The following is a 56,551-nucleotide window of genomic DNA, read 5'->3' as shown; positions in this document are numbered from 1 at the left end:
TACGTCCCTGGTGTCGACGTGTTGCGCGGATGCAGCGTCGAGGTGCGGCCGGGCGAGGTGGTCGGCGTGATCGGCCCCAACGGCGCCGGCAAGTCCACACTGGTCAAGGCCGTCTTCGGGCTGCTGCGGGTGCGCGGCGGGACCGTGCGGCTGCGCGGCGAGGACGTGACCGGCCGGCCCGCGCACGAGCTGGTGCGGCGGGGCGTGGGCTACGTACCGCAGCTTCAGAACGTGTTTCCCACGCTGACCGTCGAGGAGAACCTCCGAATGGGCGTGTATCTGCGGCCCAAGGACCACGCGCGGCGGGTCACGGCGATCGAGGAACTCTTCCCCGTGCTGGCCGACCGTCGCAGGCAGAAGGCCGGCGCGATGTCCGGCGGCGAACGCCAGATGCTCGCGATGGCCCGCGCGCTGATGATGGAGCCGCAGCTGCTGCTGCTCGACGAGCCGTCGGCCGGCCTGTCACCGCTCCATCAGGATCACGTCTTCGACCGGTGCAGAATGATCAACAGTGCGGGCGTCGCCGTGCTCATGGTCGAGCAGAACGCCCGCAGGTGCCTACAGCTCTGCGACCGCGGCTACGTCCTCGACCAGGGCCGCAACGCCTACACCGGCACGGGTACGGCCCTGCTGCACGACGAGAAGGTGATCGAGCTGTACCTCGGCACGCTCGCCCGCGTCCGTTGACTCCCGCTGCCGGTCCTCCCGGTCACTCCCCGGCCTTGCTGGTCTCGGTACGCAGGGTCTGCAACTTCCCCTCGTCGTCGTAGCCGTACACCTCGATCGTCGCCTGGCCGGGTTCGCCCTTGTCGGTGAAGTCGAGCGGACCGCTCACGCCGTCGTAGTCGATGTCCTTGCCGTCGGCGAGGAGCTCCTTGCAGGCGGCGAACGAGTTGCACTTCTCGCCGTCCTTGGTGATCCCGTTCATCTCCTTCACGTACGCGCCCGGGTCGTCGGACTCCGCCTTCTCGGCGGCGAGCGCGATCGTCGTCACGCAGTCGAACACCTGCGGTGCGAACTGCAGCTCCTTCAGCTTCGGGGCGAACTCCTTCAGCTCCTTCACATACTGCTCGTTCTCCGCCGAGGCCGGCGCGGTCCCCTTCATGCCGGAGAGCCGCTCCGGCTGGCCGGGGGCGACCAGCGAGGGCAGTTCCTCACTGCGCAGTCCGTCGGCGCCGTAGACGCCGATCTGGTCGGGTCCGAGTCCGGACTCGATCATGCCCTGCAGGATCTGTGTGCCTTCCTCGAAGGCGATCACCACGGCGGCGTCCGGCCGGGAGTTCTCCACCTGCTGGACGACCTGGTCGAAGTTGCTCGCCTTCGGGTCGTAGGTCTCCGCGAGCGTCACCGTCGCACCGCGCTCCTCCAGCGTCTTGCGGGTGGCCTCCATCAGGCCGCGCCCGTAGTCGTCCGCCCGTGCGACCAGGGCCACCCGGTCGTGGCCGTCATCGCGAATGACATCCGCCAGGATGGGCCCCTGCAGCGAATCACTCGGGACGGTACGGAAGTAGAAGCCGTCGTCCTCGTAGTCGGTGAAGGTGGGAGCGGTGTTCGACCCCGAACACTGCACGACGCCCGCTCCGGTCACCCGGTCGATGAACGCCAGCGACATACCGGAAGCCGCGGCGCCGACGACCGCGTCCACGCCTGCCGCGAGGACCCGGTCCGCCGACTGTGCGGCGACGGCCTCCTGGCCCGCCTCGTCACTGGAGACCACAGCCGGCACGGACTTCCCCAGAACCCCGCCCGCGTCGTTGATCTTCTGTATCGCGAACTTCAGCGACTCGATCTGGGGTGGGCCGAGGTAGGCCAGCTGTCCCGTCTCCGGCAGGACGTAGCCGAACTGGAGCTCACCGTCGCCCGGCTCGGCCCGGGCAGTGCCCGTCGTACCGCAGACGGCTATCACGAGGGCGGCCGCGCTTGCGAAGATCGCGGACCGCCGTATCGACGCTTTCATCTCCGCCTCCGCTCGTCACAGGCGGCGGTGGTCGACAGGCCGGCCCTCCGCCCGTCTTCTGTACACGAGCGTAGAACTCATTGGGAGTCTGGAAAAGGTATGAAACGTACACTCTTTCGATTGATTGTGCTTCGCGCCGAGGCCCTCCGCTCCCTCCTCGGGTCGCGCAGGGCCTCGATCATGTCTGGAAACGCTTCCTAGTCGCCCACGGCGACGCGTTCCGCCTCCTCGGGGACGGACCTGGCGACGACGACGGACGGTCCTGCGGACTTCCTCCCGCGGCGGGGCCGCAGGCCGGTGAGGGTGATCAGGAGGCCGGCGACGGCGATGCCCGTGGCGACCAAGAACCCGGGCCGGTAACTGTCCAGGACGGCCTGCGGGGTGGGGTCCGAGGGCGCGCCGGCGGTCACCACGGCCGTGACGACGGCCAGGAAGACCGCGCCGCCGACCTGGACGGAGGTGTTGAGCAGGCCGGAGACCATGCCCTGCTCGTGGTCGTCGACGCCGTTGGTGGCCTGGATGTTGAGCGACGGGAAGACCAGGGCGCAGGCGGCGCCGATCAGCAGCATGCTCGGCAGGATCACCGCGGCGTACACCGGGTCCAGGTCGACGCGCAGGAACAGCGCGTATCCGAGGACCATGAGCGCGAAGCCCCCCGCGATCAGCCGCTGGGTGCCGAACCGGTCGACGATCGCTCCCACCTTCGTCGACGACACCGCCACCAGTGCGCCCGCGGGCAGGAAGGCGAGCGCCGTGTGCAGCGCCGACCAGCCCAGCAGCGACTGCATGTAGAGCGTCGCCAGGAACTGGAAGCCGACATACGAGCCGAAGAAGGCCATCGCGCCGAGCTGGGCGCGGATCTGGCTGCCGGAGCGCAGGACGCCGAGCCGGATCAACGGTCCCGCCGAGCGCCGCTCCACCAGGACGAACACGGTCAGCAACGCGGCCACCGCGAGGAAGGACAGGAGGGTGCGGGCCGACGCCCAGCCGACCTCCGGCGCCTGGACGACGGTGAAGACCAGCAGCAGCATCGAGGCGGTGCCGAGGACGGCGCCGGGAACGTCGTAGCCGTTGTGGTCCTTCTCCGGTTCGCTGCGCGGCAGCAGCTTCAGGCCGGCGACGAGCGCGATCAGGGCGATGGGTGCGGGCAGCAGCATGGTCAGGCGCCAACTGGCCTCGGTGAGCAGGCCCGAGAGGACCAGGCCCATGGAGAAGCCGGTGGCCGCGCAGGTGGTGTAGATGGAGAGCGCGCGGTTGCGCAGCGGGCCCTCGGGGAAGGTCGTGGTGATGATCGACAGGCCGGCGGGGGCCGTGAAGGCAGCGCTCAGGCCCTTGATGAAGCGGCTGGCGATGAGCAGGGGCCCGGAGTCGACGAGACCGCCGAGGAGCGAGGCGAGCGCGAAGACGCCGAGGGCCACCAGGAACACCTGACGCCGGCCCAGCAGGTCGGCGGCGCGCCCGCCGAGCAGCAGCAGGCCGCCGTAGCCCAGGATGTAGCCGCTGACGATCCATTGCAGCGCCGAGGTCGACAGGCCGAGGTCGGCGCCGATGGACGGCAGGGCGACGCCGACCATGGACACGTCCAGGGCGTCCAGGAACATCGCGGCGCAGAGCACGAGCAGCGTGCCCCAGAGCCGTGGCGTCCAACGCCCTTCGGACGTGGGGGAGATGAGCGGAGAGGTCATGCCGGAGACACTACATGCGCATGCATGAGATGCAAACGCATTTAATTCAGGTGCAACAATCTCGGTTCTCTGTTACGGTGCGCGTCATGGCGGCTCAGCAGGCCGAGCAGGCGCTCGTGGCACGGTGGCGGGACATTCTGGCGCTGCACGCGCGGACCCAGTGCGAACTCGACCGTGCGCTGCACGGCCACGGCCTGTGCGCCAGCGACTTCGAGGTGCTCGACGTCCTCGCCGGGTGCCGGACACCGAAGGGCACGCCGTCCTATCGCGTGCAGGAGATCTCCGAGCGGGTGCATCTGAGTCAGAGCGCGCTGTCGCGGCTGATCGCCCGGCTGGAGAAGGAGGGCCTCGTCGAGCGCGGTATCTGCTCCGAGGACCGGCGCGGTGTGAAGGTCTGCCTCACGGCGAAGGGGCGCGCGCTGCACGGCGAGGTGCTCCCCGTGCAGCGCGCGGTACTGGCCCGGATGCTCAACGACGACTGACCGTCCGTCGGTGACCGCTCAGATCGTCGACGCCTCGCGCCACAGTGTGGCGAGCGCCCGGTCGCCCGTGGCGGCCGGCAGCGCGGCCCGGTTCCACAGCGCCAGATACAACTGCTCGGCCGGTGCGGACAGTTCGCACGCGGCCTCCCCGGACGCGTCCCGCGTCGTCACGGGCGGCTCCGGCGACAGCCGTACCGTCCACACCGCGCCGGTGTCCTCCGTGCGGATCCGCAGGACGCGCGGCTGTGGGGTGCGCACCCGGCTCCTGGAGCGGGCGTGGAAGCCGCGCAGCAGTTCGTCGATGCCGTCGGTCGCGAACTCCGGGGTGACGCCGGACGGGACGCCCCCGCGCGCGGACTCCGCGTCCACCCGGTGCACCGCCGTCTCATGCGCCTGCCGCCGCGCCCAGAAGGCCAGGGGGGACGGCGCGGGCAGGAAGGTGAAGCACTCGACGTCGGGTGAGGCGCCGGCCAGCGTGCCGACGAGAAGCCGGTGGCTGTCGCGGTACCAGGCCACGAGCTCCGCGCCGTCGAGGTCGGTGGGTTCGACCAGCGGGCGCCGTTCGGTGAGCTGCTCGGCGACGAAGGCGGCGGCCCAGCGGTGCACCGCGCCGGTGTGCCGCAACAGGTCGCGCACCTGCCACTCGGGGCACGTCGGCACCTTCGCGTCGGTCCCGGCCTCCTCGGCGGCCGCGGCCAGCAGCCGGCCTTCCGACTCCAGTGCTTGAAGGAACTCGGCGGTCTCCATGGCGCCGAGTCTGCCGCATGAAGCGCTCTCGAAGCCCGGGGATTTCCGGCGGTCGCCCCCGGCGGCTACGGCAGCGGCGTCCCGCCCGTCGCGTTGACGATCTCGGCCGTGATGTACGACGCCTCCTGCGAAGCGAGGAAGACGTACGCCGGAGCCATCTCGGCGGGCTGTGCGGGCCGCCCGATGGGGGCCTGCTTGCCGAACGTCCGCGTGTCCGGCAGGGTCGCCGGGATCAGCGGCGTCCACACCGGGCCCGGCGCGACCGCGTTGACGCGGATGCCCTTCTCGATCAGCATCTGCGCGAGCCCCTGCGTGAAGGTGACGATCGCGCCCTTCGTCGTCGCGTAGTCCAGCAGATGCGGACTGGGCTTGTACGCCTGCACCGACGTGGAGTTGATGATGCTGCCGCCCTCCGGGATGTGGGGCAGGGCCATCTTGCACAGCCAGAACATGCCGTACAGGTTGGTGCGCAGCACCCGGTCGAACTGCTCGGTGGTGATCGCCTCGATGCCGTCCGGCTGGGACATCTGGTACGCCGCGTTGTTCACCAGCACGTCGATCCGGCCGAACTCGTCCACGGCGCGCTCGATCAGCGCCCGGCAGTTCTCTTCCTCCCGCACGTCGCACGAGACGGGCACGGCGCGGCGGCCCGCCTCCTCGACGAGCCGGGCCGTCTCGGCGGCGTCGTCCTTCTCGTCATCCAGATGGGTGAACAGCACGTCGGCTCCCTCGCGGGCGAACGCCAGGGCGACCGCGCGGCCGATACCGGAGTCCCCGCCGGTGATCACGGCCTTGCGGCCCTCCAGCCTGCCACTGCCCCGGTAGGACTCCTCGCCATGGTCCGGGGGCGGGTCCATCGGCCCCGTCCAGCCGGGGTGCGGCTGGTCCTGGGAGGGAAACTCCGGAGTCGGGTGCTGCTCGCCGGGGTGCTGCTGTTCGGTCACGGGTCTGCCTCCTTGCACATGGCGTACGGCCCGGTGATCACAACGGGCGCCGCCGCCACGGGTACCCAGGATCACCGGCATCCCTCCTGGCAGCGTCTCCTCCTCAGCCCCCGGCCGCCCGTCGGGTTGCCGCGCCCACCAGGGCGCCGACGACCGCGGCCACCGCGGCCAGCACCGCCACACTGGTCAGTGCGGCCGGCAGGGTGATCCAGTCCGCCATGAAGCCGATCGCGGGCGGGCCGAGGAGCATGCCCCCGTAGCCCAGGGTGGAGGCCGTGGCGACGCCGCCGGGGCCGGCGAGGGCGCCCGCGCGCTCCACGGCCACAGGGAAGAGGTTCGCGAGGCCGAGGCCCGTGATCGCGTAGCCGAGGAAGGCCGCCCAGAGGGAGGGGGCGAGGGAGCCGAGCAGCATTCCGGCCGCCGCGGTCGTGCCGCCGGCGACGACGGTCCGGGTCCGCCCCAGACGTTCCAGGAGCGTCGTGCCCGTCAGCCGTCCCAGCGTCATGGCCAGGGCGAAGCAGGAGTAGCCCACGGCCGCGGCACCCGCCGAGGCGTGCAGGTCCTGTTCGAGGTGCAGGGCGCCCCAGTCGGCCAGCGCCCCCTCGCCGTAGGCGGTGCATCCGGCGATGACGCCGAAGACGATCACCAGGGCCCGGGTGCGGCGGTCCGGGCGGCGCCGGGCGCCCTCGGCGGGCAGGTCCCGTTCCGGGGGAAGCGGCGGCTCGTGCCGCCAGAGGGTGGGGCCCGCCGCGGCGGTCACGAGCAGGCCGACGACCGTGAGCAGCAGCAGGTGCCGCGTGGGGGAGAGGGCCCCCGCGACCAGACCGCCCAGCCCGGCTCCGACCATGCCGCCCAGGCTGAACGCCGCGTGGAAGCTCGGCATGACCGGCCGCCGCAGCGCGGCCACGAGTTCGACGGCCGCGCTGTTGAAGGCGACGTTGATCCCGCCGTACGCGGCCCCGAAGAGCAGCAGGACGAGGCCCAGTGCGAGCGCCGAGTGGGTCAGCGGGGGCAGGGCGACGGAGAGCGAGAGCAGCACCGCGCAGACGACGGTGACCTGGTGGTTCCCGTAGCGGCGGCACAGGCGCCCGGTGAGGGTCATGGTGATGACGGCCCCGGCGGAGACGCCCAGGAGGGCGAGGCCCAGGGCGCTGGCGGAGGCGCCGGTCTGCGCCTTGATGGCGGGGATGCGCACGACCCAGCCGGCGAAGACGAAGCCGTCGAGGGCGAAGAAGACGGTGAGGGCGATCCGGAGTGGGGTCAGGGAGCTGCTGTGGCCCGGCACGTCCTTGTGCGTTCGGGCTTTGTTTATTTGCGGCACAAAGTCAGGCTAGGTGGGTGCGGGGTGGAGGACAAGGTGCGACTCTGGGACGAGACCCCGTCCGCCGAGGAGCGGACGCATCCGCTGACGGAGCGCAGGAGGGCACATGGGACGTGACGTGCCGGCCCTGGTGTTCACCCGGGAGGACCGCCGTCGGTACCGGGAGAAGATGCACACCGACCTCGAGGTGCTCGCCCGGATGCTCCACGAGTCCGGCTTCGAGAGCGAGCGCCCCCAGGTCGGCCTCGAGATCGAGCTCAACCTGGTGGACGACGCCGGGCTGCCCGTGATGCGCAACACCGACGTGCTCCAGGCGATCGCCGACCCCGCCTGGTCCAGCGAGCTCGGCCGCTTCAACCTGGAGATCAACATCCCGCCCCGGCAGCTCACGGCAGGCGGCCCCGGCTCCTGGGAGCAGGAGATCCGCGACGCCCTCAACCACGCCGAGGACCGCGCAGCCGCGGTGGGCGCGCACCTGATCATGGTCGGCATCCTGCCGACCCTGGGCGAGTCGGACGTCAGCGGATCCGCCCTCTCCGGAGACCCGCGCTACCGGCTGCTCAACGAGCAGATCTTCGCGGCCCGGGGCGAGGACCTGCGGATCAAGGTCGACGGTGTGGAGCGTCTGTCGACGTACGCCGACACCATCACTCCCGAGGCCGCCTGCACCAGCACCCAGTTCCATCTCCAGGTCGCCCCGAAGGAGTTCCCCCACTACTGGAACGCGGCCCAGGCCATCGCGGGCGTGCAGATCGCCCTCGCGGCGAACTCCCCCTTCCTGTTCGGCAAGGAGCTGTGGCGCGAGACGCGCATCCCCCTGTTCGAACAGGCCACCGACACCCGCCCCGAGGAGATCAAGGCCCAGGGCGTACGGCCCCGGGTGTGGTTCGGGGAGCGCTGGATCACCAGCGTCTTCGACCTCTTCGAGGAGAACGTGCGCTACTTCCCGGCCCTGCTGCCGCTGTGCGAGGACGAGGACCCGCAGAAGGAGCTGGACAGCGGCGGCGTGCCCCAGCTGGGCGAACTGACCCTGCACAACGGCACGATCTACCGCTGGAACCGCCCCATCTACGCGGTCACCGAGAGCGGCCCGCACCTGCGCATCGAGAACCGGGTACTGCCCGCCGGCCCCACCGTCGCGGACATCATCGCCAACGGCGCCTTCTACTACGGCCTGACCCGCGCCCTGGTCGACGAGGACCGGCCGGTGTGGACGCGGATGTCCTTCTCGGTAGCCGAGGAGAACCTGCACACCGCGGCCCGGGACGGCATCGACGCCCGGCTGTACTGGCCCGGTGTGGGTGAAGTGCCGGTCACCGAGCTGGTGTTGCGGCGGCTGCTGCCTCTGGCCCACCGGGGCCTGGAGCTGACCGGCATGGACGCCGCGTGGCGCGAACCCCTGCTGGGCATCATCGAGCAGCGCTGCGTCACCGGCCGCAACGGCGCCCTGTGGCAGGCGGAGACGGTGCACCACCTGGAGAAGGCCGGCATCTCCGACCGGCGTGAGGCGCTGCGGCAGATGACCAGGACGTACATGGACTACATGCACATGAACGCCCCCGCCCACACCTGGCCCGTGGACTGACATCAGCCGGTCCCGCCGTGCCACCGCGACGCCGCCGTCAGGGGTACGGGCTCGGGCACCTGCGCCGACGTCGTCAGCTCGATCCGCCGCCCCTCGGCCGCCGAACGCAGCAGCGCGGTCATCGTCTCCAGCACGTGCAGGGCGAGTTCACCGTTCGCGCGCGGCGCCCGCCCACCGCCCGCGGTGAGGAAGTCCAGCAGTCCGACGCCGCGGGCGCCGTCCGCGTAGCCCGCCGACGCCGGGAGGGTGCGCCAGCCGGTGCCGCCGAGCGCGTGGAGGCGCACCTCGCCGTCGAAGCGGTTCGGGTCGGGGACCGAGAGGGTGCCGCTCTCGCCGTGCACCTCGATCGGCGCGGCCGTGGTGGCCACGCCGTCGAAGCTGGTCGTGAGCGTCGTCAGCGTCCCGTTCACGTGCTCCAGCACTCCGGACACATGGCTGTCCACCTCGACCGGTATGCGCTCACCCGCGCGCGGGCCGGACCCGATGACGCGCTCGGTGCGCAGCCGCCCGGCCGCCCCGGTCACGGCGCGCACCGGCCCCAGCAGATGGACCAGCGACGACAGGTAGTACGGCCCCATGTCCAGCAGCGGGCCGCCACCGGCCGTGTAGTAGAAGTCGGGGTGGGGATGCCAGCGTTCATGGCCCGGGGTCACCATCACGGCCGAGGCGAACTGGGGGCGCCCGATGGTTCCGGCCGCCACGGCTGCCCGCGCGGTCTGAACTCCCGTGCCCAGGACGGTGTCCGGGGCGCAGCCCACACCGGCGCCCGCCCTGTCGGCGGCCTCCAGCACGGCCCTCGCCTCCTCCAGGCCCGCGGCCAGCGGCTTCTCCCCGTACACGTTCTTGCCGTGCCGGATCGCCCCGAGAGCTATCTCGGCGTGGGCCGCCGGCGTGGTCAGGTTCAGCACCGTGTCCACGTCCGGACTGCTCAGCAGTTCCCCGACCGTCAGCGCACGGGCGCCGGGCAGTGCGGCGGCGGCCGCGGCCGACCGGGAGGAGTCGAGGTCGGCGACCGCGGTGACACGCACCGCGGGGTGGCCCGAGAGTGTGTCCAGGTACGCGCGGGAGATCACACCCAGTCCTACGACCCCGACGCGGTGCGCGTCGCCCACAGCATGCCCCTCTCGACGATGGTGCGGACGCCGGGGTGCTCCAGCACGTCGACGCTGTGCCCCGGCGTCGTCACCACGATCCGCCCGGCACCCCACCGGCGGGTCCAGACCGCGGGGGAGGTGACCGGCCGGTGCCAGGGCTGCCACGGACGGGTGGGGTGCGTGGTGGTGGCCAGGACGTCGATGAGGTCGTCGTGGAGCACCCAGTACTGCTCGGTGTCCAGCGTGAAGTCCTCGATGCCGGCGGTGATCGGGTGCGTCCGGCCGGCCTCCGTGATGCTGATGGTGTGCGGCAGGAAGTTGTCCGCCGCCTCCCCCCGGCGCTCGCACGGCTCCTTGCCGGGGTGCGTGGCGAACTGCCCGCCCACCAGGTGCAGATAGTCCGAGGAAGCGCGGAACGAGTCGGCGATGCCGCCGTGCCAGCCGGTGAAGCCCGTGCCCGCCTCGACGGCGGAGTTCAGGCCCGCCTGCTGCTCGCGCGTGATCTCCGACATCGTCACGCACTGCACGACGAGGTCGGCGGCGGCCATCGCGGTGCCGTCCGCGTAGACCGCGGTCGACTCCTCGACCCGGACGGCGTATCCGTTGCCGCGGAGGAAGGGCAGGAACAGTTCCGTGGCCTCGACCGGCTGATGACCTTCCCAGCCGCCGCGGACCACCAGCGCTCTCTTCTGCGTCATCGTGATCTCACTATGCGCCGTTCGCCCGCGGTCCGGAAAGAGGGCCGGACCTCACGAAAGTTTCGCGCCCGCGGCCCGCGCCGACACCATCCAGCACGCCGCGGTGTAGCGGACCTCCGCGCCCTGCACGAAGGGGTCGAAGGCGGGGCGGACCACCTCGACGATCTCCGCCCGGGTTCGCTCGTCGGCGTCGGGCAGCACGGTGCCGAGCGGTCCGAGCCGGCTGAAGTACGTGACGAGGTCCTTCTCGGGCAGGACGCAGGCCACGTCGGCGGGCTGGATGTCGATCCCGGCCCAGCCGCTCTCCGACAGGACGCGGTGGACGCGCTCCGGGTCCGCGAACGCGAACTGGCCCGGCTCGTCCGGCCGGCGCACGGGAAGCTCCGGCAGGAACGGGGCCGCGGCGCGTTCCGCCGTCGTCATGAACGGGTTCTCCTCGGCACCCCGCCACACGGCGCACCACAGCCCGGCCCCGTCCCTCATCGTGCTCCGGAGATTGGTGAAGGCCCGCACGGGGTCGCTGAAGAACATGACGCCGAAGCGGGAGACGACCGCGTCGAAGGCGGCGGGTTCGAAGGCGTACTCCTGCGCGTCGGCCTGGATGAAGGACGCCGGCAGGGCCTCCTGTTCGGCCTGTGCCCGGGCCGCCTCGATCATGGGGCCGGAGATGTCGACCCCGACGCAGCGGCCGGCCCGGCGGGCGACGGCCCGGGTGAGGGCGCCGGTGCCGCAGCCGACGTCCAGCACGCTCGCCGGGTGCTCGGCGGCCACGGCGTCGACGAGCAGTTGCTCGATGCCCCTGAACATCCCGTTCAGCACCTCCTGGAGGTCCACCCAGGCGTGACCGGCGGGCCCGTTCCAGCGGGCGGCCTGCTCGTCGTAGGACTTGCGTGCGGCGTTCATCGTCGTTTCTCCCTCGGCTCGTCTTCGTCCCGCTTGTCTTCGTCCCGCTTGTCTTCGCCGGGACGGGATGACAGCGTTCTACTTCAAGTCGACTTGAGGTCAAGACAATGACAGACCTGGACATAGCGGAGGTGGCGCACCGCGCCGGGGTCCCCGCCTCGACGCTGCGCTTCTACGAGGAGAAGGGGCTGATCGTCCCGACCGGCCGGCGCGGACTGCGCCGCCAGTACGACCCGCGGGTGCTGGAGCGGCTGGCGCTGATCGCGCTGGGGCGGACGGCCGGGTTCTCGCTCGACGAGATCGCTCAGATGTTCGCGCCGGACGGGCAGCCGCGGATCGACCGGCGGATGCTGTCGGCCAAGGCGGAGGAACTGGACCGGACCATCCGCGAACTGGGCGTCCTGCGCGACTCCCTGCGGCATGCCGCGGCGTGCCCCGCGCCGAGCCACCTGGAGTGCGGCACCTTCCGCCGGCTGCTCGACGCGGCCGCGTCCGGCGGCGTCACGGCACCGGGAAGACGGCCCCCCGAACGCCATTGACGGCTATCCGGCCGCTGTTGGCGGGCTCCCGGACGCCGTTGGCGGGTCCCCGGCCGCTGTTGACGGTCTCCCGACCGCTGTCGTTGGGCCGTTGGCGCTCTTGCCAGGCGCGTGGGGCGTCATCCCGGCGCACCTGACCGGGAGGAGCCCGGACGCCGTGCGGGGCTTCTGCCCGGGTGTCCCCTACCGGTTGGGTCATCTCATCGCCGCGCTCAACCTGCCGATCCAGGAGGCGCTCGCCGAACGGCACGGGTGCCCCTCGGCGATGGCGTGGACCATTGTGCCCACCCTGGCGGTGGTGATCCTGCTGAGCGCGCTCGGCAAGGAGGCCAGGGGGATCCGCTTCGGGGGCGGCGGCACGGCGACGCCGGGCGGCACGGGTGGCGTCCCGGACCTCGCGCGGGCGGCAGGGTGCCCGTCCCGCGGTGACGCGTCAACGGGCCGTGAGAAGGCCGTCCACCATGGCCCGGAGCCCATCGAGGTAGGTGTCCTCGGCGGTCAGCGGCGCCCAGAGGTCCGCGACCTCTGCCAGACGGGGCAGTTCACCCGGGTCGAGATCGGCGAAGACTCGCTCCCGGTAGGTGGGGCGGTCGTCGTCCTTGCGCCTGCGGGCCGCTGTCGTCCGGACCACGATCTCTCCGGCGGTGTAGTACCAGATCGCGCGGTATCCGTGCACGGCCCGTTCGGAGGGCAGTCCGCATGCGACCAGGCCGTCGACGATCTGCTCGACGAACCACAAGGCGGATGTGGACATCAGGTCGTCGGCGGTCAGCACCTCCACGATCCACGGGCAGGCGGCGAGTGCCTCGTGGATCGCGGCAGCAGCGGCGACGACCCGTTCGCGAGGCCGGTCGGGCAGTTCGGGCCGCTGCAACGTCCGCGCGGCGTAGTCGTCCAGAAGCAGGACGAGCAGTTCTTCCTTGTTGCGGACGTGATGGTAGAGCGCCATCGGTGTACTGCCGATCTCCGCGGCCAGCCGCCGCATGGTCAGCCGTTCCACGCCTTCCGCGTCCACGATGCGGCGGGCCGTCGTGACGACTTCCGCTCGGGAGATACGGGGAGGTCGGCCGGGCGATTTGCGCGGTGCGGACGGTTGCGGCATGCCCTCATCATCCCCGGGGTGTCGACAGCGCTGACCTCCGAGGCTACTTTATATACATGTATAAAAACTCACGGGGGCGGCCCGGGGTGGTGCTGGCGGCGGTGGCCGTCGCCCAGTTCGCCGTCGCCCTGGACCTGTCGGTGGTCAACGTCGCGCTGCCCGCAATGCGCACCGCGTTAGGGTTCGCTCCACTCGGCCTGTCATGGGTCGTGCACGTCTACGCGCTCACACTCGGGGGATTTCTGCTGCTGGGCGGCCGTGCGTGCGACCTGTACGGCCGGCGTCGGCTCTTCGTGCTGGGCATGGCCGTCTTCGGGCTGTGCTCCCTGGCGGGCGGGCTGGCGGGGACGCCCTGGCAACTGATCGCCGCCCGCGCCGGTCAGGGCCTGGGCGCCGCGGCAGCCACCCCGGCCACGCTGGCGATGCTCACCACCACGTTCCCCGAAGGCCCGCAGCGCGTACGCGCGCTCGGGGTGTGGAGCGGGGTGAACGCCGCAGGAGGAGCACTGGGCGTGCTGGCGGGCGGCCTGCTGACCCAGTACGCCGGATGGCGCTGGGTGATGCTGATCAATCTGCCCATCGTGGCCGTGGTTCTCGCGCTGGTTCTCGCAGGGGTGCCCGCCGACGCACGCCCCGTCCGGCGCGAGAGGCTGGACATGCTCGGCGCCGTCCTGGCCACGGCGGGAGCCGGACTGCTGGTGCTCGGGGTGGTCCGCACCGACACCCAGGGGTGGGGTTCCCCCGCCACCTGGGCGGTGCTGGGCACCGCAGCCGCGCTCCTGGCCGCCTTCGTCGTCGCCGAATCCCGTTCTCCCGCACCGCTGTTGCGCCTCGGCCTGCTACGCAACCGCTGGGTCGCCGGTGCCAACGTGCTGGTCTTCTTCTCCACGGCCGGGCAATTCGCGGCGTTCTACTTCGTGTCCCTGTACATGCAGCAGGTTCTGGGCATGCAGGCCGCGGCAACCGGTGCCGCGTTCCTGCCCTTCTCCGTCAGTCTCATCGTGGGCAGCATCGTTGCGACCCGCGCCACCGCGGCCCGCACCCCCCGCGCCTCCCTGGTGCCCGGCGCCCTGCTCGCCGCCGTGGGCCTGGCCTGGTTCGCCCTCATCAGCCCCGACGGCGGCTTCCTCGCGGACGTGCTCGGTCCCTCCCTCCTCACCGGAGTCGGCGTCGGACTGGTCATCGCCCCGGCCGTCGCCGCCGCGACCGCCGGCGTCGACCCCGGAGAGGCCGGCATGGCGTCCGGACTCATGAACAGCTCCCGCCAACTCGGCGGCTGCGTCGGCCTGTCCGCCCTGGCCACCATCGCCGCGCACCTTACCGGCACGGCCACCGGCCCTGCCGCGCTCAACCACGGCTACGCCCTGGGCCTGGCCGTCGCTGCCGTCCTCTTCGTGCTCGCGGCGGCCGTGGCGATCGGGGTTCTGCCCCGCCGCCGGACAGAGACAACTGCGCCGCGAATCGCCGCCCCTGCCGAGGACCGACTGGAAGGAACGCCGTCATGAAGACGCAACCGATCGTCCCGATCGACCTGTTCGCCTCGGCGCTGCAGATCCACCCCGCCGGCGATGTCAGAGCCGCCGAACGGCGGATGACGAGCAGCGAATCCGGCGCCTGGCAGATCGCCACGTTCCATGTGGAGACCGACGCCGACGTGCACGCCGATCACTGGGAGATGCACCCGGAGGCCGAGGAGGCGGTGTGCTGCCTGAGCGGCTGCGTCCGCCTCCACTTCCGCGCCCTTGAACCCAACGGGGACCAGGAAGTGGTGCGGTTGCAGGCAGGCACCGCAGTGATCGTCCCTCGTGGCCGCTGGCATCGACTGGAGCTGGACGCCCCCAGCGACCTCATGTCGATCACCCTGCGCCACGGCACCCGCCTCGAGAAGCGCACGGACACCCGCTGAGCGGGCGGTGGCCCGGCAGACGCCCTGCCGGGCCACCAGAACCTCACCCGCGAAACCGGAGAAAAACGTTCCAACCCCGGCCACGTTATACTTGCGGCGCCCATGAAGGCCATCGTCGTGCCTGGTCGCGCGGCCGCAACAGCGAGGGGGTGGACGCCGTTCCGGCACGCCCCGCCCGCATCCAGGACGTCGCCGCAGCCGCCGGGGTCTCGGTGTCGACGGTGTCCAACGTGCTCAACCGGCCCGAGCGCGTCACCGCCCGGACCGCCGAACGCGTCCGCGTCGCCGTCGCCGAGCTCGACTACGTCCCCCACCCGGGAGCGGCGGGCCTGCGCACCGGCCACTCCTCCGCGATCGGGCTCGTCCTGCCCGACGTCACCAACTCCTTCTACGCACGCATCGCGCGCGGCGCCGCGGACGCCGCCTACGACCACGGCTACTCCCTCGTCCTCTGCCACAGCGGGGACGCCCCCGAACGGGAGCAGGGCTACTTCGGCATGCTCGTCGAACAGCGGGCCGTCGGAGTCGTCGTCGTGCCGCTCAGTGCCGACCCGGGCCGGCTGGCCCGGCTGCGCGAGCGAGGCATCCCGCTCGTCCTGGCCGACCGCGCGATGCCCGACCGGGAGGGCTGCTCGGCCTCCGTCGACGACATCGCCGGCGGCCGCATCGCCGTACAGCACCTCCTGGACAGCGGGGCCCGTGACATCCTCGTCGTCAACGGCGAGCGCGGCATCCGCCAGTGCGCGGACCGCTACCAGGGCGCCCGGCAGGCCGTACGCAGCCGCCGCGAGGCCCGGCTCGGCCAGGTCGTCGCCGAGCGGATGACCGTCGCGTACGGCACGGAGATCGCCCGCGGGCTGACGGACCTGCCCGACGGGGTGTTCTGCACCAACGACTTCCTCGCCGCGGGACTGTGCCGCGGCCTGACCGAACGGGGCGTGCGCATCCCCGAGGACGTGCAGGTCGTCGGCTACGGCGACCTCGACGTCGCGACCTTCGGGGCGACGACCCTCTCGACGGTCCGGCAACCGGTCGAGGACCTCGGCCGGGCGGCCGTGGAGATGCTGCTCGACGAGATCGAGGCCCGCGCGGACCACCTCCACGAGACCCGCGTCTTCGCCCCGGGCCTCGTCCTGCGCGACTCCACCCGGCCGCCCGCCAGCTGATGCGAGGAGCAACCATGAGCGGCTCGCGCGCTGTTGTCACGTGCAGGGGCCGCACGCAAGCCTGGGGTGTGGTACGTCCCGGGCGGGCCGGCCGACAGGCGGCGCCCGAGGAACCGTGCCGGGCGCGGATGCCCCTCCCGGCAGGTGCGCATTCCCGCGGATGATCTAGAGTCGCCCTGTTCCAGGGAGGGGTGACGCATGGTGCATGGGGGACGTCGGCTGGTCTGGTGCGCAGCCGTGGTGCTGGCACTGCAGGGCTGTGGGCGGGCGGAGGGGCCGTCGGAGCAACGGCCTGCGTACGGGACCGCAGAAAAACCGCCCGCGTACGAGATCGCGGAAGAACTGCCCGAGAAGCTGGGCGCGGACGGTACCACCATCACGGTCGGCGATCCCGGCGCGAAAGTGAAGGTGCACCTGTACGAGGACCCGCGGTGCCCCTACTGCGAGCAGTTCGAGACTTCGGGCGGCCCGCAGTTGCGCGAGGCGATGCTCAAACGCTGGGCTTCGACGGAGTACACCATGGCCTCCTTCCTCGACGACCGCCTCGGCGGCAGCGGATCAAAGAAGGCGGTCAACGCGCTGCGTGCGGCACTGGAGGAGGGCAAGTTCGTGGAGTACCACGAAGTCCTCTACTACAACCAGCCCGAAGAGAGCGCCGACGGCTACACCGACGCCCGCCTGCTCGAGCTGGCCGGACAGGTGGAAGGGCTGCGCAGCACGGCGTTCGACAATGCGGTGAAGACCATGAAGTACCGCGACTTCGTGGCCGCTTCCCAGAAGGCCTACGAGCGCGCCGGAGACGCGTCGGAGCCCGAGGGGCCCGGCACACCCACCGCCGTGATCAACGACAAGCGGATCCCCGCTGAGACCGCCGGCGTTCTCTATGACAGCACGATGTTCACCCAGTTGCTCCAGCAGATCCACGCCCGCCCACAGGAGTGGGAAGCCACCACCTTGTGAGGGCCAGGGCGAGTGTCCGTGCGGCCCCGGTGAATGCCGGGGCCAGGGCTGGCTGTTCAGCTGTGGCGGTGCTGTGCCTGGTCGGCGATGGGCCGGTCGGTGCCGTTCCGCACCCGCACCAGAACGACCTGGCCTTCGCCATGATCAAGCCCGACGAGTGTCGACGACGCTCGTGATCAATACCCCTAGCCCCCGGACGGGATCCGCAGCGTCACCGGCCCCCACAGCCCCGACGACAGCTGGGACGCGAAGGCCCAGTCGGTCGGCGTGGCCTGTGCGAGATACGGTGCCAGCGTGCCCCGGACCGTCACCTCCAGCCGGACGGTACGCCCCGCGGCACCGCGCAACGGGAAACGGTACGGCGGACAGAACGCCTCACCGGCGAACTCCCCGTCTACCGCGACCTCCGCGCTGCCCCGCACCCGCCCCAGATCCAGCACCGGATCGGGCCCGGCCGGCACCTCCACGGCCCGTGCGTACGTCACGCCCCCGCTCCAACCGCCCAGCCCCAGCTCGCACCAGTCGCCCAGCGCCAGCGGCGCCGGCACGGTCCGCACCCGAACCGGCCCGCGCCAGGCCGAGCCGCCCCGCAGGACGGCCGTGGGCTCGGTGACCACCTCGACCTCGGTGACGTCCGGCACTGGCTGACGGAGCGTCAGCCGGTCGCCAGCCAAATGCAGTTCGCCACCGTCCCCGACCCGCACGGTGGCGCCGAGCGCCAACGGCAGCTCCAGCGACACCGTCCCCGGCGGAATGGTGAACCGGAATCGCTGCGGCACCACCCGGACGTCATCGGTGGACCGCGACGGCCACACGGCACCGCCGAGCACCGGCGCGCCGTTGAGCCACGCGGTCTCCGGCAGCGGGTGCGGCCGCACGGCCGCGTGACAGTGCTGCAACTCGCCGCGCCGGCGGGCGTCCTCGACGGTCCGGCCCCGCCACGAACCCGTCCGGGCTTCCCAGCCGGTGCCGCTGACCAGGGCCGTCACCCCGGACGCGGATCGCACCACCAGGTCGACGAACACCGCGTCCCGGACGTCGGCGCTGTCGGCCACGACCTCCAGCAGATGCTCGCCCGCGCCGAGTTCCCGCTCGTGCCGGAAGAACATCGGCACGGCGCCCCAGTCCGCCTCGTAGTACTCCACCTTCTCCTGCCGCGCCAGCACGTCCCCGTCGAGCAGCACCGTCACCGCGCAGGCGGCCCCGACGACGAGCACCGCACACGCGTCCCCGGCCGGGACCGGGAGCCGTCGGCGATAGACCACCCGGCCGTCGGGCAGGACCCCGTCCGGCGGACGCATGAACCGCGGCCGCGGCCCGAGACCGCCCGGCTCGGACAGGCAGAAGAAACTGCCGAGCGGGGTGCCCGCGACGGCCGAGATCGTCGAGGGCCGGTCCTGGGCGTCGGACAGTTCGTACTCGAGCACGTTGCGGTCCCGGCCCACGGTGACCGGCGCCGAGGCCAGGTAGCCGCCGCCGTACGGGCCCAGCGGCTCGCCGTTCCACCACACCCGCTTGGCCGCCTCCGCGCCGACGTGCAGTTCGGCGGGGCCCCGAAAGCCGGTCTCCACGATCGCCCGGACCCGTGCGGCCCTGCCGGCGGCGGGCACCGGGACACGTACGAACTCCTCGTTCACCAGCCCCTTGGTGCCCAGCAGCCCGCCCTGGTCCGGGATGCCTCGGCTCGACGAGTACACCCCTGCGTCCCAGGCCGGGTCCGGCGGCACCAGCGGCAGTTCGCCGGCGAGCACACGCTCCACGTCCCCCGCGTCCAGCGGCTCGGGAGCCCGGTCGAGCGGCACCGGGGGCAGGACACGGATCCGGTTGCCGTAGGTGACCCGGGCGCGCTCCCACACCGTCCCCTCGGTCCACTCCATGGTCCAGATCTGCGGCTCCCGCACCGAGGTGCCCGGAGGCAGCGCGAGATCGCCCCAGGTGTTGTCCATCGTCGGCACCAGCCGGCCCTGCCAGCCGGACGAGAGGTCGAGCACCCGGACCGCCGTGGCCTTCGGGGGTGGCGCCGGTTCCGCACGGCCCTCGCGCCAGACGACGAGGACCGCCGGGGCGCCCTCCAGAGGCACCTCGACGGCCGACGAGGCGCCGTCCGCCCGGACCGTGACGCGGGCGGGGCTGCGGGAGCCGGTCGCCGGGTTCCAGATCTCGGCCTGCGCCACGGCGGCCCGGACGGTGACGGACGAGGCGCGCACGGGCTCGGGCGTGGAACCGGGCGGCCGCAGTGGATGCGCGCCGATCTCCGGAAAGGCCGCCGTGACCAGTGCCACCGCCTCGTTCCCCTTCCGCCGGACGAGCAGCGGAACGTCGCCCGTCGCGTGCCCGGCCGCGTCGGCCAGCGCCGCGGCCGCGGCCGCGGGGTCGCACACCCGCTCCAGCCGGGGATGGGCCAGCAGTGCCGTCACGACGGAGTCGTCACCGGAGCGGCCGGCGGCGGTCGCGGGCGGGCGGCCCACGACCACCACCCGCCCTCCGGCGTCGAGCAGTTCGGACAGTCGCCGTGCCGTGCACTCCTCCAGCACGTTCGCCGAGGGCAGCAGCACCACCCGGTATGCCAGGTCCCTGATCCGCAGGGCGCCGTCGGTGGCCACGGCGCGCTGGACCGAGTCGTCGTCGACGACGTCGAAGGACACCCCGTGCCGGTCCAGGGCACCGGCATGCGGTCCGAGCCAGTTGTTGGTGCCGCACAGGTCCAGGTAATGCCGCTGGGTCTCGTCGGCGAGGGCGTGGCCCTCGCCCAGCCGGCCGTCGCCGAAGTGCCGGACCGGTGCGTCCAGCGGCACCAGGGCCTGCATGGTGGCGGTCGGGTGCAGCACGGCCACGTCGGCCGCGTAACCGCCCCACGACATGATCGAGCAGATCCGCGCCACGGCCCGGGAGAACGCCGGGTACTGCCTCCAGTAGGGCTGGCGCCAGTCGGTGGACGGCGGCGCCCACTCGAACCAGCCTCCCGCCGTGCCGAAGTAACTGGCGTGCGGGTTGTAGAGGTTGGCGCCGCTGCGCAGGAACGGCAGCAGCCAGTCGTAGGTGTCCTCCAGCGTGCCGCCCCAGCCGGAGGAGTGGAACGCCTCGATCCAGACGCGTTCGTGGCCGTGGAGGTGGGCCATCGAGGAGTGCACCTTGGCGTCGCCGTGGTGGTCGCTGCCCGCGGCGCTGTACCAGCGGTGGGTGCGGAAGTAGTCGGTGTAGAGCTGCGTGGACTGGGCCGGGTAGCCCGCGCGGGCGGGGTGGCTCTGGTCGCTGCCCAGCAGCAGACCGCGCTCGCGGTGCCAGGCGGCGAGCGGCCGGAACAGGGCCTCCTCGGCCAGTTCCGCCCGGACCGCGTAGTAGTCCGCGCGGAACTTCCCCTGCGCGACGCCGGCATCCGTGCCGAACAGGGCGGGCAGGTGGTCGAGCAGGTCGTAGCCGCGCCGGGTGCGGAACTCCTCGGCGAAACGGTGGCTCCAGGCGTTGGTGCCGGGCAGTTCGTCCTGGAAGCTGCCCGCGATGACGGTGCCCAGGTACTCCGGCACGCGGCGGTCGAACTCGTGGTGGACGGCGTCCATCAGCAGACCCACGGCGTGCCGGTCCAGGTAGTCGAACGCCGTGGGGACGGCGGTGACGAGCCGGACCCCGGTGCCGTCGACGGCGGTGATCCGGCCGTCCGCGCAGAGGCCGAGCCGCAGACCTTGCCGGGAGTACGCCGCCAGCGGCGTCCCGGCGTCCGTCAGGTCCACCGCGCCCCCGGCGACACGCACATCGCGGCAGCGCAGTGCCAGTCCGGAGGCCTCTGGGTGACGGCGCGTCACACCGCCTTGCACGTTGGCCCCGGAGAACCCGATCTGGTCGTAGAACCACAGCCGCGTGCCCAGTTCCGCCGAGATCTCGCAGGCGTCGGTGAAGCGCGCCCACCACTCCTCGCCGAACCACGCCGGATCGTCGGCCCGGGCTCCGAACGTCGGGCCGGCCGGGGCCAGGTTGATGACGACGAGGTTGTGGACGCCGCCCGCCGCGAACGCCCGCATCTGCCAGGCGAGTCGCTCGCGGGTGACCTTCGCACCCGACCACCACCACAGCGGAGTGGGGCCGAAGTCGCGGGGCGGGTCGTCGAACAGTCGCCGGAGCTCGGGGGAGATCACGGAATGGCGGTCCTTCCCCTGAAACGTTTTCAGGCCTCCTTCACCGTAGGTGAGCTGGCGCGGTCAGGCCACACCCCGGCCGGTGCCGCCGAATCCGACGCCACGTCGGCGATACGTGCGCGACACCTTGTTGCAACGTTTTTCTGCCCCTATATTCGCTGCGACCAGGCCCCCGGAACCGCGATGTCACCAGACGACGGAGTCGCATCATGGCCGGTACCCGCCCCATCCCCAGACCGCTCTGGAAGGCCGCCGCCCTGTCGGGCATGGCCTCCTACCTCGACGCCGGGCTGATCGTGAGCATCTCCGTCAACCTGGCCATCTACCGGGACAGTTACGACATGGGTGTGTGGATGGCCGGGGCGATCAGCGCGATCGTCACCGGCTGCATCGCCGTCGGATCCCTCGTCGGCGGACGGCTCGCCGACCTCTTCGGCCGCCGCCGCGTCTACAACTGGGACATCTTCTGCTTCGCGATCGGCGCCCTCGTCATCACGCTGGCGCCGGACGACATCACCCTGCTGGCCGGTGTACTCATCGCCGGGCTCGCGGCCGGCGCCGACCTGCCGACGTCCCTGGCCGTGGTCTCGGACGCGGCACCCTCCTGGGCCCGGGGGAGACTGGTGGCGTTCACCCAGGTCATGTGGATGCTGGGCATCGCCGTCGCCATCTTCCTCGGCTTCGTCCTGTCCACCACGGGCATGACCGGCGCCCGGCTCATCACCGGGCAACTGGCCCTCGCCGCACTCCTCACCTGGGCCCTGCGGTCCCGGCTGAAGCTGTCCGACGGGCCCGCGGAACCGGACACCGGGAGCGACCCCGAGGGCGTCCCCCTGAAGAGCGTGTGGACCCGCGCCGCGATGCTGCCGATGGCCGCGACGTTCGTGTTCTACGTGACCTGGGGCCTCGGAGCCAACACCTTCGGCCAGTTCGGAACCTATCTGCTCGTCACCGTCAGCGACGCCTCGCAGAGCCTGGCCACCGGCATCAACCTGGCCGCCATCCCGATCGGCGTGCTGCTCACCTTCGCCTTCGTGCGCGTCGCCGACACCCCCTGGCGCGACCGGCTGTTCCACGTGGCCGCGGTGGTGCAGATCCTCGCCTTCGTCATCGCGTCCCTCACCGCGGGCGCACTCGTCGGCATGCTCGTCTTCTTCGTGCTCTACCAGCTCTCCAACCCGTTCGCCGGAGAGGCCAACTACAAGGTGTGGTCGCAGCTCACGCTGCCCGCGGACACCCGCGGCACCACCCAGGGCCTGACCTACGCCCTGTCGCGGGGGGTTTTCGCGGTCGCCGCGTTCTTCACCCCCGCCCTGGCCGACCACAGCCCCACCGTCCTGCTCTGGACGATCACCGCCTGCATGACGGCGGCGGCGTTCGCGGGTGCGTTCATCATTCGCGTCCTGGTCCCGCGTTCCGCGCGTGCCGTGCGGGACCGAGCGGACCTGCCCGTCCCCAGCACCTGAGCCGCAGCACCCGGCACAAGGAGCGACCGGAGCCGCATCACCCGGCAAGAGCACCCGAGCCGCAGCACCCCGACAAGGAGCACCGCCCATGGCAACGACCGCGGACGGCACGGCCGTACGTCCCGCCGCCCCGCACGACCTGCTCCCGCCCGTCACCCGGCGCCGCACCCGCATCGGACTGGTCTCCGGCGGACTCGGCACGTACTGGCCGCAGTTCCCCGGTCTCCTCCCGCAACTGCAGGAGTCGGCCGCGTACGTCGCCGGACGATTCCGGGAGATGGACGCCGACGTGACCGACGCCGGATTCGTCTCCGACGCCCGCGATGGCGCCCGAGCAGCCGAAGAACTGCGGCGGGCCGACTGCGACTTGATCGTGCTGTTCCTGACGACCTACCTGACCTCGTCGATGGTGCTGCCGATCGCCCAGCGCTCGCACACACCGGTGCTGATCATCGACCTCCAGCCGTCCGAGAGGATGGACCACGCCGCCTTCGACACCGGTGCCTGGCTGGCCTACTGCGGGCAGTGCCCCGTCCCCGAGGTCGGCAACGTCTTCCGGCGCGCCGGAATCCCCTTCCGGTCGGTGTCCGGCTGGCTGCGCCAGGAGTCCGCCTGGCGTCGCATCGAGCAGTGGATCCGGGCCGCGCACATCCGTGCCGCGCTCCGGCACGCCCGGCACGGCCTCATGGGGCATGTGTATCCCGGCATGCTCGACGTGCAGACCGATCCGACGCTGCTCGCCACGACGTTCGGGTCGCACGTCGAGGTCCTGGAGTTCGACGACCTGCGGCACCGGGTGGAACGGGTGTCGGAGGCCGAGACCCGGGAGCGGATGGCCCTCGCCCGGCGGATCTTCACCCTGGACGACAGTGTCGTGGAGGAGGACTTCGCCTGGGGCGCGACCGTGTCCGTCGCCCTGGACCGGCTGGTCGCCGACTTCGAACTCGACAGCCTCGCCTACTACCACCGCGGCCTCGACGGTGAGCTGCACGAGCGGCTCGGCGCGGGCATGATCCTCGGCGCCTCCCTGCTCACCGCCCGGGGTGTGCCCGCGGCGGGCGAATACGAACTGCGGACGTCCGTGGCCCAGCTGGCGTCCCAGAGCGTCGGTGCCGGAGGCTCCTTCACCGAGATCCAGGCCTTGAACTTCGAGGACGGCGTGGTGGAGATGGGCCACGACGGACCCGCCGACCTCGGGGTGGGCGCCCGTGCCCCGCTGCTGCGCGGGCTCGGCGTCTACCACGGCAAACGCGGCTGGGGGGTGAGCGTCGAGTTCGACGTCCGGCACGGGCCCGTCACCCTGCTGGGCCTCGGCCAGGACGCCGACGGCAGTCTGTCCTTCGTCACCTCCGAGGGAATCGCCGTACCCGGGCCGCTGCTGGAGATCGGCAACACCACCAGCCGCGTCGACTTCGGCCGGGACCCCGGTGAATGGGTCGACGCCTGGAGCGCCACGGGCGTCGGCCACCACTGGTCCCTCGCGGTGGGCCACCACACGGCCGACTTCCGGGCCGCCGCGAGCCTGCTGGGCATCGACCACCGGCACGTCTGACCCGCCCGTGCAGCTTCGCGGGAGGCCCGTGTGTGCCCCGGGCGAGGGCCGCCCCGGGCACACGGACCGCTGGCAGTGGACGCGGTGCATCCAGCCGTGCCGGTCGCCCGCCTGGCCCCGCCGGATGTCCAGCAGCATCCTGCGGAGCTTCAGGGTCCGGGAAGGAGAAGCCGTGCCCCAGTCCGAAGACCACCGTCTGGTGAAACTCGAAGCACGACTGGAGCGGGAGGACCCCCGGTTCGCGCGGGCCATGAGCTCCGGCCGCCCCGTTCGGCCCCGCGAGTACCGGCGGACCGGAGCCTGGTGGGGGCTGGCGCTCGGCGTCGTCGTGCTGGTCTCCGGCATCGCACTGGCCCAGGGGCTGCTCATCGCGGGCGGGCTGGTCCTCGTCGGCCTGGCGGCCCAGCCGGCAGACCCGGACCCGGCCCGCATGACGCACCGGGGGTTCGGGCGCCGCTGACGCGGGCGCTCCTCCGGGGTCCCTCCCCATGGCGCCCGGACGACCGTGGTGTGCGCCGTCAGGGTGTCGCGGTAACCCGTGTGCACGCCCCGGATGGTGGGACGGCCCGGAGCGACTGACGGTGGTTCACGTCGAGACCGGGTCTCGTGAGCTGGCGAGGCGTCAGCTGCCCGGTTCGCGACGGAAGGACTCACCGATGCGCTCTGCCCGCATGATGCTCGCGACGGCCACCGCCACGGCCGCCCTCGCGATCGCCGCACCCGCCGCCTACGCCGACGCCATGGGCGACGGGGACCACGACTCGACTTCCTACAGCAAGGAGCACCACAAGGACAGCGACCACCACAAGCCCCACGGCGGGGTGCACACGGGTGGTGGAGCGCTGGCCGCGGTGACCGCGGACGACTGGAGCTCCGAGCACGACAAGGGCGACAAGGGTGAAGAGGGCAAGCACGAGGAGCACGGCAAGGAGGACGGACAGGAGAAGGGCTGGGAGGGCAAGCACGACAAGCACCACAAGCCGCACGGCGGGGTGCACACCGGTGGCGGAGCGCTGGCCTCCGTGAACTCGGACGACTGGGAGGGCTCCAAGTACGACCCGGAGTCCTACAAGGACGGCGAGGACGGCTGGAGCGGCAAGCAGGAAGAGGGCGGCTCCGGCAAGCACGAGAAGGGTGACAAGGGCGGCTGGAGCGGCAAGCACGACAAGGGCTCCTGGGAGGGCAAGCACGACAAGCCGCGCGGTGGCGTGCACACCGGTGGCGGCGGGCTGGCCTCCGCGCCGAGCGTGACCGCGGGTGGGCTGGCAGCCCTGGCGGTGGCCGGCACCGGCATGTACGCGCTGCGCCGCCGGAAGGCCACGCAGGGCGCCGCATGACCGGCCCGACCTCATAGCCGCCGTGGCCGCCGCACGTGCCTCGCACGTCGCGGCGGCCCGGCTCGTCCTCCCGTGTGCCGTGCCCGCTGCCGTGCCCGAATGAGGTGGTTCTTGATGGCAGCCTCTCCCTCCGCCCTGTCCGACCTCGGCCCCGCACCGTCCAAACGGCGCTTCCGCGCATTCGTGACGGTGATCTGGTCGGTGGCCGCCCTGGTGCTGACCGTGAACCTGTTCGGCGGCGGTGAGTCGCCCGACGACGCCGGCCCGCCGCACGCGCCGCCCGCCGTGGCCGCCTCCTCGGCCGCCCCGGACCTGCCCGACACGCCCACGTCCGCGGCGCCGGCCCAGTCCCACGGCCCGCACCTGCCGCGGTCCCGGCCGGTCCGCCTGCTCATCCCCAAGATCTCGGTCGACGCGCCCTTCACCGACCTCGCGATCAACGCGTCGGGCCAGCTGGAGCCCCCGCCGCCGAACGACACCAACCTCGTCGGCTGGTACGCCAAGGGCCACACCCCCGGAGAGGCCGGCACCGCGATCATCGCCGGGCACGTGGACACCACGACCTCCCCGGCCGTGTTCGCCGGGCTCGGCGAGCTGAAGAAGGGCGACCGGTTCCAGGTCGTGCGGGCCGACGGCAGCAAGGCGACCTTCGCCGTGGACGCCGCACAGTCGTTCGCCAAGAACGCCTTTCCCAGCGACCGCGTGTACGGCGACACGTCACAGGCCCAGGTCAGGCTCATCACGTGCTCGGGTTCCTACGACCGCCAGGCCCGGGACTACACCGAGAACCTCGTCGTCTTCGCCCACCTAGTCTGACTTCCGGGGCCCCGGCCTGACTTGGTGTTTTACAGTGACTGTCACCAGTTCAGGCGACTGTGGGACCTGTGAGGGATTCGCGAACCATGACGACCGAAACGTTTGAGTTCCAGGTAGAGGCGCGTCAGCTGCTCCAGCTGATGATCCACTCGGTCTACTCGAACAAGGATGTCTTCCTGCGGGAGCTCGTCTCCAACGCCTCCGACGCGCTGGACAAGCTGCGTCTGGAGAAGCTGCGGGACGACTCCCTGGACGCCGATGTCTCGGACCTGCACATCGAGCTCGACGTCGACAAGGAGGCCCGCACCCTCACGGTGCGGGACAACGGCATCGGCATGTCGTACGACGAGGTCGGACGGCTCATCGGCACCATTGCCAACTCGGGTACCGCCACCTTCCTCAAGGAGCTGGAGGAGGCCAAGGACGGCGCCGGGGCCGAGGGGCTCATCGGCCAGTTCGGTGTCGGTTTCTACTCCGGCTTCATGGCGGCGGACGAGGTGACGCTGGTGACCCGGCGGGCCGGCGAGCGCCAGGGGACCCGCTGGACGTCGCGCGGCGAGGCCACCTACACCCTGGAGCGCGTCGACGACGCGCCGCAGGGCACGTCCGTCACGCTCCACCTCAAGCCCGCCGACCCCGAGAACCAGCTGCACGACTACACCTCGGAGTGGAAGATCCGGGAGATCGTCAAGCGCTACTCGGACTTCATCACCTGGCCGATCCGGATGGTCCCGGAGGCGAAGGACGGCGAGGACACGCCCGAGCCCGAGACGCTGAACTCGATGAAGGCCCTGTGGGCGCGCTCGCGCGACGAGGTGTCCGACGACGAGTACCACGAGCTGTACAAGCACATCAGCCACGACTGGCGCGAGCCGCTGGAGACGATCCGGCTCCAGGCCGAGGGCACCTTCGAGTACCAGGCCCTGCTCTTCGTCCCCTCGCACGCCCCGCACGACCTGTTCACGCGGGACTTCAAGCGCGGCGTCCAGCTGTACGTGAAGCGCGTGTTCATCATGGACGACTGCGAGGCGCTGCTGCCCCCGTACCTCCGCTTCGTCAAGGGCGTCGTCGACGCGCAGGACCTCTCGCTCAACGTCTCCCGCGAGATCCTCCAGCAGGACCGGCACATCCGCATGATGCAGCGCCGGCTGACCAAGAAGGTGCTCTCCACGGTCAAGGAGCTCCTGACCAAGGACGCCGACCGCTACGCCACCTTCTGGCGGGAGTTCGGCACCGCCCTGAAGGAGGGCCTGGTCACCGACTCCGAGAACCGCGACGCCATCCTCGCCGTCTCCTCGTTCGCGACCACGCACTCCGACGACGAGCCGACCACGCTGGCGCGGTACGTGGAACGGATGAAGGACGGCCAGGACGACATCTGGTTCATCACCGGCGAATCCCGGCAGAGCATCGAGAACTCCCCGCACATGGAGGCGTTCCGGGACAAGGGCATCGAGGTCCTGCTGCTCACCGACGCCGTCGACGAGGTCTGGGTCGACGCCGTCGGCGAGTACGAGGGCAAGAAGCTGCGGTCCGTCACCAAGGGCGAGATCGACCTCGACGCCGAGGGCGCGGAGAAGGCCGGCGAGGAGCGGGAGAAGCAGGCCGAGGAGTACGCCGGGCTGCTCGGCTGGATGAAGGAGCGGCTGGAGGAGGACATCAAGGAGGTCCGCCTCTCCACGCGGCTCACCGTCTCCCCGGCCTGCATCGTCTCCGACGCGCACGACCTGACCCCGGCCCTGGAGAACATGTACCGGGCGATGGGCCAGGAGGTGCCGCGCACCAAGCGGATCCTGGAGCTCAACCCGGGCCACCCGCTGGTGAAGGGGCTGCACGAGGCGTACCGGGCGAGCGAGGACCGTTCGGAGCTCGCCGAGTCCGCGGAGCTGCTGCACACGCTGGCGGTGCTGGCCGAGGGCGGCCAGCCCAAGGACCCGGCGCGCTTCGTCAGGCTCGTGGCGGACCGCCTGGAACGCACGCTGTAGTCGCGGGGACGGATCAGGTGTGGTCCGGGGCGCCCGCCGGCCGGGCGCCGGGCGGGGTGGTGCCGGTGCCCGGCGGGACGACCTCGCCCTGGACCACCCGAGGCGCGGGGGCCGTTCCGGCCTCCTCGTCCTTGGCCGCGCGGGCCTCCGCCTTCAGGATGCGGGCCGCCTTGCCGGCCGAGCGGGTCAGCTCGGGGAGCTTTTTCATCCCGATGACGGCTATGACGACGATGAGAAGGAGCGCGAGCTCGCTCAGTCCGAACATGGTGTCCTGTCCTCTCTGGCCCGGGCCGGGCACGGTGTGAGCGTATCGGGCGGGGAGCACGGCGTGATCGCCGTCTCGGGATGCGACCCCAGGTGCCGGCGCAGGTGGGGCAGCATCCCCCGGTCGAGCAGCTCCTGCCGCCAGACCAGCCGGGCGTGCTCCACCTGGTCGGCGGCCGGGGGCGCACCGCGTCGGCGCAAGCCCGCGTACAGCGGCCCGGCCAGGGCGGCGAGGCCGGTCAGGGCCGCCACGAGGGCCAGGGTCCAGCCGGCCGCGACGAGCGACCCGGGCAGGGGGCCGAGCGCGTGGGCGACGTGCAGACGGCACGGCGGCGAGGTTCACCTTGACGGACTCGTCGTCGCCCTCGCCCTCACCGGTGAGGTTGTCACCGGTGTGCTCGACGGAACCGTCCGGGGCCCTGTTCGCCCATGAGCGGGCGCACCTCGCCGCACGCCACGACCGCTTCCTGCTCGCCGTGCAACTGGCGGCCCGCGCCAACCCGTTCCTGCGGCCGCTGCGCACCGCCGCGGCGTACACAGCGGAGCGGTGGGCCGGACCGACTTCGCGTCCCCGTCCGGCGCCTGGCGGGCCGGGGCGCCCGGGCGGGCGTCCTGCACCCCTCGTCGACGGCCGCCGGCCGGGCCGTCCGGGACGGGGAGGCGCTGACGGTGCGGGTGCCGCGCACGCCCGGGGTGATGCTCGTCCGGCTGGTCCAGGAGGAGCGGCGAGGCGTTCGCTCAAGCGCGGACGGTGTTCCGCTCCCGTGCCTGTTCGCGCGCGTCCCGGTGGAACGCCCACGCCATGTCGGGCTCCATCACCCAGCGGAACACCCGCCGCACGGGCGGGGTGCACAGGACGGTCACGAGTACCGCGGCGGCGACCGTCACGATGATCTCGCCCAGCGGCCGGTGCACCCACGCAGGCTCGTACCAGCCCCAGAACTTGGAGCCCTGCGCGACGAAGCCGTGCAGCAGGTATCCGTAGAGCGTGCCCCCGCCCAGCACGGTGAACCAGGTGCGGCGGCCCGGCACCCAGGCGAGGAAGCAGGCCACCAGGACCAGCGAGCAGCCGAACGTCACCAGTGTCATGACCGGCCCGTACCAGGAGGGCGCGGCCAGTTCCTCGGCGCTGTCGCGGTGGTAGAACCAGGCGCCGCTCATCCGCGGCACCGCCCAGTAGGCCACGGCCAGCGCGCCGGCGAAGACCGGCACGGCGAGGATCCGCGCCGCACGGCGCCGCACCAGCCGGAAATGCCCGGGGCGCAGCAGCAGACCGACGACGAAGTACGGCAGGAACTGCAGCGTGCGCTGCAGATCGAGGTCGTTGCCGATGGACGGCGAGAGCGTCGCCAGCATCGCGATGACCAGGGCGGCCGGCAGCGGCCACCGCACGCGCTGCCAGACCGGTGTGGTCAGCCGCCAGATGAACAGGGCGATCAGGAACCAGGTCAGGTAGAGGGGATCCAGCAGGCTCACCGGCCGGTCCGGTTCCTGGTCCGTCCACCGGGTGAACAGGGTGTACGCCGTCTCGAAGACGACGTACGGCACAACGAGCCCGGTGACCAGGCGCTTGATCCGGCCGGGGCTCGCGTCGAAGGACCGCGAGAAGTAGCCGGAGATCACGATGAACGCCGGCATGTGGAACGCGTACACGACCATGTACAGCGCCGTGGCCGCCCGGCTGCCGTCCCGCAGCGGCTCCCAGGAGTGCCCGATCGCCACCAGCACGATCGCGAGGTACTTCGCGTTGTCGAAGAACGCGTCCCGCCGGGCGGCCGGTTCCCTCGCGGGCGGTGCCTGCCGCTCCGTCCCGCCGGCCGGGACCGCGCGGATGCGCAGGGTGTCCTCGCTCACCGCGCCTCCCGCGGGGAACCCGGACGGGTGCGTACGCGTTTTGCCGGAGAGGCGGCGAGGGGGTGCCGGTGCGACATCCCCGCCGCCTGACCTATGCGGAGCGACCTAAACCGCTTTTCGCGGGTCTGTAACGCGGATCACACGGACGGTGGTGCCGCCGGGCCCGGGCGCGGCGGCACCGTCGCACGGGGCCGGTCAGCTCACGGAGCAGTCGGCGCCGTTCAGGGTGAAGGCCGTCGGACCGGGATTCGCGGCCGACCGGGTGGCCGTGAAGCCGAGGGTGACCGAGCCCGACGCGGGGATCGCCGCGGTGTACGGGGCGGCCGCCACGCTCACCGCGGAGCCGCTCTGGGTCACCGCGCCGCCCCACAGGTTGGTGATGCGCTGACTGTCCGGGAAGGTCCAGCGCAGCGTCCAGCCGTTGATCGCCGCCGTTCCCGTGTTGCGCAGGACGATCTCGCCCTGGAAGCCGCCGGGCCAGCTGCCCGTCACCCGGTAGCCGACCCCGCAGGCCGCCGGTGAGCCGCCGGGCGAGGTCGTGACGGTCACCGTGCCCGAGCGGGGCGAGCGGTTGCCGGCGGCGTCGCGGGCGTAGACGGCGAAGGTGTGGGAGGTGGCGGGGGACAGACCGGCGAGGGTGGCGGTCGTCCTCGTGGTGCTGGTGACGGCCGTCTCGGAGCCGCCGCTGATCCGCACGATGTCGTAGCCGGTGACGCCGGCCGCGTCCGTGGCGGCGGCCCAGGTGAGGGTGGCGGAGGAGGAGGTGACACCGGAGGCGGTCGGGATGCCGGGGGCCGTCGGGGGAGTGGTGTCGCCCCCGCCGGAACCGTAGATCGCCGCCTCCTCGGCGGTGGCGGCGATGCCGTTCGCGCCGTTGAAGAGCCGCTGCCCCCAGGAGGTCAGCTGGTTCGGGTCGAAGTTCGTCACCATGTCCAGGTACTCGACACCGCCGCCGTTGCCGCTCCACGACCAGCCGAGGTAACCGAGCCGGAGCTGCCGGGTGACGGCCAGGATGGTGTCCTCGTCGGGGTTGCCGTCGGAGTGGTCGTGGCCGAACTCCCCGACGACGATGGGCAGTTTCGCGGTGACGAAGCGGTTCAGGTAGTCGGTGATCTCGGCGGCGGTGTCGAAGACGCCGTACATGTGGATCGAGAAGACCGTGTTGGCGTCGGGGTCGGTGGCGAAGACCGAGGCGGCGTTGTCGCGCATCGTGAACGCCCAGTCCTGGCCCCAGTTGGGCGCGTCGACCATCAGCGTGTGGCCGAACCCGGCGTTGCGGAGCTTGAGGATCGCGGCCTTGGTGTCGGCCGTCCACGCCGTGTAGCCGGTGTTGCCGTACGGTTCGTTGCCGATGTTGACGATGACGTAGTCCTCCTGGCCGGCCAGGGCGCTCTTCACACTGATCCAGTAGTCGGCCGCGCGGGAGAGGGTGGCCGCCCCGCTCTGCTCGCCGTAGCCCGTGGTGTCGTGCACCTCCAGGACGCAGATGAGCCGGTTCTGCTTGCACTGGGAGATCACGTTCGTCACGTCGGCGGCGTCGTTACGGGTCCAGCGGTCGCCGCTGGCGAGGACCACGCGCACGGTGTTGGCGCCCTTGGCCTTGATGTGGGCGAGGGAGCCGATCCGGTCCGGATACCAGGTGTGGGCGTGGTTGACGCCCCGCATCACGAAGTCGTTCCCGCCGGTTTCCAGCAGCCGGCCGTTCTGGACCCGGAAGCCGGTGGGCGCGGCCTGGGCCGGCGGGGTGAGGACGAGGAAGGACAGGAAGAGCGCGAGCAGGGCGGCGGCCACGGTGGCCGGACGTGGCGCGGTGGGGGTGCGGAGTCTCATGACGGCTCCAGGAGTGGGGGTCGGGTGGCACTCGGTGTCGGTCGCGCTGTGGTGCTGTGGCGCTGAACGGGGCCCTGCCGTGGGGCCCGGTACGGACGGGCCCGCGCCGGGACGCTTCCGCCCCGGCGCGGCCGTCACCCGGTCGGCGCCTTACCGGCGCAGGTGACGGTCGCCGCCGGGACGCCGGCCGTTGCGGGGGCGGTCGCGACGAAGCCGAACGTGGCACTCGCGCCGGGGGCGAGAGCGCCGTTCCAGGCCGCGTGGGTGACGGTGGCCGTGCCGTCGGCGGCAGTGGTGACGGACCCGTTCCAGAGCTGGGTCACCCGTGCGCCGTTCGCCGGTACGACGGTCGCGGTCCAGCCCGGGACGGCGGATCCCGATGTGTTCGTCACCGTCACCTCGCCCTGGTAACCGCCCTGCCAGGCGGAAACGGCCCGGAAGCGCGCGGTGCAGGCGGCGGGCTCCCCGCCCGGGCCGCCCGGGTCTCCGGGATCCTGCGGCACCCCGGCGTCGAGGGCCGACGCCAGAGCGGGGTACCACCGGGCCGCGATCTTGCCGTCGCCGGAGGCGTTGGGGTGCACGCCGTCATAGGTGTCGGTGGCCGTGCTGAAGCCGGTCCACTGGTCGACCACGGTGACGGGGGAGCGGCCGGTGCCGGTGGTCCGGGCCCAGCCGGGGATCCGCGCGTTGAAGTCGACGACGCGCTGCGCACAGGCCGGGCAGCCACCAGGGGCCATGGGGATCAGCTGCGCCACCAGGATCCGCATGTCCGGGTTCGAGGCCCTCATCTGCGCCACGAGCTCGGTGTAGGCGGCGAGGATGCGGTCGGGGGCGATGCTGCTCCAGACGTCGTTCGTCCCGAAGTGCATGACAACGATGTCCGGACGGGTGGACGCCAACCGGCCCGGCAGCAGTTTCTGGTCCGCCACGTTGGTGGCCAGCTCGCCCCCGTGGCCCTCGTTGTCGCCGTCGTGCGCCTGTCCGCAGCTCTGCGGGGGGAGGGTGCCGACGAAGTCGATGTCCTTGTATCCGCTGCCGGCCAGCCGGTTCCACAGCAGCGCCCGCCAGCAGCCCGGTGAGCCGGTGATCGAGTCGCCGAGGGGCATGATGCGAACGGGGTCCGCCGCGGGCGCGGCCGTCGCGCGGGGTGCGAAGGCCAGGCCGAGGAGGAGCAGCAGGGCGGCCAGGAGGCCCGGACCGGACGTGGCGCGTAAGTGCCGGGACGAGTGGGGGGTTCCGTGCATGGTGGTCCCTTCCCTGGAGGAGGTGGGAGCGCTCCCATCACATCAAGCCATCGTTGTCATTGACGCGTCAAGAGGAGTGGAGGTGAGAGGGTGAGTCCGAAGCCGGAAACGATCAGTGACGATCTCTCGGAGGCAGACGTGGATCTGGAGCGTGGCGCCCTGAAGGGAGTGCGGATCGCGGACTTCTCCCGGGTCCTGGCCGGACCGTACGCGACCATGCTCCTCGCCGATCTCGGCGCCGACGTGGTGAAGGTCGAGCGCCCGGGGACGGGCGACGAGACCCGGCAGTGGCGTCCGCCCGCCGACGAACGCGGCACCTCCACCTACTTCCTCGGTGTCAACCGCAACAAGCGCTCGGTCACCCTGGACCTGTCGGACGAGGCCGACCGGGAACGGGCCCGGGCCCTCGTCGCCGAGTCGGACGTGCTCGTGGAGAACTTCCGGCCCGGCACGATGGACAGGTTCGGCCTCGGCCACGACGACCTGAAGGAACGGCACCCGGGCCTGGTGTACTGCTCCATCAGCGGCTTCGGTGCCGGCGGTGGCGCCGCGATCCCCGGCTACGACCTCCTCGTCCAGGCGGTCGGCGGCCTGATGAGCGTCACCGGGCAGCCCGACGGGGAACCGACCAAGGCCGGTGTGGCCCTCGTCGACGTGATCACCGGACTGCACGCGGCCCTGGGCATCATGGCGGCCCTGCGGCACCGGGATGCCACCGGTGAGGGGCAGCGCGTCGAGGTCAACCTGATGAGCTCCCTGCTGTCGGCCATGGTCAACCAGACCTCGGCGTACGCCGTCGCGGGCGTCGTGCCCGGCCGGATGGGCAACGCGCACCCGAGCATCGCCCCGTACGAGACCTTCCCCACCGCCGACCGTCCGCTGGCCCTCGCCGTAGGCAACGACGGACAGTTCGCGGCCCTGGCGGGGGTGCTCGGCCGCCCGGAGCTCGCCGGCGACCCCCGGTTCCGCACGAATCCGCAACGGGTGGCTCACCGCGCCGAGTTGTGCGAGGTGCTGGGCGAACGGCTGCGTACGGCGGGTGCCGACCACTGGTCGGGCGTGCTCGCGGCGGCCGGGGTGCCCGCCGGTCCCGTGAACACCGTCGACGAGGCGTTCGCCTTCGCCGAGGGGCTCGGACTGCCCGGCGTCGTCACGGTGCCCGGGACGGGCGGCGGAGCGGGGTCCCGGCAGGTGGCATGCCCGATCACACTGAGCGCGTCACCGGCACGGCACCGGCTGCCGCCGCCGGAGCTCGGTGAGCACACCGCCGAGGTCTTCGGCGGCTCCGGCTGCTGAGCCCCGTGTCGTGACGGGCCGCCGGTGCGGCGTGAGGACGTGAACCCGAACCGCTGACTCCCGTCCATCGGCCTCCCTCCCCACCACCCAGGAGGCCTTCGGCGGAGCGGTCGACTGCATTTTCCCGACCGGCGGCGGCTGCTTCGTCGCCCTGCCCGGGGTGCGGGACTCCTCCGGCTGGCTCGGCCGGGGGCTGCTCTCGTCCTGACGCGAAGGACCCCGGGCCGCCTGCGAAGACGGCGACCCGTACGCACGAGGTTCAGGCACGCGCGTACGGGTCGCCGCGACCGGCGAGGCGGAGATCCGCTTCCCGTACGGCACCCGGTACCGGAGTGCCGTACGGCCGGACCTCAGGCCTCGGCGCTGCCGCGCGTCACCGCCTTCCGCAGCAGCGGCCACACCAGCAGCAGCACGGTCACCGCGTACACGGTCACCGCGAACGGCGTGTTGACCAGACCCGTCACACTGCCGTCGCTGATCTGCAGGGCGCGCCGCACCTGCTGTTCGGCGTTGGGGCCGAGGATGACGCCGATCACGGCCGGCAGCACGGGCAGTCCGTAGCGGCGCATACCGAAACCGATCAGACCGATGATCAGCAGGATCACCAAGTCGATCACCTCACCGCCGACGGCGTACGCGCCGACCGCCGCGAAGAACATGATCCCCGCGTACAGGTACGGCCGCGGGATGCGCAGCAGCTTCGCCCACACCGGCGCCAGCGGCAGGTTCAGCGCGAGCAGCAGCACCATGCCGACGAACAGCGAGGCGATCAAACCCCACACCAGGTCGGGCTCACGCTCGAAGAGCAGCGGACCCGGCTGGATGCCGTACTGCTGGAAGGCGGCCAGCATCACGGCAGCCACCGCCGTGGTCGGCAGACCCAGGGTCAGCATCGACACCAGGGTGCCCGCCGCAGAGGCCGACGCCGCCGACTCCGGGCCGGCGACACCCTCGATGGCGCCCTTGCCCCACTCGTCCTGGTGCTTCGACAGGCGCTTCTCCGTCACGTACGACAGGAAGGTGGGGATCTCCGCGCCGCCGGCCGGGATCGCGCCGAACGGGAAGCCGATGAACGGGCCGCGCAGCCACGACTTCCAGGTCCGGTTCACATCCGCGCGCCCCAGCCAGGGACGCCCCACCGGGATCGGCTCGGGCGGCCTGCGCCGCAGGTGCGCCGCGACCCACAGCGCCTCGCCGATCGCGAAGAGACCGACCGCGACGATCACCACGTCGATACCGTCGGCCAGTTGCAGCGAGCCGAAGGTGAGACGCTGCTGACCGGTCATCTGGTCCAGGCCCACCAGGCCCAGGGTGAGGCCGATCAGCAGGGAGGCGAGGCCCCGGACGCGGGACGAGCCCAGCACCGAGGTCACGGCGATGAACGCCAGCACCATGATGGCGAAGTAGTCCGGCGCGCCGATGTCCACGGCGAGTTTCGCGACCGTCGGTGCGAGCGCCACCAGCAGCAGCGTGCCGACCATGCCGCCCGCGAAGTGCCCGATCGCCGCTGCCGCCAGGGCCTGCGCGCCGCGCCCCGACTTGGCCATGGGGTTGCCCTCCATGGCCGCCACCACCGCCGCGCTCTCACCCGGTGTGTTGAGCAGGATGGAGGTGGTCGAACCGCCGAACATCGCGCCGTAGTAGATACCGGCGAACATGATGAACGCGCCGATCGGGTCGAGCCCGTACGTCACCGGAAGCAGCAGCGCCACCGCCATCGCCGGGCCGATCCCCGGCAGCACGCCGATCGCCGTGCCGAGCAGGACGCCGATCGCGGCCCACAGCAGGTTGATCGGGGTGAGGGCCGTACCGAAGCCGTCCAGAAGGGAGTTGAGGGCGTTCATGTCACAGCACTCCCATCAGCGGACCGCCGGGCAGGGGCACTCCGAGCAGGTTGTTGAAGACGGTGTAGGTGACGAGGGACAGCCCGGCGGCGATGAGCGGATCGCGGTCGATCCGGCGGCTGCCCAGCGCGAACGCCGCGCCCCAGAACAGCAGCGCGCCCGCGACGGGGAAACCGAGCGGCTCGATCAGCACGGCGACGCCGAGGAACACCCCGGCGAGCAGCAGCACCGTGCGCCAGTCGGCCGGCTCGGACAGGTCGATGTCCTCTCCGCCCTCGGCCTGGCCCCGGCCGCCGCGCAGGACGTCCACGGCGAGCAGGGCGGCGATCACCAGCAGGCCGGCGCCGACCACGATCGGCACGGTCTTCGGGCCGACCGGGCCGCGCTGCGCGATGTCGACGTCCATGGTGAGCGCGTCGGTCAGGACGAGCACGCCCAGCGCCAGCAGCAGCGCGCACACGCCGAGTTCGGAGTGCTCGCGCAGCCACGAGCGCCGTTCGCCGCCGGTCTCGGCGGTGGGTATGTCGGTCTGCGTCGTCACAGTCCCAGCTCCTTCAGCACCGAAACCACCCGCTTGTCCTCGGCGTCGAGGAACGCGCTGAACTTCTCGCCGGTGAGGAAGGCGTCGTCCCAGCCGTTCTGCTCCATGGACGTGCGCCACTCGTCGGAGTCGTGGAGCTCCTCGACCAGCTTCACCAGCTTGTCGCGCTCCCCGTCGTTCAGGCCGGGAGGGGCGACGATTCCGCGCCAGTTGGTGAAGTTCACGTCGTAGCCCGCCTCCCTCAGCGTGGGCGCGTCCAGGCCCTTGGCGCGTTCCGGGCCGGTGACCGCGAGCAGGCGCAGCTCGCCCGCCTTGATCTGGTCCTGGTACTCGCCGACCCCGGAGACGCCAAAGGCGACCTTGTTGCCGAGGATCGAGGCGAGCAGTTCGCCGCCGCCGTCGAAGGGGATGTAGTTGACCTGCTTCGGCGGGATCCCGGCGGCCCGCGCCATCAGCATCGGCGCGAGGTGGTCGGGCCCGCCGGGCGAGGAGCCGCCGCCCACGGGGAGTTTGCCCGGGTTCTCCTTCCAGGCGCCGATCAGGTCGTCGATCGTCTTGTACGGCGAGTCCTTGGCCACGACCACCACGTCCTGCTCCTCGGTGAGCCGGGCGATCGGCGTGGTGTCCCCGAGGGTCTTCGGCGCGTCGTTGGAACGGACGGCGCCCACCACTCCGAGCCCCATGGACATGGCGAGCTTGCCGTTGCCGTGTTCGCTCACCAGCCGGCTCAAGCCCACGGTGCCGCCGGCGCCGGGCAGGTTGAACACCTCGATGTTGTGGGTCAGTCCGGCGTCCTCGGCGTTCTTCGCAGCCGTCCGGGCCGTGATGTCGTAGCCGCCGCCGGGCGTGTTGGGGACCATGAAACGCAGGCCAGGGATCTGTGTGCCGGTCTCGGAGCCGCTGCCGGTGGTCAGCAGCGGTGGTCCGACGAGTACGAGCACGGCGGCCCCGAGCAGGGCGAGGGGGGTGCGCAGGCGCACGAGTGCCACCACCTGTCGGTACGTCGATGCGGGTAGGTAAAGGCCCTGTGGGGGAGGGTGACGTGGGCCACATGGTGCCCGGGCTCCGGTGGGCTGTCTCCCTTCCGGAAGCAACGGAGGTTTTGGTCTTTGCGGTCACCGCAGGCTCCGCCGGGGGCGAGCCGAACTCGCGCGGGGCCCCGGCGCAAGCGCGCCGGGGCCCCTCGGCCGACGGTCAGCGGTCCGTGTGGACCTCCAGGGCGGCACGCACCGCCGACTCCAGGGCGCCCTCGATCCACGCCGGTTTGTAGCGACGGCCGTGCGGGCCGCCGCCGTTCGCCAGGGCCTTCGCCGTTGCCCCCAATGAGCGAATCAGGGACAAAACCCTCACGTCGCAGCGGGTTCGCCACCCACGGCGTGCCCGGCGAACCCGAAGGAATGAATGCGCGGCGAACCGCGTCCGCCGCCGCGGACCAGCCTCCACACTGCGACTGCGTATCCACAACCGTGCTCCCCGGCCCGCCCGCCCGGCCCACCGTGCACGCGGCGCCCGGCGGCCGCACGAGAGCCCGGGACGACGGAGGGGGAAAGGTGGCGCAGCGGCGCACCACATGGGATGACCGGGTCCGTTACTGGTTCGACAGCACGCTGGCCCGCGGCGCCTCCGCCCTGGTCGGCTGGATGGCGCTGCTGTGTCTGGCCGTCGTCGTCCCGGCCAGCGCGCTGGTGGTATGGACCGACCCCCACGCGCCGGAGTCCCTGCCGGACCGACTGGCACAGGTGTGGCGCCTCACGGGCGAGACCCTGCGGCTGGGCGGGACGACCGGCACGCCGCTGCGCGTGACGATGTCGGTGCTGCTCGCCCTGGTCGCGCTGCTGTACGTCTCGACGCTGGTCGGCCTGATCACGACGGCGCTCACGGAGCGGCTCACCGCGTTGCGGCGCGGCCGGTCGACCGTGCTCGAACAAGGGCACGTCGTGGTCCTGGGCTGGTCGGAGCAGGTGTTCACGGTCGTGGGCGAACTGCTGGCCGCCAACGCCAACCAGGGGCGCGCGGCGGTGGCGGTGCTGGCCGACCGCGACAAGACGACGATGGAGGAGGCGCTCGGCACGAAAGTGGGCCCCGTCGGCCGGACGCGGCTGATCTGCCGCAGCGGCCCCACCACCGATCCGGCCGTGCTGGCCCTGACCAGTCCGGCGACGGCCGGTGTCGTGCTGGTCCTGCCGCGCGACGAGCCCGACGCCGATGCCGAGGTCGTCAAGACACTGCTGGCGCTGCGGGCGGCGCTGGCCGGGGTGAAGGACCGGCCGCCCGTCGTCGCCGCCGTCCGCGACGACCGTTACCGGCTGGCCGCCGGTCTCGCGGCCGGCCCGGGCGGTGTCGTCCTGGAGAGCGACACCGTCACGGCCCGGCTGATCGTTCAGGCCGCCCGCCGCCCCGGGCTCTCCCTCGTCCACCAGGAGCTCCTCGACTTCGCCGGCGACGAGTTCTACCTGCTCGGCGAAGAGTCCCTGACGGGCCGCCCGTTCGGTGACGCGCTGCTGTCCTATCCGACGTCCAGCGTCGTCGGCCTGGTGTGCGGCGACACCCCGCTGCTCAACCCGCCCCCGCACACGGCCATCGGCCCGGACGATCTGCTCATCGTCATCTCCCGCGACGACGACACCGCCTGGCCGGGGGAGTGCGGGCAGTGGGTCGAGAAGGAGGTGATGGCCTCCGGTCCCGCGACACCCGCGCGGCCGGAACGGGTCCTGCTGCTCGGCTGGAACCGCCGGGCGCCGCTCATGGTCGAGCAACTGCGCCGCCGTGCCAGGCCCGGGTCGGTCGTCGACGTGGTGGCGGACGGCGGTGAAACGACGGTCCGTCAGGTGCGTGACTGCGGCGCGTCCCACGGCACCGGCCTGGCCCTCACTTTCCACCGGGGGGACGCCACCCGCCCCGAGACCCTCCGGGGTCTGGACGTGCACTCCTACGACAGCGTGATCGTCGTGGGGGACGACCCCGCGTCCGGGCAGTCCCCGGACGACCCCGACAACCGCACGCTCGTCACCCTGCTGTTGCTACGGCAGCTGGAGGAACTCACCGGGCGTGAACTGCCCGTCGTCACCGAGCTGGTGGACGACCGCAACCGGGCGCTGGCACCCCTCGGGCCCGGAGCCGACGTGATCATCAGCGGCAAGCTCATCGGCCTGCTCATGGCGCAGATCTCCCAGCACCGGCACCTCGCGGCGGTCTTCGAGGAACTGTTCTCCGCCGACGGCGCCGGCATCCGCCTGCGGCCGGCCGGCGACTACGTGCTGCCCGGGTGCGAGACGGCCTTCGCCACCGTCGTGGCCGCGGCACGAGGACGCGGCGAATGCGCCATCGGCTACCGCAGCCATGACGACGCCTCCACGCACCCGGGGTACGGCGTGCGGGTCAACCCGCCCAAGTCCGAGCGCCGCCGCTGGACGGCCGCCGACGAGGTGATCGTCGTGGGGACGGACTGAGCGCGGGCCGGTGCATGCACGGGGGCGCATGCACCGGAGCCGGGATGCTGAAGCGTGCCCGGACTTCTACCGGGGCGGTCAGTCCTCGAACGCGATCAGGACGCCGTTCTCCGCGGGCGCGAACACGCGGCCTCCGGCGGTGGCGATGCCCGGATTGACCCAGCCGCGCCAGTCGTTCTCCGCGGGCACGTACTCCGTCGGGTGCGGCTCGGTCCACAGCCGGTAGGACCAGACGACGGCGCCGGTGCGCTCGTTCAGGACCACCAGCTTGCCGTTGCCGTCCCGGACGTAGACGTAGCCCCCGGCGACCAGACGCACCGTGGCCGCCTGACGCGGGCTGCTGTAGCTCCAGGCCGTCTCGTACGTCGTCGTGCTGATCGCCTTCACGACCCCCCGGTACGCCACGTACACCCGGCCCGGGCCGAACGCGGGAGTGGCGTCGGCGGGGAAGGAACGCAGGACGGCACCGGTGCTCTGGTCGTACGCCACGGTCCGCTCGTCGTGGAGGTCGTCGCTGCGCAGCCACAGCGCCCCGGCACCGCGCGCGATCGGGTTGCCGCCGAGCTCGGTCCGGTCGGGCACGTCGTAGCGGCGCATCTCCCGGCCGGTGTGCCGGTCCAGAAGCTGGTAAGAGGAGTTGTCGAAGCCGAACCACACGCCGCGGTCGTCGACGACCACGGGTGACCATCCCCAGTCGACGAGCGGAGCCCGCCACAGCTCGGCTCCGTCACTCGGGCGCAGCGCCAGCGCGGTGCCCCGGCCGTCCTGGGTGTACAGCGTGCCGTCGTACCACGTCGGCGGGTACTCGCAGGAGCCTGAGCCGATGCTGCGGGTCCACCGCTGCTCGCCCGTCGCCGGGTCCCAGGCGGTGACGACGCCCCTGCCGGTCTGTGTGTAGAGGAGGCCGCCGCCGTGGGCCAGGGTGGCCTTGGGGTCGTTGTCGGTGATCAGCCGCTGGGGCCAGAGCCTCTTTCCGGTGGCCGCGTCGAGGCCGACGAGTTCCATGCGCGGGCCGTCGGACTCCTCCTCCTCGGCCGCGTTCACCACCACGAAGACCTTCCCGCCGACCGCGACCGGCGCGGAGACCGCCGAGCCCAGGTCGACGGACCAGGCCTTGGTGAACGGCGGGGCAGCCGTGGCCCCGGGGACGAAACTGTCCTGACGGGCGTTGGCGCGGTACCCCAGTGTGGCGTTCGCCGGTCCGGTGCTCGCCTTCGCCTTCACCTTGGCCTTGGCCTTGGCAGCCGCGGCCGCCGCCACCGGTTCCGGTGCGGGTGCCGGAGCGGCCGCGCCGCCCTGACCCGCGCCGACGGCCATGGCCGCCAGCGCCGTCGCCACCACACAGCACGATCTCACCTGGACACGCCTCGCTGTGCTGCCCATGGAAACCCCCCTCGGGTCGAATGAAGTGGGCCGGTGCGCCCGGCCGCCGCTCCGATTACCCCAGGGACGATGAACAACTCCCGTGCAGCCAGGGGAACTTCGGACCCCGTTCGGCCCTTGCTCCCCCCTCCCGGTCACATGCTCCCCCCTCCCGGCCAAAGCGAGCCAAGTTCCCGTGATTCTTGTGAAGAAACACGGGAATTCGGCTGTGTGTTCGTCTGCGGACAGGGCAACAGGAGGATCGGAGGTTGATAACTATGGTTCCCCTGCTTCTTGTCCTGCTGCTGGCCCTGGTTCTTTTCGGTGCGGGTTTCGCGCTGAAGGCCCTGTGGTGGATCGCGGTGATCGTGCTGGTGCTCTGGCTGCTGGGCTTCGTGCTGCGCAGCGCGGACAGCGGTGGCCGTAAGGGCCGCTGGTATCGCTGGTAGACCGGCGGAGGCCCCGCGGCGAGCAGAACATCAGGAATGGGGTAAAGGAAAGTGACCCGATTCTCTCCTGGGAAAGGCGTTCCATTTCCATGGCCGATACAAAAGACGTCGTAGAACTCATTCTTCAGGACCACCGGCGCATGGAGGACCTCTTCCGCCGCATGCGGAGCGTCGAGGACGACCGCGCGGGTGCCCTGAGGGAGTTCGCGGACCTGCTGATCGCGCACGCGCAGGCAGAGGAGGCCGAGGTCTACCCGGCGCTCAAGCGGTACAAGAACATCGATGACGAAGAGGTCGAGCACGGCGAGCACGAGCACGACGAGGGCAACGAGGCGCTCCTGGGGCTCCTCGAGGTCGAGGAGGTCGGCTCCGACGAGTGGGACTCGAAGCTCGAGGAGCTGGTCGAGGCCGTCACCCACCACGCCGACGAGGAGGAGCGCACCATCCTCAACGGTGCCCGGGAGAACGTGGCGATGGAGCGGCGCGAGCAGCTCGGCCTGGCGTTCGTGCGGGAGCGTGAGCGTCAGCTGAAGGCCGGGTGCGGTTCCCTGGAGAACGTACGCAAGATCGTCGAGTCCTGACTCGGCCAGACCGGCCCTGGTGGTCGCCGCCTTCGTGCGGTGACCACCAGGGCCGGTCGCTGTCGCGGTCCGGGAACGGTCCTACGGGGCGTCCTCACCTGCGCGGAGGGCGGTTCGGATGCCGAAGGTGACCACCACGATCAGGCACAGGGCGATGACGGCCTCGGCCCAGAAGAAGGCGAACCAGTCCATCACACAGCCGATCGGCGGAGTGCCGGGGGCGGTGTTGCGGAAGGCGGCGAGAGCGAACAGCGTGGCCGCCATCCAGGCGAGGGCGGGCCAGACCAGGCCCTGTCTGCGGGTCGTCAGGTACCAGGCTCCGAGGAGTACGGACGACGCCAGCGCCCACATCGCGACCATCATGAAGACCGCGAAGGTGAGCAGGCTGCCCGACCGGGACAGCTTCAGCGCCACGGCGGCCTCCTGCCCGGAGGGCGGCGGTCTCATCGCGACGGAGAAGAGCGTGTCGGCGTTGGAGAAGAGCATCCGCACCGGCACCGGTTCGCCGCCCAGCACGGCCCAGAACTCGATGTCGGTGTCGTAGGTGTCGAACGGGTAGTCGCTGATCGATCCACCCGTGACCGCCACCCGTACGTCCTTGGGCGCGAGCCGTTCGTGCGCCTCGAACGCCAGGTCGCTGAGCGTCGCCACGGACGTCTGGAGGCTCAGATCCTCCACCGGGGCGGTCCCGTCCTGCTCGCCGAGAGCCCCGCGCGGGCTGACCCGGACGCGCAGGACGAGCTCTCCGGCCGCGGCGTCGACGCTCTGGACGGTGGCCTCCACGTCCACCCGGTCGGCGGCTCGGGATCCGGCCGTGTGCACCGTGTCCTTCGTCTGCCGCTCGGTGTACTGCAGCCACGACCCCACGGACACCGCCACCAGGATCAGGACCGCGAGAGGGATCAGGACCAGCAGGAGGGACGGTCCGGTACGCGGTGGGCGGGGAGAGCGCGGGGGCGCGGCCATGGCGGCTCCGATGCGGTGGGCGGGGCAACGGGCTCGTCCCGCCCGGCGGGGAGTCACCCTCCGATCACAGGCAGCCACTGTAAGTGTTGCGTGAGGTGACTTCACGGAGGCGGCGGCTCAAGGGCTGTGCCGCCGCTCCTCGCGCGTCGCGCAGTCGATGTCCCGTGCCGGAAGGCGCCCCGTCGCGAGGTAGCCGTTGACCGCGTCGTCGACACACCCCGAACCGTAGACGCCGAACACCGCGTGCTGATCGGCCCCCTTCAAGGTGACCAGGCGCGAGGAGGGCCACCTCTCGCGCACGGCTTCGGCGCCGTCGTAGTAGGTGCGCGGGTCTCCGGTGGCGTTGACCAGCAGGGCCGGCAGGTCGTCCCGGATCCTGGCCGGGCGCTCGCGCGGCCGGTCCCAGTACGCGCACGGGTTGAGGTTGTGGGCCACAGGCGCGAAGAGCGGGTCCTCGGCGCGGGTGCGCTGGACGTCGCGCCAGTACACCTCGGGGTCGCGCGGCGCGGTGTTGTCGCCGCACACGATCGCCGTCTGCGCGCTGCCGTAGGGGGAGTCGGTGCCCGTGAGCACGAACTCGAGCACGCCGGCGAGCCACGGGGACGGTGTCACCCGCTGCCCCCGCGAGGCCCGCAGCATGTCCCGCACGCCCTGGGCGAAGTCCCCGTAGGCGGCGTCGTTGTGCTGTGAGAGGCCGTTGAGGACGACGATCGGCATCACGTGCCCGTCCAGCCGGTGGTCGCCGATCCGCAGCGGGGTGCGGGCGGCGGCCACCCGGACGCGTTCCACCGCGGCCAGCACCTCCCGTCGCGTACGGCCCAGCCCGTAGGCGGCGTCGCGGGCGGCGGCCCAGGAGGCCCAGCCTCGCAGGGCGTGCCGGTTGGACGGCTCGACGCCCTGCCACAGCCGGGCGCTGTACCGTTCCGGATCCATCACACCGTCCAGGACGACCCGGTCGGTGCGGCCCGGGAACATCGAGGTGTACACCTCGCCGAGGTAACTGCCGTAGGAGTAACCCAGGTAGGAGATCCGCCGCTCGCCGAGGGCGGCCCTGATGACATCCATGTCGCGCGCGGTGTTGCGGGTGGTGGCGTGGGGGAGGGCGTCGCCCGCGTGGGTGCGGCAGCGGTCGGCGAGGTCCTTCGAGAAGGCCGCCATGCGGTCGAAGCCGGCCCGGTCCTCACCGGCCCCGCGCCAGGCCGAGCCGGTCGGCCAGCGGCAGTCCAGCGGTGTGCTGCGGCCGATGAAACGGGGGTCGATGCCCACCACGTCGTACCGCGCGGCGACGTCCTTCATCGCCTTGCGCACCCACGGGGGATCGCCGAGCGAGGGCCCGCCTGGGCCGCCCCCGTTGAGGAGCAGGGGGCCGACGCGATGCCGCTTGCCGGTGGCGCGGATCCGGGAGATCGCGACGGTGATCGTCCGGCCGCCGGGGTCCGAGTAGTCCAGCGGCACTTTCACGTCGGCGCAGCGGGCGCCCGCCTGCTCCAGTTCCTTGCCGGTCGGGTCGTCCGGCCCCCGTACGCAGCTCTTCCAGACGAGGTGCTGCCGGTGATGGCGGGCGAGGGGGTCCGATGCCGCCTCGGCGGTGGCGGGCAGTGCCGTGAAGGCGAGGGCGGCGGCCGTCAGGGCGAGGACGGCTCTGCCCGAGGTTCCCGGAGAACGGGATAACACGTGGGTGTTCCTTTCTGTCGCCGATGTCCCCTCGGTGGCAGTGGCAGGGGCATGCCCGAGAGGAGGTGTGCGACAGAACGGTAGGGACGTTCCGCAGGCCGGTCACTGGGGCTGGCAGCCGGTTCGTGGTGGGGGCGGCCTCAGCGGAAGGGCGGGGGAATGCCGTTTCCATGGCAGGGGCGGCAACCCGCATCTCTGCCCCAAGCTGGGACAATGCTCGGGCAGACCTTGTGCAGGTCGCTGCAGGGGGGTTGTCCAGACATTCTCTCGCGCCTAGGGTCCCTTCCGAGTGCAAGCGCTTTCCGAGCGTGTGTCCACCGGCCGTCCGAGGAGCGCCGCATGTCCTTGTCCCCCACCCGCCGTCGTGTGGCCGTCGTCGGCACCGGAGCCATCGTCAGCGGCAGCCATCTGCCCGCGCTCCGGGCCCACTCCGACCGGGTGGAACTGGTGGCCGCCGTCGACGTCGACCAGGAGCGCCTCGACGCCTTCCGCGAGCTGGCCGGTGCGCAGGTCGCCGGGTACACCACGGTGGACGCGATGCTGGACGCCGTACGACCCGACCTGGTCCTCATCGGGACACCGCCGTCCCTGCACCGCGACCAGACCGTCGCCGCGCTGAAGGCGGGCGCCTGGGTGCTGTGCGAGAAGCCGCTCACCCTGTCGCTCGCCGAGTACGACGAGATCGCCGCCGCCGAGGAGGCCTCCGGCGGATACGCGTCGGTCGTGTTCCAGCACCGCTACGGATCCGGCGCCGTGCACGCCCGCGAGCTGATCACCAGCGGCGAGCTGGGAGCCCCGCTCGTGGCGCACTGCCAGACCACCTGGCACCGGGACGCGGCGTACTACGCGGTGCCGTGGCGCGGGAAGTGGGCCAGCGAGGGCGGCGGCCCGACCATGGGCCACGGCATCCACCAGTACGACCTGCTGCTGCACCTGCTGGGCGAGTGGCAGGAGATCAGTGCCATGGCCGCGCGCCTGGTCCACGACAACGAGAGCGAGGACGTCTCCACCGCCCTGGTGCGCTTCCGGAGCGGCGCCCTCGCCACCGTCGTCAACAGCGTCCTCTCTCCGGACGAGGTGAGCCGCATCCGCATCGACTGCGCGGACGCCACGGTCGAACTCACCCACCTGTACGGCCACACCAACGACAGCTGGGCGTACACCCCGGCGCCGCACGTCGCCTCCGAGCGCGCCACCGCCTGGCGGTCCCCCGCGAGCGACGTGCCCAGCTCGCACACCGCCCAGCTGGGCGCACTCCTCGACGCCTACGACGCCGGCACCCGGCCCCCGGGCAGTGGCCCCGACGCCCGCGCGACTCTGGAGTTCGCCGCCGCCCTGTACAAGGCGGCGTTCACCGGCCGCCCGGTGCACGCGGGGGAGATCGGCCCCGGCGACCCCTTCCACGAGGCCATGCACGGCGAGTACCCCGACTGGGCCCCCAAGGAGCGCGCATGACCATCCGCGTCACCCACACGCACGGCGAGGACATCGCCGTCACCGCAGGCGGCACGGAGATCCTCCGCTACGTCTACCGCCCCGACCCGGATCCCTTCGAGTCCCGCAAGCCCTACGCCCACCCGGTGCGCACCCTCTCGGGCCGTACCGTCACCGGCTACCGCCCGAACGACCACCGCTGGCACAAGGGCCTGCAGATGACCGCGAGCCATCTGTCCGGCCAGAACTTCTGGGGCGGCAACTGCTACGTCCACGGTCAGGGCTACCTCCCCCTGCCCGAGCGCGTCGGCTCGATGCGGCACGACGGCTTCGCGGACTTCACCGTCGAGGAGGACCGCCTCGCCTTCACCGAGAACCTCACCTGGATCGAGAACGGCGGCGAGGAGTGGGCGCGCGAGGTGCGCGGTTTGACCGTCCACTCGGTGGACGAGCAGGCAGGTTCCTGGGCCCTGGACTGGTCGATCCGCCTCAGCAACACGCGTTCGGCACCGCTGGTGTTCGGCTCCCCGACGACCGCGGGCCGTGACATGGCCGGTTACACCGGACTCCAGTGGCGCGGCCCGCGCGACTTCACCGGCGGCAGCGTCTTCGCCCCGGGCACCGACGCCGACGCGGGCAAACTGATGGGCACCCAGGGCCCCTGGGTCGCCTTCACCACCGAGCACGACGACGTCGACGGCCACTCCACCCTGGTCTTCGCGCACGCACCCGAGAACCTCGACGGGACGTCCGCGATCCACGAGTCGCACTGGTTCGTCCGCTCCGAGCCCTTCCCGACGGTCGCCTTCTCCTGGGCGTTCTTCGAGGAGTTCGAGCTGCCGCCGGGCGAGTCCTTCGGCTACCGGTACCGCATCGTCGTCGCCGACGGCGCCTGGGACCGCGACCGGGTCGGCACGCACCTGGAGGGCCTGCCGTGGTGAGCGAACCCGAGCCGGCGGGACTTCCGCACCCGCTGCCCGGCGCGATCGGCCTGTCCCATCTCAGCGCCTACGACTGGGAGGCCGCCGACGGCGTCTGCGGCGGCAGCCCGCACCTGCACCTGGTGTGCACGGAGGCATACGTCGTCACCGGCGGCCGCGGAGCCGTGCAGACCCTGAGCCCCGACCGCTACCGCGACATCCCGCTCGAAGCCGGCTCGATCGCCTGGTTCACGCCGGGCACCGTGCACCGCATGGTGCAGGGCGGTGATCTGCGCATCACCGTGCTGATGCAGAACAGCGGCCTGCCCGAGGCCGGGGACGCGGTGTTCACCTTCCCGCCCGAGGTGCTCGCCGACCCGGAGAAGTACGCCGCCGCGGCCACCCTGCCACCCGGCACCGGACCGGAGACCGCCGCGGCCGCCCGGCGCCGCAGGGACCTCGCCGTCGAGGGCTACCTCGTCCTGCGCAAGGCCCTCGTCGCCGGCGACAACGGCCCGTACCGCGACTTCCAGCGCGCCGCCGCCCGGATCGTGCGCGACAAGGTGCCCACCTGGCAGGCCCTGTGGCGGGAGGGCGCCCTGGCCACCGCGGAGCGCACCGGCGCCCACCTCGACGCGCTGGCCGCGGGCGAGCCCGCCTACCTCGGCGAGGCCACCGCCCACGAGGCCGCGCCCACCCGGCTCGGCGGCTTCGGCATGTGCGGCCGGCGCGACGAGTACGCGCTGCCCGGCACCACGCTGCCGTACCAAGGGGAGCAGCAGCGGCCTGACGGGGCCTGAGGTGGGATCTGAGGGGGGCTCAACAACACTCCGTCGAGAGGAGTGACCTCGGCATGCCCGGACACAGGACAAAGAGCTTCTGCGCGTCGGCGTCGCCACTGGCACTGTGTGCTGTCCTGCTCATCCTGGGACGGCAGAGGCGGGTTCTGCGCACCCACGAGATCGACCCGGGCCTGCTCGCCACCGGCCGCCGATCTGGCGCCGGCCGGGGCCGGGATGCCGGGCGCGCCGCTGTTCGCGGTGGCCGCCGCGGGCTCGGCCGTGGTCGGGCTGCGCGCCTGCGGACGTTCCGAGTCGCTCACCGACAGGCCGGCGGCGGTGCGCGGGGCCGGCCGGGACGCCGTGGCGGACCTGGGCGGCAGCGGCCTGGTCCTGCTTGCGGTGGTGACGGCGGCGCCGTGCGCGTGGATGCCGGTGCCGTTGGCCTTCCTCGCCCCCGGCTCGCTGGCCCTGGCACTCACCGCCGTCGACGTACGCCGCTCCGCACCGGCTCGGCCCGAGCGTACTGGCGGCCTGTAAGGGCCTCCGAGTTGGCGCCCCGTTCAGCCGCGCACGCCGCCCCGCTCAGCCGCGTACGAGGCCGCCGATGGTGATCCGTGGCCACTGGCGGGCCGCCGTGAGAAGGGCCTGTGTCCTCGCCGAGGGGGTGGCCGCTGCCGCCGCCAGGGCCGCTGCCGCGCTGGCGATGCCGAGCACCGCTCCCGCCGCCACGTCGCCCGGGTAGTGCACACCGGTGTGGACACGGGAGTAGCCGACGGCGCTCGCCAGCGCTCCGAGCGGGACCGCCGCGGGGGGCAGGACCACGCCGACGGCGGTGGCGAACGCGACCGCCGACGCCGTGTGCCCGGACGGGAACGACGCCGAGGTCGGCATCTTGACGTGCCGGTCCACCGTCACCCGGGCCGCTTCCCGGTCCGGCCGCGCCCGGCGCACCAGGCGCTTGCCGAGCAGGTTCGCGGAGGCCGATGCCACGGCGATCGCGCCGACGCCGGCGAAGGCGGCCCTGCGCGGGCGCTTGCCCGCCAGAGCCAACGCCGCGGCGATGCCGAACGAGATCTTGGAGTGGTCGGCCGCGTGGGACAGGTGGCGCAGCGTCCGGTCCAGGGTCGGGGTCGGGGTCGCGGCCACCGCCGCGTACAAGGCACCGTCCACGGCCCTGAGATCGGCGAACACGGAGCCCAGCAGCCGCCGGCCGCGTGCACCCGCGGAGTCCCGGGTGTTCCGGAGCGGACGGGGGGCGTCCGCGTCTGTGGTCGTCGGATCGGTCATGTGCATTCTCCCCGCAGTGGCCTTTCCCCAGCAAGGTACCGGCTCACGCCCGGCGCACGCTCGGCGCCCCTGCGGGCCGGTACCTCCCGAGTGCCCGGACGGCGCACGACCACCCCGGTGAGCCGGGACACTGAGCGCATGTCACCTCCGCCCCGCAGGTTCCCGCACGCACTGGAGCGCTTCCACGCCGCCCGCCCCTGGGACCACAACGCCCACTTCCACCGCTGGATCCTGCGGCAGCTTCCCGGGCGGGTGGGCACTGCCCTGGACGTGGGGTGCGGCAGCGGTGACCTGGCCCGGCTGCTGGCAGGCCGGGCGGAGCACGTGCACGGGATCGACGCCGACCCGCAGATCACGGCCCGGGCGCGGGAACTGACCCCGCCGGCGGTCCCGGTCACGTTTGCGGCGGCCGACGCGCTGACCGGCCTCGGTGACCGGTCGTACGACGTCATCACCTGTGTCGCCGTCGTCCACCATCTGCCGCTCACCGAGGCCCTCGTGGCCTTTCGCGACCATCTCGCCCCCGGCGGCACCCTGGTGATCGTCGGCCTGGCCCGGGAGCGGACGCCCGTCGACCGTCTGCTGGGGACCGTTTCGGTCCCCCTCAACGTCGTCATGGCGCTGTCGAAGAACCGGGGCCGTCGGGCTTCCCGCCCGGTCTCGATGACGGCCCGTACCCGTCCGGCTGGCCTGACCTTCATCGAGATCGTGCGCGAGGCCCGGGCCGTCCTCCCCGGCGTCCGTCTGCGCCGCCGCCTGTTCTGGCGCTACACGCTGGTGTGGCGCCGTCCCTGATCCGCCGGTGCCTCAGCCGGCGGCCCGGAACGTGCGCAGCCGCAGCGAGTTGGCCACCACGAAGACCGACGAGAAGGCCATCGCCGCTCCGGCGATCATCGGGGTGAGCAGACCGGCCGCGGCCAGCGGCAGGGCCGCCACGTTGTAGGCGAAGGCCCAGAACAGGTTCGAGCGGATGGTGCCGAGCGTGCGGCGGGCGAGCCGGATGGCGTCCGCGGCGGCCCGCAGATCGCCCCGCACGAGGGTCAGGTCGCCGGCCTCGATCGCGGCGTCCGTGCCGGTGCCCATGGCCAGGCCCAGATCGGCCCGGGCGAGGGCGGCCGCGTCGTTGACACCGTCGCCGACCATCGCCACCGACCGGCCCTCGGCCTGCAGCCGCTCGACGACGTCGACCTTGTCCTGCGGGAGCACTTCGGCGATGACCTCCTCGATACCGACCTCGCGGGCGACGGACCGGGCCACCGCCTCGTTGTCGCCGGTCAGCAGGATCGGCGTGAGGCCGAGCGCCCGCAGCCGTGCGACGGCCTCCGCGCTGGTGTCCTTCACCGCGTCGGCCACTTCCAGCACGGCACGCGCCTCGCCGTCCCACGCGACGGCGATGGCCGTGCGCCCGGCGTCCTCGGCCGCCTCCCGGACCGTGGTCAGGTCCTCGGGAAGCTCCATGGCCCAGTCGGCCAGCAGCCGCTCCCGGCCGACGAGCACCGCGTGGCCCTCCACGACGCCCTGCACGCCGAGCCCCGGCACATTGGCGAAGTCCTCGGGCGTGGGCAGCGCACCCAGCTTCTCCAGCGCCCCGTCGGCGACGGCCCGGGCGATCGGGTGCTCGGAGGAGTGCTCCAACGCCCCCGCCAGCCGCAGCACTTCGGCCTCGTCCGTGCCCTCGGCGGTGTGCACGGCCAGCAGCGTCATACGGCCGGTCGTGACGGTGCCCGTCTTGTCGAGGACGACGGTGTCGACCCGGCGCGTGGACTCCAGGACCTCCGGGCCCTTGATCAGGATGCCCAGCTGGGCGCCGCGGCCGGTGCCGACCATCAGCGCGGTCGGTGTCGCCAGGCCCAGGGCGCAGGGGCAGGCGATGACGAGGACGGCGACCGCGGCGGTGAAGGCGGCCGTCAGCCCGACGCCGTTGCCCAGCCAGAATCCGAGCGTGCCGAGCGCCAGGGCGATCACCACCGGCACGAACACGGCGGATATCCGGTCCGCGAGCCGCTGCGCGGCGGCCTTGCCGTTCTGCGCGTCCTCCACCAGCCGGGCCATCCGGGCCAGCTGGGTGTCGGCACCGACCCGCGTGGCCCGTACGACGAGCCGCCCGCCGACGTTGATCGTGGCGCCGGTGACCGGGTCGCCCGCACCCACCTCCACCGGAACGGACTCGCCGGTGAGCATCGAGGCGTCCACGGCGGAAGACCCCTCGTCGACCGTCCCGTCCGTCGCGATCTTCTCGCCGGGCCGGACCAGGAAACGGTCGCCGACCGTCAACTCCGTGACCGGCACGGTCTGTTCGCGGCCGTCGGCACGCAGCACCGTGACGTCCTTCGCGCCCAGTTCCAGCAGTGCCCGCAGCGCCGCGCCCGCCTTGCGCTTGGCGCGTGCCTCGAAGTACCGCCCGGCCAGGATGAAGGCGGTCACACCCGCGGCGGCCTCCAGGTAGATGCTCCCGGCGCCGTCCGTGCGCTCGATGGTCAGCTCGAAGGGGTGCGTCATGCCCGGGGTGCCCGCGGTGCCGAAGAACAGCGCCCACAGCGACCACAGGAACGCGGCCGTGGTGCCCACCGAGATCAGGGTGTCCATGGTGGCCGCGCCGTGCCGCGCGTTGGTGAACGCCGCCTTGTGGAAGGGCCACGCCGCGTACGTCACGACGGGCGCTGCCAGCGTGAGCGACAGCCACTGCCAGTACTCGAACTGCAGCGCCGGGATCATCGCCATGGCGACGACCGGGACCGCGAGCACCACGGCCGTGACCAACCGCTCGCGCAGCGGACGCAGTTCGTCGGGCTCCTCGCTCGTGTCGTCGCGCTCGGCGGGCGGAGCGGGCTCCCGCGCGGTGTACCCGGTCGCCTCGACCGTGGCGACGAGGTCGCCGACGGAGACCCCGCCGGAGTAGCTGACCTTGGCCTTCTCCGTCGCGTAGTTGACGGTGGCGGTCACCCCGTCCATGCGGTTGAGCTTCTTCTCGATACGCGCCGCGCAGGAGGCGCAGGTCATACCGCCGATGGCGAGTTCCACCTCGGCGTCGGTTCCGGTCGTCGTACCGGTGCTCATGGCTCAGACCCTCCCGGTCAGCTCGTAGCCGGCCTCGTCGACGACCTCCGCGACCGCGGCGTCGTCGGGCTCGGCGGCACTGGTGACGGTGACCCGGCCGGTGTCGAGGTCGACCTCGACACCGCTGACGCCGTCCAGCTCGCCGATGACCTTGGTCAGCGTGGCCTTGCAATGGCCGCAGGACATTCCGGAGACGGCATAGGTGGTGGCGGGCATCGGGTGCCTCCTCATGGTGATCCGACAGAAGCGGAGATACGGGGCGGGGGTATCCCCTCGCCGAGTTCATGTATACCCCTGAGGGGTATGCGATGCAAGCGTGGGAATGACTTGACTGGATACCCCCTAGGGGTATGGTGAAGTGCATGGAGGCCCCGCAGTCGAGCGGAAGGCCCGGTATCTGAAGGAGCCGACGGCCATGAACACCGGACTCAGGATCACGACCTTCGCCGCCGTCCTGGCAGCGACCTTCGGCGCGGCCTACGGCGTCGGACAGGGCATCGGCCCCGTCGCCGCCGACCGCCCCCCGAAACACGAGGGCGAGCACACCCGCCCCGCGCCGGAACCCGAGGAGGGCGGCGGTCACGCCGGACACGGCACGCCACCGGCCGGCGGACTGCAGATCTCCGACGGCGGCTACAGGCTCGACCTGCAGACCTCGCGCGTCACCGCGGGCGAGCAGACCGACCTGCGCTTCACCGTCCGGGACGCCGCCGGTCGCGCGCTCACCGCCTACCAGCGCGAGCACGACAAGGAACTCCACCTCATCGTTGCCTCACGCGACCTGGTCACCTACCGCCACCTGCACCCCACCCGCGCCGCCGACGGCACCTGGAGCACCCCCGTGGACCTGCCCCGCGCGGGCGGCTACCGCGTCTTCGCCGACTTCACCCCGGCGAAGAAGGACGCCCGGAACCTCACCCTCGGCACGGACCTCGCCGCCTCCGGCCCCTACGAGGCCCGGCAGCTGCCGCCCGCGAGCACCACGGCCCGGGCCGGCGGTTACGAGGTGAAGCTGGCCGGCGCCCTGCGCCCGGGCCGGGCGAGCGAGCTGACTCTGAACGTCTCCCGCGACGGCAAGCCCGTCACCGACCTCCAGCCCTACCTCGGCGCGTACGGCCACCTGGTCGCCCTGCGCTCCGGCGACCTCGCCTACCTGCACGTTCATCCGAACGGCGCCCCCGGCGACGGCACGACCAGGCCCGGCCCGGACATCTCGTTCACGGCCACGGCCCCCAGCTCCGGCTCCTACCGCCTGTTCCTCGACTTCAAGCACGAGGGCACGGTCCGCACGGCGGCGTTCACCGTCCACGCCGGAGGAGCGGTCACCGGGGCGGACACCCCCGTGGGGCATGAGCCGGACGGCCACGGCCACTGAGGGTCAGCCGAGCGCCCGGTCCAGGTTGAAGGCGGCACTGATCAGCGCGAGGTGCGTGAACGCCTGCGGGAAGTTGCCCTGCTGCTCCCCGGCGTGGCTGATCTCCTCGGCGTACAGGCCGAGATGGTTGGCGTACGTCAGCATCTTCTCGAAGGCGAGCCGCGCCTCGTCGATCCGGCCCGCGTGCACCATGGCCTCCACGTACCAGAACGAGCAGATGGAGAACGTGCCCTCGTCGCCGCGCAGCCCGTCGGGGCTGGAGCGGGGGTCGTAGCGGTAGACCAGCGAGTCGGACACCAGCTCCTCGGTGAGCGCGTCCAGCGTCGACAGCCACTTCGGGTCGGTGGGGGCGATGAACTTCGTCAGCGGCATCATCAGCACCGCCGCGTCCAGCACGTCGTCGTCCTCGTGCTGGACGAAGGCCCGGCGCTCCTCGGACCAGCCCCGGCTCATGATCCGCCGGTAGATCGTGTCGCGGCACTCCCGCCAGCGCGGCAGGTCGGCGGGCAGGCCGCGCCGGTTGGCCATCCGGATGGCCCGCTCGATCGCCACCCAGCACATCAGCCGCGAGTACAGGAAGTTCCTGCGCCCGCCCCGCGTCTCCCAGATCCCCTCGTCGGGCTGGTCCCAGTGCGTGCACACCCAGTCCACCAGGGCGCACACGTCGTCCCAGTGACCGCTGGAGATGGGCTTGGCCCACTTGTCGTAGAGATAGATGGAGTCGATCAGCGCGCCGTAGATGTCGAGCTGGAGCTGGTCGGCCGCCGCGTTGCCGACCCGTACCGGCGCCGATCCGTGGTGGCCCTCCAGATGGTCGAGGGTGCGCTCGGGCAGCTCGGTACGGCCGTCGATGCCGTACATGATCTGCAGCGGGCCGGAGGTCTTGCCGTCGCCCGGGCTGATGTGCCGGGTCACGAAGTCCATGAACGCCTCGGCCTCCCCGGTGAAGCCCAGCCGCAGCAGGGCGTAGACGCAGAACGCCGCGTCGCGCACCCACACGTACCGGTAGTCCCAGTTGCGCTCGCCGCCCAGCTCCTCGGGCAGGCTCGTCGTCGGCGCCGCCACGATCGCCCCGGTGGGCGCGTAGGTGAGCAGCTTCAGCGTCAGCGCCGAGCGGTGGACCATCTCCCGCCAGCGGCCCTTGTAGCGGGACGCCGACAGCCAGTGCCGCCAGTACGCCACCGTCGCCGCGAACTGCTCCTCGGCCTCCGTGCGCGCACACCGGCGGGGCGTCACGTCGCCGCCGACCTTGTCCAGCGCGAACACCGCCGTCTCGCCCTCGGACAGCTTGAAGTCGCTGCGCGTGTCCGGCCCGTCTGCCTCCAGCGGCACGGTCGCGGTCAGCGCCAGCGCCAGCCCCTCGGTCTCGAACACCGCGGTGTCGCCGGAGAGCCGGACGGTGTGCGGCAGGGAACCGTAGTCGAAGCGGGGCGCCACCCGCGTACGGAACGGGATCGAGCCGCGCACGCACACCACCCGCCGGATCAGCCGGTGCCGGTCGGCCTCGGCCGGCCCGCCACCGACCGGCATGAAGTCCTGCACCTCGCCGACCCCGTCCTCGGTGAAGAACCGGGTGATCAGCACATTGGTGTCGGGGAAGTAGAACTGCTTGGTCCGCGCCGGCACCGACGCCGCCAGTTCGAAGCAGCCGCCGCGTTCCGCGTCCAGGATCGAGGCGAACACGCTCGGCGCGTCGAAGGCCGGGCAGCAGTACCAGTCGATGGTTCCGTCGGTGCCCACCAGCGCCACACTGCGCAGATCGCCGATCAGCCCGTGCTCGGCGATCGGCACATAGCGCCGTCCGCCCGGCATGCCCCGGTCCTGCGCGCCTTCGCCCATGACGGCCTCCTGCCGGTAGGCGCCTCAGCCCCAGCCTAGTGCCGCGGCAGGCAACGTTCGCCCCGTCGCGACGCCCGGCACGCCCTCTCGCCGCACCGGCCGAAAGCCCGAGTACGCCCCGTACGAGG

General features: G+C 72.0%; 50 protein-coding genes and 2 pseudogenes (1 of these 52 cut by a window edge). 25 read left to right on the top strand and 27 right to left on the bottom strand.

What is annotated here, in order from left to right; genetic code table 11:
• Positions 1–687, top strand: partial view of an ABC transporter ATP-binding protein gene (locus AB0937_RS34680; RefSeq protein WP_366717552.1) — the 3' portion only. The gene continues 54 nt to the left of window position 1, outside the view; only the last 687 of its 741 coding nucleotides appear in the window; its start codon lies off the left edge, out of view; it ends in the stop codon at positions 685–687.
• 22 nt (positions 688–709) lie between these two features.
• Here the strand turns inward: AB0937_RS34680 and AB0937_RS34675 are convergent, their stop codons facing one another.
• Positions 710–1,957, bottom strand: a complete 1,248-nt coding sequence (locus AB0937_RS34675) for an ABC transporter substrate-binding protein (RefSeq protein ID WP_366717550.1) — start codon at positions 1,955–1,957, stop codon at positions 710–712.
• Positions 1,958–2,154: 197 nt separating this feature from the next.
• On the bottom strand, positions 2,155–3,642 hold the full coding sequence (locus AB0937_RS34670; RefSeq protein WP_366717548.1) for an MFS transporter: 1,488 nt from the start codon (positions 3,640–3,642) through the stop codon (positions 2,155–2,157).
• An 86-nt stretch (positions 3,643–3,728) separates the two neighbouring features.
• Here AB0937_RS34670 and AB0937_RS34665 point away from each other — a divergent pair, with 86 nt between their 5' ends.
• Positions 3,729–4,124: a MarR family transcriptional regulator gene (locus AB0937_RS34665; RefSeq protein ID WP_366717546.1), complete on the top strand. Its 396-nt coding sequence runs from the start codon at positions 3,729–3,731 to the stop codon at positions 4,122–4,124.
• Between the two features lie 18 nt (positions 4,125–4,142).
• Here the strand turns inward: AB0937_RS34665 and AB0937_RS34660 are convergent, their stop codons facing one another.
• The 3 genes from AB0937_RS34660 to AB0937_RS34650 form a co-directional block, all read right to left on the bottom strand.
• Positions 4,143–4,871, bottom strand: a complete 729-nt coding sequence (locus AB0937_RS34660; RefSeq protein WP_366717544.1) for a maleylpyruvate isomerase family mycothiol-dependent enzyme — start codon at positions 4,869–4,871, stop codon at positions 4,143–4,145.
• Between the two features lie 65 nt (positions 4,872–4,936).
• Positions 4,937–5,815, bottom strand: coding sequence for an SDR family oxidoreductase (locus AB0937_RS34655; RefSeq protein WP_366717542.1), 879 nt, complete (start codon positions 5,813–5,815; stop codon positions 4,937–4,939).
• Positions 5,816–5,918: 103 nt separating this feature from the next.
• The gene (locus AB0937_RS34650) at positions 5,919–7,100 is read right to left on the bottom strand and encodes an MFS transporter (protein WP_366717541.1); all 1,182 of its coding nucleotides are present in this window, start codon (positions 7,098–7,100) and stop codon (positions 5,919–5,921) included.
• Positions 7,101–7,242: 142 nt separating this feature from the next.
• Here AB0937_RS34650 and AB0937_RS34645 point away from each other — a divergent pair, with 142 nt between their 5' ends.
• Positions 7,243–8,721, top strand: coding sequence for a glutamate--cysteine ligase (locus tag AB0937_RS34645; protein WP_366717539.1), 1,479 nt, complete (start codon positions 7,243–7,245; stop codon positions 8,719–8,721).
• Positions 8,722–8,723: 2 nt separating this feature from the next.
• On the opposite strand, the gene AB0937_RS34640 is transcribed toward AB0937_RS34645, so the two are convergent.
• The 3 genes from AB0937_RS34640 to AB0937_RS34630 are packed head-to-tail and all read right to left on the bottom strand — an operon-like array spanning position 8,724 to position 11,416.
• Positions 8,724–9,833 carry a Gfo/Idh/MocA family oxidoreductase gene (locus AB0937_RS34640; RefSeq protein WP_366717537.1) on the bottom strand — a complete coding sequence of 370 codons (1,110 nt, stop codon included), beginning with the start codon at positions 9,831–9,833 and terminating at the stop codon, positions 8,724–8,726.
• Positions 9,803–10,513, bottom strand: coding sequence for a ThuA domain-containing protein (locus tag AB0937_RS34635; RefSeq protein WP_366717535.1), 711 nt, complete (start codon positions 10,511–10,513; stop codon positions 9,803–9,805). Before AB0937_RS34635 ends, AB0937_RS34640 begins: the two co-directional genes overlap by 31 nt.
• A gap of 51 nt (positions 10,514–10,564) precedes the next feature.
• On the bottom strand, positions 10,565–11,416 hold the full coding sequence (locus tag AB0937_RS34630; protein ID WP_366717534.1) for a methyltransferase domain-containing protein: 852 nt from the start codon (positions 11,414–11,416) through the stop codon (positions 10,565–10,567).
• A gap of 107 nt (positions 11,417–11,523) precedes the next feature.
• On the opposite strand from AB0937_RS34630, the gene AB0937_RS34625 reads away from it, so the two are divergent.
• Positions 11,524–11,955: a helix-turn-helix domain-containing protein gene (locus tag AB0937_RS34625; RefSeq protein ID WP_366717533.1), complete on the top strand. Its 432-nt coding sequence runs from the start codon at positions 11,524–11,526 to the stop codon at positions 11,953–11,955.
• A gap of 433 nt (positions 11,956–12,388) precedes the next feature.
• On the opposite strand, the gene AB0937_RS34620 is transcribed toward AB0937_RS34625, so the two are convergent.
• Positions 12,389–13,057, bottom strand: a complete 669-nt coding sequence (locus tag AB0937_RS34620; protein WP_366717532.1) for a TetR/AcrR family transcriptional regulator — start codon at positions 13,055–13,057, stop codon at positions 12,389–12,391.
• 56 nt (positions 13,058–13,113) lie between these two features.
• Here AB0937_RS34620 and AB0937_RS34615 point away from each other — a divergent pair, with 56 nt between their 5' ends.
• The 4 genes from AB0937_RS34615 (at position 13,114) to AB0937_RS34600 (ending at position 17,089) form a co-directional block, all read left to right on the top strand.
• Positions 13,114–14,562, top strand: a complete 1,449-nt coding sequence (locus AB0937_RS34615) for an MFS transporter (RefSeq protein WP_366717530.1) — start codon at positions 13,114–13,116, stop codon at positions 14,560–14,562.
• Positions 14,559–14,963 (top strand): cupin domain-containing protein, encoded by a 405-nt coding sequence (locus tag AB0937_RS34610; protein WP_366717528.1) that lies wholly within the window; start codon positions 14,559–14,561, stop codon positions 14,961–14,963. Before AB0937_RS34615 ends, AB0937_RS34610 begins: the two co-directional genes overlap by 4 nt.
• A 149-nt stretch (positions 14,964–15,112) precedes the next feature.
• Entirely contained in the window at positions 15,113–16,129 is a 1,017-nt protein-coding gene (locus AB0937_RS34605; RefSeq protein ID WP_366717526.1) for a LacI family DNA-binding transcriptional regulator, read from the top strand.
• 198 nt (positions 16,130–16,327) lie between these two features.
• Positions 16,328–17,089 carry a thioredoxin domain-containing protein gene (locus tag AB0937_RS34600; protein WP_366717524.1) on the top strand — a complete coding sequence of 254 codons (762 nt, stop codon included), beginning with the start codon at positions 16,328–16,330 and terminating at the stop codon, positions 17,087–17,089.
• Positions 17,090–17,274: 185 nt separating this feature from the next.
• On the opposite strand, the gene AB0937_RS34595 is transcribed toward AB0937_RS34600, so the two are convergent.
• Complete coding sequence (locus tag AB0937_RS34595; RefSeq protein WP_366717523.1) at positions 17,275–21,219, bottom strand: glycosyl hydrolase; 3,945 nt, start codon at positions 21,217–21,219, stop codon at positions 17,275–17,277.
• Between the two features lie 209 nt (positions 21,220–21,428).
• Between AB0937_RS34595 and AB0937_RS34590 the strand changes: the two genes are divergently transcribed.
• The 6 genes from AB0937_RS34590 to htpG all read left to right on the top strand — a co-directional run bounded on the left by AB0937_RS34590 (position 21,429) and on the right by htpG (position 28,375).
• A complete protein-coding gene (locus AB0937_RS34590) occupies positions 21,429–22,685 on the top strand; it encodes an MFS transporter (protein ID WP_366717521.1) in 1,257 nt (418 codons plus the stop codon).
• Between the two features lie 88 nt (positions 22,686–22,773).
• A complete protein-coding gene (locus AB0937_RS34585; RefSeq protein ID WP_366717519.1) occupies positions 22,774–24,237 on the top strand; it encodes an L-fucose/L-arabinose isomerase family protein in 1,464 nt (487 codons plus the stop codon).
• A gap of 172 nt (positions 24,238–24,409) precedes the next feature.
• Complete coding sequence (locus AB0937_RS34580; RefSeq protein WP_366717517.1) at positions 24,410–24,697, top strand: DUF3040 domain-containing protein; 288 nt, start codon at positions 24,410–24,412, stop codon at positions 24,695–24,697.
• 196 nt (positions 24,698–24,893) lie between these two features.
• Entirely contained in the window at positions 24,894–25,574 is a 681-nt protein-coding gene (locus AB0937_RS34575; protein ID WP_366717515.1) for a hypothetical protein, read from the top strand.
• A 114-nt stretch (positions 25,575–25,688) separates the two neighbouring features.
• The gene (locus tag AB0937_RS34570; protein ID WP_366717513.1) at positions 25,689–26,390 is read left to right on the top strand and encodes a class F sortase; all 702 of its coding nucleotides are present in this window, start codon (positions 25,689–25,691) and stop codon (positions 26,388–26,390) included.
• 86 nt (positions 26,391–26,476) lie between these two features.
• Complete coding sequence (gene htpG / locus AB0937_RS34565) at positions 26,477–28,375, top strand: molecular chaperone HtpG (RefSeq protein WP_366717511.1); 1,899 nt, start codon at positions 26,477–26,479, stop codon at positions 28,373–28,375.
• A 13-nt stretch (positions 28,376–28,388) separates the two neighbouring features.
• Here the strand turns inward: htpG and AB0937_RS34560 are convergent, their stop codons facing one another.
• From AB0937_RS34560 to AB0937_RS34550, 3 genes and pseudogenes are all read right to left on the bottom strand, one after another.
• Complete coding sequence (locus tag AB0937_RS34560) at positions 28,389–28,640, bottom strand: twin-arginine translocase TatA/TatE family subunit (protein WP_366717606.1); 252 nt, start codon at positions 28,638–28,640, stop codon at positions 28,389–28,391.
• The gene (locus AB0937_RS34555) at positions 28,628–28,891 is read right to left on the bottom strand and encodes a hypothetical protein (RefSeq protein ID WP_366717610.1); all 264 of its coding nucleotides are present in this window, start codon (positions 28,889–28,891) and stop codon (positions 28,628–28,630) included. Before AB0937_RS34555 ends, AB0937_RS34560 begins: the two co-directional genes overlap by 13 nt.
• 67 nt (positions 28,892–28,958) lie before the next feature.
• Positions 28,959–29,060, bottom strand: a pseudogene (locus AB0937_RS34550) (TerD family protein); the annotation flags it as partial.
• Here AB0937_RS34550 and AB0937_RS34545 point away from each other — a divergent pair.
• A pseudogene (locus AB0937_RS34545) lies at positions 29,056–29,193 on the top strand (M56 family peptidase); the annotation flags it as partial. The pseudogenes AB0937_RS34550 and AB0937_RS34545 sit on opposite strands and share 5 nt — an antisense overlap.
• 184 nt (positions 29,194–29,377) lie before the next feature.
• Here AB0937_RS34545 and AB0937_RS34540 read toward each other — a convergent pair.
• From AB0937_RS34540 to AB0937_RS34530, 3 genes are all read right to left on the bottom strand, one after another.
• Positions 29,378–30,493: an acyltransferase family protein gene (locus AB0937_RS34540; RefSeq protein ID WP_366717509.1), complete on the bottom strand. Its 1,116-nt coding sequence runs from the start codon at positions 30,491–30,493 to the stop codon at positions 29,378–29,380.
• A gap of 195 nt (positions 30,494–30,688) precedes the next feature.
• Positions 30,689–32,323, bottom strand: coding sequence for a cellulase family glycosylhydrolase (locus AB0937_RS34535; RefSeq protein WP_366717507.1), 1,635 nt, complete (start codon positions 32,321–32,323; stop codon positions 30,689–30,691).
• Positions 32,324–32,457: 134 nt separating this feature from the next.
• Positions 32,458–33,567 carry a GDSL-type esterase/lipase family protein gene (locus AB0937_RS34530; protein WP_366717505.1) on the bottom strand — a complete coding sequence of 370 codons (1,110 nt, stop codon included), beginning with the start codon at positions 33,565–33,567 and terminating at the stop codon, positions 32,458–32,460.
• A gap of 144 nt (positions 33,568–33,711) precedes the next feature.
• Here AB0937_RS34530 and AB0937_RS34525 point away from each other — a divergent pair, with 144 nt between their 5' ends.
• Complete coding sequence (locus tag AB0937_RS34525) at positions 33,712–34,863, top strand: CoA transferase (RefSeq protein ID WP_366717604.1); 1,152 nt, start codon at positions 33,712–33,714, stop codon at positions 34,861–34,863.
• A 350-nt stretch (positions 34,864–35,213) separates the two neighbouring features.
• Here the strand turns inward: AB0937_RS34525 and AB0937_RS34520 are convergent, their stop codons facing one another.
• The 4 genes from AB0937_RS34520 to AB0937_RS34505 form a co-directional block, all read right to left on the bottom strand.
• Positions 35,214–36,707: a tripartite tricarboxylate transporter permease gene (locus AB0937_RS34520; protein ID WP_366717503.1), complete on the bottom strand. Its 1,494-nt coding sequence runs from the start codon at positions 36,705–36,707 to the stop codon at positions 35,214–35,216.
• A gap of 1 nt (position 36,708) precedes the next feature.
• Positions 36,709–37,248 (bottom strand): tripartite tricarboxylate transporter TctB family protein, encoded by a 540-nt coding sequence (locus AB0937_RS34515; protein WP_366717501.1) that lies wholly within the window; start codon positions 37,246–37,248, stop codon positions 36,709–36,711.
• A complete protein-coding gene (locus AB0937_RS34510; protein WP_366717602.1) occupies positions 37,245–38,228 on the bottom strand; it encodes a tripartite tricarboxylate transporter substrate binding protein in 984 nt (327 codons plus the stop codon). Before AB0937_RS34510 ends, AB0937_RS34515 begins: the two co-directional genes overlap by 4 nt.
• Positions 38,229–38,442: 214 nt before the next feature.
• Positions 38,443–38,571: a hypothetical protein gene (locus tag AB0937_RS34505; RefSeq protein WP_366717499.1), complete on the bottom strand. Its 129-nt coding sequence runs from the start codon at positions 38,569–38,571 to the stop codon at positions 38,443–38,445.
• A 227-nt stretch (positions 38,572–38,798) separates the two neighbouring features.
• Between AB0937_RS34505 and AB0937_RS34500 the strand changes: the two genes are divergently transcribed.
• Entirely contained in the window at positions 38,799–40,697 is a 1,899-nt protein-coding gene (locus AB0937_RS34500; RefSeq protein ID WP_366717497.1) for an NAD-binding lipoprotein, read from the top strand.
• 78 nt (positions 40,698–40,775) lie between these two features.
• Here AB0937_RS34500 and AB0937_RS34495 read toward each other — a convergent pair whose 3' ends face one another.
• Positions 40,776–42,035 (bottom strand): PQQ-binding-like beta-propeller repeat protein, encoded by a 1,260-nt coding sequence (locus AB0937_RS34495; protein WP_366717495.1) that lies wholly within the window; start codon positions 42,033–42,035, stop codon positions 40,776–40,778.
• A 302-nt stretch (positions 42,036–42,337) separates the two neighbouring features.
• Between AB0937_RS34495 and AB0937_RS34490 the strand changes: the two genes are divergently transcribed.
• Both AB0937_RS34490 and AB0937_RS34485 read left to right on the top strand, forming a co-directional pair.
• Positions 42,338–42,508: a DUF5670 family protein gene (locus AB0937_RS34490; RefSeq protein ID WP_221754361.1), complete on the top strand. Its 171-nt coding sequence runs from the start codon at positions 42,338–42,340 to the stop codon at positions 42,506–42,508.
• Positions 42,509–42,597: 89 nt separating this feature from the next.
• Complete coding sequence (locus AB0937_RS34485) at positions 42,598–43,089, top strand: hemerythrin domain-containing protein (RefSeq protein WP_366717493.1); 492 nt, start codon at positions 42,598–42,600, stop codon at positions 43,087–43,089.
• A gap of 81 nt (positions 43,090–43,170) precedes the next feature.
• Here the strand turns inward: AB0937_RS34485 and AB0937_RS34480 are convergent, their stop codons facing one another.
• Positions 43,171–44,055, bottom strand: coding sequence for a DUF4436 family protein (locus AB0937_RS34480; protein WP_366717491.1), 885 nt, complete (start codon positions 44,053–44,055; stop codon positions 43,171–43,173).
• 117 nt (positions 44,056–44,172) lie between these two features.
• Entirely contained in the window at positions 44,173–45,729 is a 1,557-nt protein-coding gene (locus tag AB0937_RS34475) for an alpha/beta hydrolase (RefSeq protein WP_366717489.1), read from the bottom strand.
• Between the two features lie 339 nt (positions 45,730–46,068).
• On the opposite strand from AB0937_RS34475, the gene AB0937_RS34470 reads away from it, so the two are divergent.
• The 4 genes from AB0937_RS34470 (at position 46,069) to AB0937_RS34455 (ending at position 49,402) form a co-directional block, all read left to right on the top strand.
• Positions 46,069–47,184, top strand: coding sequence for a Gfo/Idh/MocA family oxidoreductase (locus AB0937_RS34470; protein ID WP_366717487.1), 1,116 nt, complete (start codon positions 46,069–46,071; stop codon positions 47,182–47,184).
• A complete protein-coding gene (locus AB0937_RS34465) occupies positions 47,181–48,104 on the top strand; it encodes a PmoA family protein (RefSeq protein ID WP_366717486.1) in 924 nt (307 codons plus the stop codon). Before AB0937_RS34470 ends, AB0937_RS34465 begins: the two co-directional genes overlap by 4 nt.
• Positions 48,098–48,883: a cupin gene (locus AB0937_RS34460; protein ID WP_366717484.1), complete on the top strand. Its 786-nt coding sequence runs from the start codon at positions 48,098–48,100 to the stop codon at positions 48,881–48,883. The genes AB0937_RS34465 and AB0937_RS34460 overlap by 7 nt, the downstream gene beginning before the upstream one ends.
• Before the next feature lie 216 nt (positions 48,884–49,099).
• Positions 49,100–49,402 carry a hypothetical protein gene (locus tag AB0937_RS34455; protein WP_366717482.1) on the top strand — a complete coding sequence of 101 codons (303 nt, stop codon included), beginning with the start codon at positions 49,100–49,102 and terminating at the stop codon, positions 49,400–49,402.
• 45 nt (positions 49,403–49,447) lie between these two features.
• On the opposite strand, the gene AB0937_RS34450 is transcribed toward AB0937_RS34455, so the two are convergent.
• Complete coding sequence (locus AB0937_RS34450) at positions 49,448–50,152, bottom strand: phosphatase PAP2 family protein (RefSeq protein WP_366717480.1); 705 nt, start codon at positions 50,150–50,152, stop codon at positions 49,448–49,450.
• A gap of 138 nt (positions 50,153–50,290) precedes the next feature.
• On the opposite strand from AB0937_RS34450, the gene AB0937_RS34445 reads away from it, so the two are divergent.
• On the top strand, positions 50,291–50,947 hold the full coding sequence (locus AB0937_RS34445; protein WP_366717478.1) for a class I SAM-dependent methyltransferase: 657 nt from the start codon (positions 50,291–50,293) through the stop codon (positions 50,945–50,947).
• A gap of 12 nt (positions 50,948–50,959) precedes the next feature.
• Here AB0937_RS34445 and AB0937_RS34440 read toward each other — a convergent pair whose 3' ends face one another.
• Positions 50,960–53,209, bottom strand: a complete 2,250-nt coding sequence (locus AB0937_RS34440) for a heavy metal translocating P-type ATPase (protein ID WP_366717476.1) — start codon at positions 53,207–53,209, stop codon at positions 50,960–50,962.
• Positions 53,210–53,212: 3 nt separating this feature from the next.
• On the bottom strand, positions 53,213–53,425 hold the full coding sequence (locus tag AB0937_RS34435; RefSeq protein WP_366717474.1) for a cation transporter: 213 nt from the start codon (positions 53,423–53,425) through the stop codon (positions 53,213–53,215).
• A gap of 199 nt (positions 53,426–53,624) precedes the next feature.
• Between AB0937_RS34435 and AB0937_RS34430 the strand changes: the two genes are divergently transcribed.
• Positions 53,625–54,584, top strand: coding sequence for a hypothetical protein (locus tag AB0937_RS34430; protein WP_366717472.1), 960 nt, complete (start codon positions 53,625–53,627; stop codon positions 54,582–54,584).
• Between the two features lie 3 nt (positions 54,585–54,587).
• On the opposite strand, the gene AB0937_RS34425 is transcribed toward AB0937_RS34430, so the two are convergent.
• Complete coding sequence (locus AB0937_RS34425; RefSeq protein WP_366717600.1) at positions 54,588–56,396, bottom strand: glycoside hydrolase family 15 protein; 1,809 nt, start codon at positions 56,394–56,396, stop codon at positions 54,588–54,590.
• Positions 56,397–56,551: the final 155 nt, after the last annotated feature.

This window comes from Streptomyces sp. NPDC047880 (assembly GCF_040706515.1).
In the GTDB taxonomy this organism is placed as follows: domain Bacteria; phylum Actinomycetota; class Actinomycetes; order Streptomycetales; family Streptomycetaceae; genus Streptomyces.
Note: the sequence above shows the minus strand (reverse complement) of the source record. Positions and strands in the feature narration are given on the sequence as shown.

Excerpts from the sequence above, each read along its gene's own strand:
- AB0937_RS34455 (WP_366717482.1), top strand. The coding sequence starts at position 49,100 with ATGCCGGGCGCGCCGCTGTTCGCGGTGGCCGCCGCGGGCTCGGCCGTG.
- AB0937_RS34535 (WP_366717507.1), bottom strand. The coding sequence starts at position 32,323 with ATGAGACTCCGCACCCCCACCGCGCCACGTCCGGCCACCGTGGCCGCC.
- AB0937_RS34670 (WP_366717548.1), bottom strand. The coding sequence starts at position 3,642 with ATGACCTCTCCGCTCATCTCCCCCACGTCCGAAGGGCGTTGGACGCCA.
- AB0937_RS34675 (WP_366717550.1), bottom strand. The coding sequence starts at position 1,957 with ATGAAAGCGTCGATACGGCGGTCCGCGATCTTCGCAAGCGCGGCCGCC.
- AB0937_RS34600 (WP_366717524.1), top strand. The coding sequence starts at position 16,328 with ATGGTGCATGGGGGACGTCGGCTGGTCTGGTGCGCAGCCGTGGTGCTG.
- AB0937_RS34610 (WP_366717528.1), top strand. The coding sequence starts at position 14,559 with ATGAAGACGCAACCGATCGTCCCGATCGACCTGTTCGCCTCGGCGCTG.
- AB0937_RS34630 (WP_366717534.1), bottom strand. The coding sequence starts at position 11,416 with ATGAACGCCGCACGCAAGTCCTACGACGAGCAGGCCGCCCGCTGGAAC.
- AB0937_RS34570 (WP_366717513.1), top strand. The coding sequence starts at position 25,689 with ATGGCAGCCTCTCCCTCCGCCCTGTCCGACCTCGGCCCCGCACCGTCC.
- AB0937_RS34490 (WP_221754361.1), top strand. The coding sequence starts at position 42,338 with ATGGTTCCCCTGCTTCTTGTCCTGCTGCTGGCCCTGGTTCTTTTCGGT.
- AB0937_RS34470 (WP_366717487.1), top strand. The coding sequence starts at position 46,069 with ATGTCCTTGTCCCCCACCCGCCGTCGTGTGGCCGTCGTCGGCACCGGA.
- AB0937_RS34485 (WP_366717493.1), top strand. The coding sequence starts at position 42,598 with ATGGCCGATACAAAAGACGTCGTAGAACTCATTCTTCAGGACCACCGG.
- AB0937_RS34615 (WP_366717530.1), top strand. The coding sequence starts at position 13,114 with ATGTATAAAAACTCACGGGGGCGGCCCGGGGTGGTGCTGGCGGCGGTG.
- AB0937_RS34590 (WP_366717521.1), top strand. The coding sequence starts at position 21,429 with ATGGCCGGTACCCGCCCCATCCCCAGACCGCTCTGGAAGGCCGCCGCC.
- AB0937_RS34480 (WP_366717491.1), bottom strand. The coding sequence starts at position 44,055 with ATGGCCGCGCCCCCGCGCTCTCCCCGCCCACCGCGTACCGGACCGTCC.
- AB0937_RS34665 (WP_366717546.1), top strand. The coding sequence starts at position 3,729 with ATGGCGGCTCAGCAGGCCGAGCAGGCGCTCGTGGCACGGTGGCGGGAC.
- AB0937_RS34440 (WP_366717476.1), bottom strand. The coding sequence starts at position 53,209 with ATGAGCACCGGTACGACGACCGGAACCGACGCCGAGGTGGAACTCGCC.
- AB0937_RS34425 (WP_366717600.1), bottom strand. The coding sequence starts at position 56,396 with ATGCCGGGCGGACGGCGCTATGTGCCGATCGCCGAGCACGGGCTGATC.
- AB0937_RS34620 (WP_366717532.1), bottom strand. The coding sequence starts at position 13,057 with ATGCCGCAACCGTCCGCACCGCGCAAATCGCCCGGCCGACCTCCCCGT.
- AB0937_RS34445 (WP_366717478.1), top strand. The coding sequence starts at position 50,291 with ATGTCACCTCCGCCCCGCAGGTTCCCGCACGCACTGGAGCGCTTCCAC.
- AB0937_RS34530 (WP_366717505.1), bottom strand. The coding sequence starts at position 33,567 with ATGCACGGAACCCCCCACTCGTCCCGGCACTTACGCGCCACGTCCGGT.
- AB0937_RS34435 (WP_366717474.1), bottom strand. The coding sequence starts at position 53,425 with ATGCCCGCCACCACCTATGCCGTCTCCGGAATGTCCTGCGGCCATTGC.
- AB0937_RS34645 (WP_366717539.1), top strand. The coding sequence starts at position 7,243 with ATGGGACGTGACGTGCCGGCCCTGGTGTTCACCCGGGAGGACCGCCGT.
- AB0937_RS34585 (WP_366717519.1), top strand. The coding sequence starts at position 22,774 with ATGGCAACGACCGCGGACGGCACGGCCGTACGTCCCGCCGCCCCGCAC.
- AB0937_RS34465 (WP_366717486.1), top strand. The coding sequence starts at position 47,181 with ATGACCATCCGCGTCACCCACACGCACGGCGAGGACATCGCCGTCACC.
- AB0937_RS34625 (WP_366717533.1), top strand. The coding sequence starts at position 11,524 with ATGACAGACCTGGACATAGCGGAGGTGGCGCACCGCGCCGGGGTCCCC.
- AB0937_RS34575 (WP_366717515.1), top strand. The coding sequence starts at position 24,894 with ATGCGCTCTGCCCGCATGATGCTCGCGACGGCCACCGCCACGGCCGCC.
- AB0937_RS34430 (WP_366717472.1), top strand. The coding sequence starts at position 53,625 with ATGAACACCGGACTCAGGATCACGACCTTCGCCGCCGTCCTGGCAGCG.
- AB0937_RS34450 (WP_366717480.1), bottom strand. The coding sequence starts at position 50,152 with ATGACCGATCCGACGACCACAGACGCGGACGCCCCCCGTCCGCTCCGG.
- AB0937_RS34635 (WP_366717535.1), bottom strand. The coding sequence starts at position 10,513 with ATGACGCAGAAGAGAGCGCTGGTGGTCCGCGGCGGCTGGGAAGGTCAT.
- AB0937_RS34560 (WP_366717606.1), bottom strand. The coding sequence starts at position 28,640 with ATGTTCGGACTGAGCGAGCTCGCGCTCCTTCTCATCGTCGTCATAGCC.
- htpG (WP_366717511.1), top strand. The coding sequence starts at position 26,477 with ATGACGACCGAAACGTTTGAGTTCCAGGTAGAGGCGCGTCAGCTGCTC.
- AB0937_RS34520 (WP_366717503.1), bottom strand. The coding sequence starts at position 36,707 with ATGAACGCCCTCAACTCCCTTCTGGACGGCTTCGGTACGGCCCTCACC.
- AB0937_RS34660 (WP_366717544.1), bottom strand. The coding sequence starts at position 4,871 with ATGGAGACCGCCGAGTTCCTTCAAGCACTGGAGTCGGAAGGCCGGCTG.